Origin of the sequence: Citrobacter sp. R56 (assembly GCF_016811995.1) — a bacterium.
Lineage (GTDB): Bacteria > Pseudomonadota > Gammaproteobacteria > Enterobacterales > Enterobacteriaceae > Citrobacter_D > Citrobacter_D enshiensis.
Map to the genome: position 1 here is coordinate 288,357 of NZ_CP069159.1, position 57,671 is coordinate 346,027.

The following is a 57,671-nucleotide window of genomic DNA, read 5'->3' on the forward strand; positions in this document are numbered from 1 at the left end:
CGCGTCGCCAGCCGCCAGCGCATGGTGAATGGCCTCGCTGGGGAACCCTTGCGCCATCCAGCTTTCGGCGGCGGCGCGGTGAATTTCCGGCAGTTCGGTTGCCAGTTCCCACTGGCAACGCTGACGTAAAAAGTTGCCGAACAGCGGGTGATAACTAAACCATTCGCCGGTGTCATCCATCCGTTGCAGGAACAGACCCTGGCGCTCAATCTCTTCCAGGCGCATTTGACCGTTTTCTTCGCCGGTAACACGGGCGATGAGAGCGTCGTTCATGGAGCGTAATACGGCGCTTTTTAACAGGAAGTGACGGGTGGCGACATCGACACTGTCCAGCACTTCATCCACCAGATAATCCGACAAGTGGCTGGCGTTGATCCCCGCCAGACGGCGTGCCGACTGGTGAGCGGGGCTATTGTTCTGGCGAGCGGAGAGGGCAATAAGCTGTAGCGCCGTTGCCCAGCCTGCGACGTCGTCACACATCCGACTGCTTTCAGCGGCTTCAATCGGGGAAGATAAACGACGGTCAAAAAACTGTTTGGCCTCCTGGTGGTTGAAGGCTAATTGCTGACTGCCTATTTCCAGGAGCTGATCGCGTACGCGCAGATTAGCGATGCCCAACTGCGGTAAGTTGCGCGACAGAACCACCAGCGTGAGGTTTTCTGGCTGATGGCGCAGGAAGAAGCGCATCGACTCATGGATAACCGGGTTGGAGATCAGGTGGTAATCGTCAATGACCAGATACAGTGGACGATGCCACTCTGCCAGTTCAATAAACAGCTGGGCAAACAGTGACGTCAGGCTGGCGTATTGGCGCTTTTGCACCATCACTTCGCTGGTCGAGCAATGCCCGCCAGTGGCTTGCTGGATAGCGGCAATCAGATAGCTGGCAAAGCGCTCTTGCTGATTGTCACCTTCATCCAGTGAGAACCAACCTAACTCATTTTTTCCGGCTGCCCATTGTGAAATGAGCGTGGTTTTCCCGTAACCAGCAGGACTTGTGATTAGGGCTAACCTGAAATTGTTCGCGCCGGAAAGTTTAGCCAACAGGCGCTCACGAACCACTGTATGGTCGAGTCGAACCGGACGACTTAATTTAGACGGAATCAACATAGTTAATCACTTCACTGTGAGGAAATGGGGGAAAACGATTTTTTTTGCGCTTCGTAATTAATAGATATAAGGTCGGACAGAAACCGGTTTAATGCAAGTTAAGCGGACTTTTTGTGCTTCTGAATTTGCACTCTGTCACAAATATAAATATATCTGGTTGGAAACTCACTTTTATCGTCTGAATGTGCGTGGGGACTGGATTGGCACCTCATTCTGGCTGTTTCAGAGCATGTCATAAGCGCTGTATGGCGACTGCGGTTTTAATGAAAATCGTCATTTTCCCTGCATGAAAAATAAACATTTACGAAAGAGTGATAAATCAGGGGGTTATTTTAGGTTAGAAACTATTTCCGTATTTACATGTTCTTTCTAAATGATATTCCACAATTTTTCCTGGCCTCTGTTTATTCCCTTCGATAATGCGTAAAACAATATATGGCTTGCAGGGATCTGTGTGGTCATTCTGAGCATTGACGGGTCATCGCACTATCGTTAAGTGGTGGCGATCACACTTTTATGCTCATCCCCACTACTCCTCCCCGCCTAATCCCCGGTGGGAGGAGGAAGGTCAACAACGAGCCAGGCAAACTAGCAATAACGTTGTTTTATTACCTGAGGACCCGGAATTCCTATGTCACAGCCTACCTTTAATAAAGAGCAATTTCAGGCTGCCCTGACGCGTCAGTGGCAGCGTTTCGGTTTACTGTCGGCTGCCGAGATGACCTCTCGTCAATGGTGGCAGGCTGTTAGCGGCGCACTGGCTGAGTTACTCAGCGCGCAACCCGCGGCAAAACCGGCGAAAAATCAGCGCCACGTTAACTACATCTCGATGGAGTTTCTGATTGGTCGTCTGACAGGTAACAACCTGCTTAACCTGGGCTGGTATCAGGAGGTGGGCGACGCGTTGAAAGCACACGACATCAACCTGAGCGACCTGCTGGAAGAAGAGGTCGACCCGGCGCTGGGTAACGGCGGTCTGGGGCGTCTGGCTGCGTGCTTCCTTGACTCTATGGCCACCGTGGGCCAGTCCGCGACAGGCTATGGCCTGAATTACCAGTACGGCCTGTTCCGTCAGTCTTTTGCCGATGGGCAGCAAATGGAAGCGCCCGATGACTGGCATCGCGGCAGCTACCCCTGGTTTCGCCATAACGAAGCACTGGATGTCCAGGTCGGCATTGGCGGCAAGGTGAGTAAAGATGGCCACTGGGAGCCGGGTTTTGTGATAACCGGTCAGGCGTGGGATCTGCCGGTGCTTGGCTATCGCAATGGGATGGCGCAACCGCTACGTCTGTGGCAGGCGACCCATGCACATCCGTTCAATCTGACCAAATTTAACGATGGCGATTTCTTGCGGGCGGAACAGCAGGGCATCGACGCGGAAAAACTGACGAAAGTGCTGTATCCGAATGACAACCACACCGCAGGCAAAAAGCTGCGCCTGATGCAGCAGTACTTCCAGTGCGCGTGCTCGGTGGCTGACATTCTGCGTCGCCATCACCTGGCGGGTCGCAAGCTGCATGAGCTGGCCGATTTCGAAGTGATTCAACTGAACGACACCCACCCGACTATCGCCATTCCTGAACTGCTGCGCGTGCTGCTCGACGAGCACCAGATGAGCTGGGACGAGGCGTGGGCGATCACCAGCAAAACCTTCGCTTACACCAACCACACGCTGATGCCGGAAGCGCTCGAGTGCTGGGATGAAAAACTGGTGAAAGCGCTGCTGCCGCGCCATATGCAGATCATCAAAGAGATTAACGACCGCTTTAAGACGCTGGTGGATAAGACCTGGCCGGGCGACAAAGCGGTGTGGGCGAAGCTGGCGGTGGTCCACGACAAACAGGTGCGCATGGCAAACATGTGTGTGGTGAGTGGCTTTGCGGTCAACGGCGTGGCCGCGCTGCACTCGGATCTGGTAGTGAAAGATCTCTTCCCGGAATATCACCAGCTGTGGCCGAATAAATTCCATAACGTGACCAACGGTATTACGCCGCGTCGCTGGATCAAACAGTGCAACCCTCAACTTGCCGCGCTGCTCGACAAGTCGCTGAAGAAAGAGTGGGCCAACGATCTCGATCAGCTGATCAATCTGGAGAAATTTGCCGACGACGCAAAATTCCGTCAGACGTATCGCGAGATTAAACAGGCGAACAAAGACCGTCTGGCCGAGTTTGTGAAGGCGCGTACCGGGATTGAAATTAACCCGCAGGCGATTTTTGATATCCAGATTAAGCGTCTGCACGAATACAAACGCCAGCATCTGAACCTGCTACATATTCTGGCTCTCTACAAAGAGATCCGCGAGAACCCGAAAGCAGACCGTGTACCGCGCGTGTTCCTGTTTGGCGCGAAAGCGGCGCCGGGTTATTACCTGGCGAAGAACATTATCTTTGCGATCAACAAGGTGGCGGAAGCTGTCAATAACGATCCAAAAGTGGGTGACAAACTGAAAGTGGTCTTCCTGCCGGATTACTGTGTCTCGGCGGCGGAAATGCTGATCCCGGCGGCGGATATCTCCGAGCAGATCTCGACGGCCGGTAAGGAAGCGTCCGGTACCGGTAATATGAAGCTGGCGCTGAACGGTGCGCTGACCGTCGGTACGCTGGACGGGGCGAACGTCGAAATCGCCGAGAAGGTGGGCGATGAGAACATCTTTATTTTTGGTCATACCGTGGAAGAGGTGAAAGCGCTGAAAGCCAAAGGCTACGACCCGGTGAAATGGCGTAAAAAAGACAAAGTGCTGGATGCGGTACTTAAAGAGCTGGAAAGCGGGAAGTACAGCGGCGGCGATAAGCACGCGTTTGACCAGATGCTGCACAGCATGGGCAAGCAGGGTGGTGACCCGTATCTGGTAATGGCGGATTTTGCTGCCTACGTTGAGGCGCAAAAGCAGGTCGATGTGCTGTATCGCGACCAGGAAGCCTGGACCCGTGCGGCGATTCTGAATACGGCGCGTTGCGGCATGTTCAGCTCGGATCGTTCCATCCGTGATTATCAGACCCGTATCTGGCAGGCAAAGCGCTAAGGAAACGCGATGGAAAGCAAACGTCTGGATAATGCCGCGTTAGCGGCGGGGATCAGCCCCAATTATATCAATGCCCACGGTAAACCGCAGTCGATTGGCGCCGAAACCAAACGGCGTTTGCTTGACGCCATGCATCGCACCACCGCCGCCACGAAGGTGGCGGTGACACCCGTGCCAAATGTGATGGTGTATACCGCAGGCAAAAAGATGCCGCTGGCGGTCGAAGGGAGTGGGGAGTTTACCTGGATACTGACCACCGAAGAGGGGGCGCAGCACAAAGGGCACGCCACGGGTGGCAAAGCATTTCATCTTCCGGCAAAGCTGCCGGAGGGGTATCACTCGCTGACATTAACCCAGGGCGAACAGCGTTCGCACTGCCGGATCATTGTGGCGCCAAAGCGCTGCTACGAACCGCAGGCGCTGCTGACGGGCCAAAAGCTGTGGGGTGCATGTGTACAGCTCTACACCCTGCGTTCAGAGCTTAACTGGGGGATTGGCGATTTTGGCGATCTCAAGGCCATGTTGGTAGACGTGGCGAAACGCGGTGGTTCCTTCATTGGATTGAATCCCATCCATGCGCTCTATCCGGCGAACCCCGAGAGCGCCAGTCCGTACAGCCCCTCTTCACGCCGCTGGCTGAACGTCATTTACATTGATGTGAATGCCGTAGAAGACTTCCGTCAGAGCGAAGAGGCGCAGGCGTGGTGGCAGAAACCTGCTACGCAGAAAGCACTGAAACAGGCGCGGGATGCCGAATGGGTGGATTACACCGCCGTGACGGCGCTGAAAATGACGGCGCTGCGTATGGCATGGCGTGGTTTCACCGTTCGTGATGACGAGCAGATGGCTGAGTTTCGTCACTTTGTCGAACAGGAAGGCGAAAGCCTGTACTGGCAGGCAGCGTTCGACGCGCTGCATGCTTATCAGGTGAAAGAGGACGCATTGCGCTGGGGCTGGCCGGTGTGGCCGAAGGCATATCAGTCGGTGGATTCTCCACAGGTCAAACAGTTCTGCGAACAGCATCAGGATGAGGTGGATTTCTATCTCTGGCTACAGTGGCTGGCGTATACCCAATTCGCCGCCTGTTGGCATACCAGCCAGGGATTCGACATGCCGATTGGCCTGTATCGTGATCTGGCCGTGGGCGTCGCACAAGGCGGTGCGGAAACCTGGTGTGACCGGGAGCTGTATTGCCTGAAAGCCTCTGTCGGCGCGCCGCCGGATATCCTCGGCCCGCTCGGTCAGAACTGGGGATTGCCGCCAATGGATCCCCACATTATCACCGCGCGTGCCTATGAGCCGTTTATCGAGCTACTGCGCGCCAATATGCAAAACTGCGGCGCGCTGCGTATCGACCATGTGATGTCGATGCTGCGTTTGTGGTGGATCCCCTACGGTGAAACGGCGGATCATGGCGCTTATGTCCATTATCCGGTGGACGATCTGCTCTCCATTCTGGCGCTGGAAAGTCAACGTAATCACTGTATGGTGATTGGCGAAGATTTGGGTACCGTGCCGGTGGAGATCGTCAGCAAACTGCGTAATAGCGGCGTCTATTCTTACAAAGTCCTCTATTTTGAAAATGACCATGAGAAGACCTTTCGTGCGCCGAAAGCGTACCCGGAACAATCAATGGCTGTCGCGACGACGCATGACCTTCCTACGCTGCGTGGCTATTGGGACAGCGGCGATCTGACGCTCGGTAAAACGCTGGGACTTTACCCGGATGAGGCGGTCCTGCGTGAGTTGTATCAGGATCGCGAGCAGGCGAAACAAGGTCTGCTGGATGCGTTGCACAAGTATGGCTGCTTGCCAAAACGCGCAGGGCATAAGGCATCGCTGATGTCGATGACGTCGACGCTTAATCGCGGCCTTCAGCGTTATATTGCAGACAGTAATAGCGCTTTACTGGGGTTACAGCCGGAAGACTGGCTGGACATGGCGGAGCCGGTCAATATTCCGGGCACCAGCGAACAGTACAAGAACTGGCGGCGTAAACTGGCTATCCCTCTTGAACAGATGTTTGCTGATGATGAGGTGAACAAGCTGATTAAGGATCTGGATAAGCGGCGAAAAGCGGCAACGAAGAAGAAGTAACAACCAAAACGCCGGGGCTTACCCCGGCGTTTTCTTATCTGTAGCGCGGGCCGATCGACATCGTTGTAGGCCGGATAAGGCAAAGCCGCCATCCGGCAATGTTCCGTATCACGTCTGATGGTGCTTCGTTTATCAGGCCTATACGGTGAACGCTAAGCATAAAAAAAGCCGGGGATTTCCCCGGCTTTTTAGTCTGGAATGTGCGGTGTTAAACCACCATACCCAGCAGCAGACACCCTACCAGGCCGCAGACAGAGATAATGGTTTCCAGCATTGACCATGATTTGATGGTCTCACCGATGGTCAGGTTGAAATACTCTTTGAACAGCCAGAAGCCTGGATCGTTCACGTGGGAGAAAATCACGCTACCAGAACCTACGGCAATAACCATCAGCTCAGGGCTTACGCCAGTGGTGGCAATCAGCGGTGCCACGATACCACCCGCAGTAATGGCGGCAACTGTCGCTGAACCCAGCGCGATACGCAGGACGGCAGCGATAGACCATGCCATCAGAATCGGGGAAATGTTGGTTTCGTGCATCATAGAGGCGATGTACTTATCAACGCCGCTATCAACCAGAACCTGTTTGAACGCACCGCCACCGCCGATGATCAACAGCATCATGGCAATGATTTTGATGGAAGAGGACAGGGTCTCGTTAATCTGATCCATTGAACGACCACGGTTCAGACCGAAGGTGAACATCGCAATCAGGACCGCAATCAGCGTCGCCATTACCGGGTCGCCGAGGAATTCTGCGACAGCCAGGAAAGGGTGACCTTTCGGCAGGCTCATCTCTGCAACGGCGCGGAACGCCATCAGGATCACCGGTACCAGGGAAGTCCAGACGCTGACGCCGAAGCCAGGCATCTCTTCTTCAGTAAAGGTTTTGGCGCTGTACAGACCTTCCGGAATTGGTTTGTCGATACCTTTCAGGCAGCGAGCAAAAACAGGACCGGCCAGAATAACGGTTGGGATTGCCAGAATGGTACCGAACAGCAGGGTTTTACCCATATCTGCATGGAAAATGGTCGCAATGGCCGTTGGGCCCGGGTGCGGCGGCAGGAAGCCGTGGGTCACGGAAAGCGCGGCCGCCATCGGTACGCCGACAAACAGCAGCGGGATATTGGCAGCAGCAGCGATGGTGAACACCAGCGGCAGCATCAGCACGAAGCCCACTTCGTAGAACAGGGCAAAACCCACGGTGAAGCCGGTTAACACGACAGCCCACTGGATGTGTTTTTTACCAAATTTGGCAATCAACGTGGTGGCGATACGCTGCGCGCCGCCACAATCTGCCAGCATTTTGCCCAACATGGCGCCGAAACCCATAATCAGGGCGAGGCTGCCCAGGGTTCCACCAACACCAGCCTTGATGGAGCTAATCACTTTAACCAACGGCATGCCTTGCATCAGACCGACTGCAAGCGCTACCAGGACGAGAGCGATAAATCCGTTCATTTTGAAGCGGATCATCAGAAGAAGTAACAAGATGACACCGATAGCAACGATGACTAATGGCATGATTTACCTGGCCTTTGCTTTGTTATGGGTAACGTCAGTGTTTAGATGACAAAATCCGGTTTTCCCAACGGGGAACAGAACCGTAGCGGCACCAGTACTGAGTGCCTTCGAAACTCTTTAGTTTAGTCGGCTGTTATGGGGTGGTTAGGTGCCCATACGAATGATACGGGTAACATGTATGAGTTGAGAATCACCCAGGCAGGCAAAATTTGAATTATGAGACGCAGGTCATGTTATGAGGTCGGATCTTTCAGGAAGGAGAAGGCAAATACAGGCCCGGTGAGCATGGCGTCACCGGGCAAAGGCAGGCTCTTAGTAGTAAGAGTGCTCACCGCGCTGGTGTTCGGTCAGGTCGCGAACGCCTTTCAGTTCAGGGAACTCGTTCAGCAGCTGTTTTTCGATGCCTTCTTTCAGGGTGACATCGACCATAGAACAGCCGTTACAGCCGCCGCCAAACTGCAGAATGGCGTAGCCTTCGTCAGTGATTTCCATCAGCGTCACGCGGCCGCCGTGGCCCGCCAGCTGTGGGTTGATCTGCGACTGGATTGCGTATTCCACGCGCTCCATCAGCGGCGCATCATCAGCAACTTTACGCATTTTCGCGTTTGGCGCTTTCAGCGTCAGTTGAGAACCTAACTGGTCGGTCACAAAATCAATTTCGGCATCTTCCAGATACGGTGCGCTCAGCTCATCGACATAAGCCGTGAGCAGGTCAAATTTGATGGGCGTGTCGGTTGCTTCCACGGCGTCCGGCGGACAATAAGAAACGCCACACTCAGCGTTAGGCGTACCGGGATTGATCACAAATACGCGGATTTGTGTCCCTTCTTCCTGATTTGCCAGCAGTTTGGCAAAGTGCGCTTGTGCAGCCTCGGAAATATGGATCATAGTAATGGCCTAATAGTTGACTATTTTAGTTGGTTATAATACGCCCATCATCGAGGCTCTACAAGGTTCGACACAGGCACCATACCTGGACAGTCGCTGCGCCGTTGCGTAAAAGCAGTTGCGCGATCTCCGCGACGGTACTTCCGGTAGTGACGACATCATCCACAATAACCATATGGAGTCCCCGCACCGGCAATTCAAGGCGAAATGCGTTTTTCAGGTTACGTTTGCGTAATCTGGCGCTGAGATGGTGCTGGGTGGCCGTCGCCCGGACCCTCGTCACGGACTGACTATCCCAGGCGCATCCTAGCCAGCGCGCCAGCGGGCGGCATAAGAGATCGCTTTGGTTAAATCCCCTGCGCCAGTGGCGGCGCTGCCAAAGCGGTACGCTGACTATCCGGTCAGGTAACCGGAGACCAGTGGCGCGGCGAGCCAGTAATACCTCTTGCAATAGCAGTCGCGAAAGGGCTACGGCAATCTCACAGCGGCGGGAAAATTTAAGCTGGTGGATGAGCGAACTCAGCGGCGGGGTATAGTCGCTAACGGTGACCAGTCGTTGCCAGGGGGGCGATTTTTGCAGACAACGTCCGCAGGGGAGAGTGGCATGTGTGGCCAGTAAACCGCACTGCGGACACAGGCAAACGCGGCAGCGTACTGACTGCGCACATACCGAACAAATTCCCCAATGACCGAGCGCCAGCGGCATTCGGCATAGCCAGCATAAACCCGGTACTGTTAGCATATACGCATCCTTGTTAGCTAAAAGAGAACAGTAACTGATGAATGACATCTGGTGGCAGACCGAAGGTCAGGGAAATTGTCATCTTGTGCTGCTGCACGGATGGGGATTGAATGCAGAAGTCTGGCATTGCATAAGCGCGGAACTGGCTTCGCATTTCACCCTGCATCTCGTTGACTTACCGGGTTTTGGCCGGAGTCAGGGATTTGGCGCAATGACGCTCGAGGCGATGGCGGAATGCGTACTGAAACAGGCGCCGGATAAAGCCGTTTGGCTCGGCTGGAGTCTGGGCGGGCTGGTCGCCAGTCAGGTGGCGCTAACGCATCCTGAACGCGTTCAGGCGTTGGTCACCGTGGCCTCATCACCACGTTTTAGCGCTCATGAAGATTGGCCTGGCATCAAACCGGAGATTTTAGCCGGTTTTCAACAGCAACTGAGTGAAGACTTCCAGCGTACGGTGGAACGTTTTCTGGCGCTGCAAACGCTGGGAACGGAGACGGCGCGTCAGGATGCGCGGGCATTGAAAAAAGCCGTACTGGCGCTGCCCATGCCGGAGGTCGAAGTGCTGAACGGCGGTCTGGAAATCCTCAAAACTGCCGATCTCCGTGAGCCACTAAAAGCACTGACCATGCCGTTTTTACGTCTGTACGGTTATCTGGATGGTCTGGTGCCGCGTAAAGTGGTTCCGATGCTGGACGCGTTATGGCCGGAAAGTGAGTCTGAGGTCTTTGCGAAAGCGGCGCATGCGCCGTTTATCTCGCATCCTGATGCGTTTTGTCAGGCGCTAATCGCCGTGAAGGATAAGCTGTAACAGCGGCGTGCTGCCCGGCGATGTGATTTTCGCCGGGACGTGTGCGGTGAACTACCGTAACGTCCACCACTCGCGCAGACACGCTTTCCCCTCCGGGCAGCTCTTACAACTTCCGGAGAGGCACCCGTCGGCATCCTCCTGAATACGCACGGCTTTACCCATGTTCTCCAGTTGACTCAGCATCGCATCAATCATGGGTTGCGGGGTATGCAGGGTATGGCTAATTTGCTTAGCCTCCATCCGTCCCCGCAGTGCCAGTAAATCACGAACCTGAATAAGTGAAGCCATTATTCGCCGCCTTAGTGGCAGTCGCCCGTTGAGCTGGCGCAGCAGGAACTTGCCGTTTTACGCGTAGCCAGCAATTCGATATCCACACGGCTACGGGCGCGACGCAACAGACCCAGCACCACAATGTTGAACAGGATGACGGCCAGAATGCAGACCAGACTGTAGGTCGGGTGCTCGCTGTAGCTGGCCACCTGATAAAACAACGTCGACAGTGAGTAGGCGATGTTCAGACCCCACAGAATGGAGAAGCCCATCCAGCCGCGACTGGATTCACGAGAGATAGCACCCATCACCGAGATGCACGGTACATACAGCAGGACGAAAATCAGATAGCTGTAAGCTGCCGCTGCGCTACCGAATTTGGCACCCATCACGCCCATTGCGCCTGTCGCCATTTCGCCGTCGCCTTTGCTGGCTTCAATCGGGTTCGCCAGTACGCTGAGGCTGAAGGTATCTTTCAGGCTCTGCCAGGTTTCGTCTACCGCGCCCATCAACTCGTCACCGAGGTTGAACTCTGCGGGGTTGAACTCCTCTTCCTGGATGTTTTCTGCGGTATAGAGCGTGTTGAGCGTACCGACCACGACCTCTTTCGCCATTGCACCGGTAAACAGCCCTACCGTTGCCTGCCAGTTATCTTCATGAACGCCAATCGGTTTAAAGATGGGGGTGATCACGCGGCTCACGGAGGCGAGGGCAGAGTCGTTGATGTTGTCGACGATTTTCCCGCTCAGGGAGAAGCTGTTAAAGGCACTGAGGAAAATACTGACGATGATGATCACTTTACCGGCGCGCAGGACGAAGCCTTTCAGGCGCTGCCAGGTTTGAATGACCAGACTCTTAATGTGCGGAACATGATAGACCGGCAGTTCCATAACAAACGGAGAGGCTTCGCCACGCATGATGGTGTGTTTGAGCATCAGACCGGTCAATACCGCCATCACAATACCGAGCACGTAAAGTGAGAAGACCGCCAGCGCGCCATTCTGCCCAAAGAACGCAGCGGCAAATACTGCAAAAATCGCCAGGCGTGCGCCACAGGACATAAACGGAGCCATCATGATGGTCATCAGACGTTCACGCGGCGCATCCAGGGTACGCGCGCCCATCACCGAGGGGACGTTGCAACCAAAGCCCACAATCAGCGGTACGAAGGACTTGCCCGGTAGCCCCAGCGCTTGCATCAATCGGTCCATCACAAATGCTGCGCGCGCCATGTAACCGGAGTCTTCAAGGAAGGAGAGGAATAAGTACATCATCCCGATCTGCGGCACCAACGGCAGAACGGTGTTGATCCCACCGCCAAGGCCCTGGGCCAGGAAAATAGTTAACCACTCCGGGAAGTGAAGGGTGTAGCCAATCCACTGGATACCATGCACAAACAGTGCGACCGAGCCGACGTCAAACAGCGGCTGTAAAGCACCACCGATGTTAATGGCAAGCAGGAACATCAGGTACATGACGAACAGAAAAATCGGCAAGCCGAGGAAGCGGTTAAGGATGATTTTATCCACCGCCGTGGTGAAACGGCTGGGTTCGGCCGTCAGCGTATTGCTCACCACGTCGCAGATGGCGGCGATACACTGGTAACGCGCGTCGGCGATGTGCAGCGCCGGATCTTCCATCGTTTCGCTTAAGCGCGTTATTGAGGCGTCCAGACTTTGGGCTGCGTCACCGGCATAGGCGCGGCTATAGATATCGCCTTCCAGCATTTGCAGACCGAGCCAGCGACGCTGTTGCAACGGCATATTCGGGGACATCGCATCAGCCAGCGAATGGGCTTCACGTAACAGCGGTTGGGCATAATGCACCAGCTCAACGCTGTCATTTGCCTGATGGCGGTCGATGGCTAATTTCAGCGCTTCAATCCCGCGACCCCGCGTGGAAACCAGCGGGACCACAGGACAGCCAAGGCGTGCGGAAAGGGCATCAATATCAATACGGATCTGCTGTTTTTCAGCAATATCCAGCATGTTGAGTGCGACAATGCAGGGAATGCCTAATTCAAGTAGTTGTAACGTCAGGTAGAGGTTGCGCTCAAGGTTAGAGGCATCGACCACGTTGATCAGCAGGTCTGCGTCGCCGCTCAGAATGTAATGGCAGGCAATTTGCTCATCAAGCGAGGTTTGCGACGAAATGGTGGTCAGCGAATAGGTGCCGGGTAAATCGACCAGCGTGACCTGGTTATCGGTTGTGGCGAACTGACCCTCTTTACGTTCGACGGTAACGCCAGCCCAGTTACCCACACGCTGACGCGCGCCGGTGAGCTGGTTAAATAAGGTTGTCTTGCCGGAATTTGGATTGCCAATTAAACCAATGGTTAATTTTTTCATTTTTATAGACTCACTGTATTAACAGGAAACCGCTTCCACTTCTAATAAGGCCAGATCTTTTTTACGCAATACCAGGCTAACACGACGCGTTTCGATATGAATGGGGTCGCCTAAGGGCGCAACGCGCACCACATTAAAAGAAGAGCCGGGCAGCATGCCGAGGGAAAGCAGTTTCTGACGGTACGCCGGACTGATTTCACGGGCAAAACCGGTAATTTTCCACGCAGTGTCTGGAGTGAATTGCATAGGGACCTACTTTGTTTCTCGCTAACTGGATGTTTACCTCATGCGGTGCGCCAGAGCGGAGGGCATGAGACCAGATGATTAGCCAACGAAGGAAAGATTAAATAATCAACAGTACAATGATAATGAGAATAGTTTCTATCATCAATACTTAAAATGTGACCGAATGTGGTTTTGTATAATAAATTGAACCAATCTTGATATGGCTCAACATTTATTCCCCTTACGGACAGGTAATACTCTTCGGCAATAATTACCCATTCTTAATGTTTAATTAACGTTTTATATGTTAACGGTGTGATAATTAATAGTGTCATCCTCACCTTATGAAATTAATTAACAGATTCATTCTGCAAACATTAATTGTTAATCCGTAAATGGATGTGCTTGTCGGGAAGAAAGGGGCGAAACGTTGAGAATCAGAGAAAAATGGAATGCTGCTTCTGGCACGAGAGTCGTGCCAGAAGCAGGAAGACGCAAACAAAACCGGCGTTAGCGTTTTTTACCCATCGCTGCGGCCAGTGCGTCCATCATAGCGCTGTTACCGGCAGGTTGAGCGTCGCGACCACGTGGTTTTGCCGCTTTTGCCGCCGGGCGATTGCCCTGGGCACGTTCGTTACTGCCGCTACTGCGACGGGCATTAGTTTCACCTGGCTGTTCGTCCAGACGCATGGTCAGGGCTATACGTTTACGTTGCAGATCCACTTCCAGCACTTTTACTTTAACGATGTCGCCCGCTTTCACCACGGTATGGGGATCTTCGACGAACTTGTTCGACAGGGAAGAGATATGCACCAGTCCGTCCTGATGGACACCGATATCCACAAAAGCGCCAAAGTTGGTCACGTTGGTGACTGCGCCTTCCAGGATCATGCCAGGCAGCAGATCGTTCATGGTCTCCACACCATCGGCAAACTGAGCGGTTTTAAACTCCGGACGCGGGTCGCGACCCGGTTTTTCCAGCTCTTTGATGATATCGGTGACGGTCGGCACCCCGAAGCGTTCGTCAGTAAAGTCAGACGCTTTCAGGTTACGCAACTCGCTGCTGTTGCCCATCAGGTCGCGCAAGGACTGTTCGGTGGCCGCCAGAATGCGTTCAACGATAGGGTACGCTTCCGGGTGAACCGTGGACGCATCCAGCGGGTTGTCACCATGGTTGATACGCAGGAAGCCCGCGCACTGTTCAAAGGCTTTTGGCCCCAGACGGCTTACCTTCAGCAACTGCTGGCGGTTCTGGAACTGGCCGTTCTCATCACGCCAGCTCACGATATTCTGCGCCATCATCCGGGTCAGACCTGCCACGCGGGTTAACAGCGGCACGGAAGCCGTGTTCAGATCGACGCCGACGGCGTTTACGCAGTCTTCGACCACGGCGTCCAGTTTACGGGCGAGCTGAGTCTGGCTAACGTCATGCTGGTACTGACCCACACCGATGGATTTCGGATCGATTTTTACCAGCTCGGCCAGCGGATCTTGCAGGCGTCGGGCGATAGAAACCGCGCCGCGCAGCGAAACGTCGAGATCCGGGAATTCCAGAGCAGCCAGTTCGGAAGCCGAGTAAACGGATGCGCCAGCTTCGCTGACGATCACCTTCTGTGCGGTCACTTTCGGGAACTGTTTCTGTACGTCGAGGAAGAAACGCTCCGTTTCACGTGATGCGGTGCCGTTGCCGATGGCGACCAGTTCGACGTTGTATTTTTCGCACAGCGCGGCAACCGCGACGGCGGCTTTCGCTGCCTGACCGGTATGCGGGTAAATGGTGTCGGTGGCGACCAGTTTACCGGTACCGTCGACAACAGCGACCTTCACGCCGGTACGCAGACCCGGATCGAGACCCATAGTGGCGCGCAGACCGGCAGGCGCTGCCATCAGCAGATCGTGCAGGTTACGGGCGAAGACGTTAATCGCTTCATCCTCTGCACGCTCGCGCACGGTTCCCATCAGCTCGGTTTCGAGGTGCATCAGCACTTTAATACGCCATGTCCAGCTCACTACGCCTTTACGCCAGCTGTCCGCCGGGGCGTTGTTCATGCGCAGGCCGAGGTGGTCCTGAATAATCTGTTCGCCGTGGCTCTCTTTCGGCGGCTCATCGAACTGCGGATCGGCATTCAGCGAGAGCTGTAATACGCCTTCGTTACGGCCGCGGAACATTGCCAGCGCGCGGTGAGACGGAACGGAGGAGATTGGTTCGTGATGGTCGAAGTAGTCGCGGAATTTCGCGCCTTCTTCCTCTTTGCCTGCCACCACGGTCGCCACGATGTGGGCGTTTTTCCACAGATAATCACGTACTTTCGCCAGCAGAGCAGCGTCTTCGGCAAAACGCTCCATCAGGATATAGCGCGCTCCGTCGAGTGCCGCTTTGGTGTCAGCCACGCCTTTTTCGGCGTCGATGTATTTGGCGGCTTCTGCTTCCGGGTCGTTGGACGGGTCGGTCCACAGCAGATCGGCCAGCGGCTCAAGGCCTGCTTCGATGGCTATTTGTCCACGGGTACGGCGCTTCGGTTTATAAGGCAGGTAGAGGTCTTCGAGTTCGGTCTTACTTAACGTACCGTTGATGGCATTTGCCAGCTCATCGGTCAGTTTGCCTTGCTCGGAAATAGATTTGAGGATCGACTGACGTCTGTCTTCCAGTTCGCGTAAATACCCCAGACGCGTTTCCAGGTTACGCAGCTGCGTATCATCCAGACCGCCGGTGATTTCCTTACGATAACGTGCGATAAACGGCACGGTGTTCCCTTCGTCAAGCAGGCGAACGGCAGCTTCTACCTGTTCGGCGCGTGCCTGAATTTCGCCCGCAATAATGCGGCAGAAAGAATCATTCATCATGGATTGGCTTCATCTACTGAGTAAAAATCAGGGAATAGTTATACGGACTGACTGGCAAAAATGCCAGTCATCCACAGGGGCTTCGGATTGTTCCTGCTCATTTTACGTATTCGATCGTATTAACGTACCAGCTCGCTTCTCCCGCAGGCGTGTTCACCACGGCGAGATCGCCCACCTCTTTTTTCAACAACGCGCGCGCCATCGGCGAGTCGATAGAGATGTAATCCTTACGGCCGAAAATTTCATCATAACCGACGATACGAAAGCGACGGGTATCACCGTCGTCGTTTTCGATTTCCACCCACGCACCGAAGAACACTTTGCCTTCCTGCTGCGGGGAGTAGTCGACAATTTTGAGATTTTCCATGCATTTGGTGAGATAACGGACGCGGCGGTCGATCTCACGCAGTCGCTTTTTATTATACTGGTAGTCAGCATTCTCGCTGCGGTCGCCAAGACTTGCGGCCCAGGTCACTTTTTTGGTGACTTCAGGGCGCTCTTCACGCCAGAGATAATTTAGCTCTTGTTTGAGTTTTTCGTACCCTTCCCGGGTAATCAGGGGCGTTTTCATCTTATTGATTTACCTTCGACGCTGTGATTATGCGCACAATTAGTATTACGCGACGTAATCAACAGAATAAATAATGTGCCGCAAGTTTCATTGTATACTTAAGCTGCTGTTAAATATGCTTTGTAACAATTTAGCCTGGAATTCATACCAGAATTCACTGGTGACGAACGTGAGCTTTCTTAAGAATACACACTTACAATTGTTGCGAACCTTTGGGAGTACAAACAATGCAAGAGAATTATAAGATTCTGGTGGTAGATGACGACATGCGTTTGCGCGCGCTTCTGGAGCGTTATCTGACCGAGCAGGGCTTCCAGGTTCGAAGCGTCGCCAACGCTGAGCAGATGGATCGTCTGCTAACCCGCGAATCCTTCCATCTCATGGTACTGGATTTAATGTTGCCAGGTGAAGATGGCCTGTCAATTTGCCGTCGTCTGCGTAGCCAGAGCAACCCGATGCCGATCATCATGGTGACAGCCAAAGGTGAGGAAGTTGACCGCATTGTGGGGCTGGAAATCGGTGCTGACGACTATATTCCTAAACCGTTTAACCCGCGTGAACTGCTGGCGCGTATTCGCGCAGTGCTGCGTCGTCAAGCGAACGAGTTGCCTGGCGCCCCTTCTCAGGAAGAAGCGGTCATTGCTTTCGGTAAGTTCAAACTGAATCTGGGCACCCGCGAAATGTTCCGCGAAGACGAGCCGATGCCGCTGACCAGCGGTGAGTTTGCGGTTCTGAAGGCGCTGGTGAGCCACCCGCGTGAGCCGCTGTCGCGCGACAAACTGATGAACCTGGCGCGTGGTCGTGAATACTCCGCAATGGAACGTTCCATCGATGTGCAAATTTCGCGTTTGCGTCGCATGGTGGAAGAAGATCCGGCGCACCCACGTTATATTCAGACCGTTTGGGGTCTGGGCTATGTATTTGTGCCGGACGGTTCTAAAGCATGAGGCGAATGCGCTTCTCGCCACGAAGTTCATTTGCCCGCACGTTGCTACTCATCGTCACTTTGCTGTTTGTCAGCCTGGTGACGACCTATCTGGTGGTGCTGAACTTTGCGATTCTGCCGAGCCTCCAGCAGTTTAATAAGGTCCTGGCCTACGAAGTTCGTATGCTGATGACGGATAAACTGCAACTGGAGGACGGCACGCAGCTCGTTGTGCCTCCCGCGTTCCGCCGGGAAATTTACCGTGAGCTGGGCATTTCTCTCTACTCTAACGAAGCCGCCGAAGAGGCCGGCCTTCGTTGGGCGCAACACTATGAATTCTTAAGCCATCAGATGGCGCAGCAGTTGGGTGGCCCCACGGAAGTTCGCGTCGAGGTCAACAAAAGCTCGCCCGTCGTTTGGCTAAAAACCTGGCTATCGCCCAACATTTGGGTGCGTGTGCCGCTGACTGAAATCCATCAGGGCGATTTCTCCCCACTGTTTCGCTATACGCTGGCGATAATGCTGATGGCGATAGGCGGCGCATGGCTGTTTATTCGTATCCAGAACCGACCGCTGGTGGATCTCGAGCATGCGGCGCTGCAGGTCGGGAAGGGAATTATTCCGCCGCCGCTGCGCGAGTATGGCGCGTCGGAGGTGCGCTCCGTGACCCGTGCCTTCAACCACATGGCCGCGGGCGTGAAGCAACTGGCTGATGACCGCACGTTGCTGATGGCGGGGGTGAGCCACGATCTGCGCACACCGCTGACGCGCATTCGTCTGGCCACTGAGATGATGGGCGAAGAGGACGGTTACCTCGCGGAGTCCATCAACAAAGATATCGAAGAGTGTAACGCCATTATCGAGCAGTTTATCGATTACCTGCGTACCGGGCAGGAAATGCCGATGGAGATGGCCGATCTTAATGCCGTGCTGGGCGAAGTCATTGCCGCGGAAAGTGGCTACGAGCGCGAAATCGATACCGGGCTACAGCCGGGCACGATTCAGGTGAAGATGCATCCGTTATCGATTAAACGTGCGGTCGCCAATATGGTAGTCAACGCGGCACGCTATGGTAATGGCTGGATTAAAGTCAGTAGCGGGACGGAACCTCATCGCGCCTGGTTCCAGGTTGAGGATGACGGTCCGGGGATTAAGCCGGAGCAACGCAAACACCTGTTCCAGCCGTTTGTACGCGGCGATAGCGCCCGCAGTACCAGCGGTACCGGGTTGGGTCTGGCGATTGTGCAGCGTATCGTTGATAACCATAACGGCATGCTGGAGATTGGCACCAGTGAGCGGGGCGGACTCTCTATTCGTGCCTGGCTGCCGGTTCCGATGGCTCGCATTCCGGCGTCAATCAAGGACGTGTAGAACAAACGTGTAAAAAAGGGAGGCTAAATGCCTCCCTTTGTTTTTCTGAATAGCCTGCTGGCGCTGTGCTTATCAGGTCTACGTTCGTGTTGTGGTAAGCCGGATAAGGTATTTATGCCGCCATCCGGCACATTCGACTTACAGCTTCGGACCGGCGCTCACCAGCGCTGCACCTGCTGGGGTATCGGTGTATTTCTCGAAGTTTTCAATGAACAGTTTTGCCAGCGCGGATGCTTTTTCCTGCCACTGTTCTGGTGACGCGTAGGTATTACGTGGATCAAGAATGCGAGTGTCCACGCCCGGCAGTTCGGTAGGGATTGCCAGGTCAAACATCGGCAGACTGAAGGTTTCCGCGTCGTCCAGGGAACCGTTCAGGATAGCATCGATGATGGCGCGAGTATCTTTGATGGAGATACGTTTGCCAGTACCGTTCCAGCCGGTGTTTACCAGGTATGCCTGCGCGCCTGAGGCTTGCATACGTTTTACCAGCACTTCTGCGTACTGTGTCGGGTGCAGCGACAAGAATGCAGCGCCGAAGCAGGCGGAGAAGGTCGGCGTAGGCTCAGTGACGCCGCGCTCAGTCCCTGCCAGCTTAGCGGTAAAGCCAGACAGGAAGTGGTACTGGGTCTGGTTTGCCGTCAGACGGGAAACCGGCGGCAGCACGCCGAACGCATCAGCGGTCAGGAAGATAACTTTAGTGGCATGACCCGCTTTGGAGATCGGCTTGACGATATTATCGATGTGATAGATCGGGTAAGAAACGCGGGTGTTCTCGGTTTTGGAACCATCATCAAAATCAATGGTGCCATCGTCGCGAACCGTCACGTTTTCCAGCAGCGCATCACGGCGGATTGCGTTATAGATTTCCGGTTCAGCGTCTTTAGACAGCTTGATGGTCTTCGCGTAGCAACCGCCTTCAAAGTTAAACACGCCGTCGTCATCCCAGCCGTGTTCGTCATCGCCAATCAGACGACGTTTCGGGTCGGTAGAGAGGGTGGTTTTGCCGGTGCCGGAAAGACCAAAGAAGACCGCGACATCGCCTTTCTCGCCCACGTTGGCGGAGCAGTGCATGGACGCAATGCCTTTCAGCGGCAGCAGGTAGTTCATCACTGAGAACATCCCTTTCTTCATTTCACCGCCGTACCAGGTACCGCCAATCAACTGAATGCGTTCGGTCAGGTTGAATGCCACGAAGTTCTCGGAGTTTAATCCCTGTTCTTTCCACTGCGGGTTGGTGCATTTCGCGCCGTTCATTACGATAAAGTCAGGTTTGAAGCTGACCAGTTCTTCATCGCTCGGGCGGATGAACATGTTTTTGACGAAGTGAGCCTGCCAGGCAACTTCCGTAATAAAGCGTACAGACAGACGGGTATCGGCGTTGGCGCCACAGAAGGCATCAACGATGAACAGACGCTTGCCAGAGAGTTGTTGGGTCACCAGACCTTTCAGATGCTGCCAGGTTTCCTGAGCGAGCGGTTTGTTGTCGTTCTTCCCTTTGCCTTTGTCGGACCACCAGAGCGTATCACGCGTGGTGTCATCACGAACAATGTACTTATCCTTTGGCGAACGTCCGGTAAAGATACCGGTATCAACAGCAACGGCGCCGAGGTTCGTTAGCACACCACGCTCATAGCCTTCCAGGGAAGGGTCGAGCTCTTCCTGGTAAAGCGTTTCGTAGCTTGGGTTGTAAACGATATCCTGAACGTCATTGATACCATAAGCCTTGAGATCTTGCGGGGTTAAACTGTTCACACGCATTTCACTGCTCCTTAGCCAAGATGTATTACCTGAAATATTAAGGTTTTTTAGGGTTTGTTTAACGCGACAAGGCTCATAGATTTACGCATCTGGAAAAAATCACGAGTGACTGAAAACGCTGCAACTCCTGTCACGAAGCGGCGATTATTATGGCAGGAAACACTTTTTTGTTGTGGAAAATGTTCTTAAAACGTTAAACAGAAGTGTATTTGGCGGGAATATTGTGACTGTAATCGCATTCATAGAAGAAAATTACGTAACAACAAAATTTAAATTATCGATTCACGTCGAAATAATAGGTGAGAGGCAGCGAGAAAAATGTGAGGAATGCCGGGCGGTGTTACCGCACACCCGGCCTTTAAGAGACTCTGTCGCGTCGCCAACCGGCGTTTTATACGCGATTAATGGACTTGCGGATCGGCAGGAGAGGCGTTGTTGCGGATCTCAGTAATGTCCATCGCGTTGAACAGATAGTGACTGCCGCAATAATCGCAGTGCATATCGATCTCGCCTTCTTCAGAAATGATGCTGTCGACCTCTTCATCCGGCAGTGTTCTCAGCGCGCCCGCACAACGTTCACGTGAACAGGTGCATTTGAACTCAACGTCCTGCGGATCGTAGAGCGTGACCTCTTCTTCGTGATACAGACGCCACAGTATTTCGGTTGCAGGCAGCGTCAATAACTCTTCAGTTTTGATGGTTTCCGTCAGCGTCGCCAGATGATCAAAATCAGTCGTTTGGGCATTCTGTGCTGGCATCACCTGCAACAGCATACCGCCCGCCGCCGGTTTACCTTCGATGTCGCCCGTGCGAATAAACAGGCGTGTGGGTAACTGCTCCGAGCGCTGGAAATAGTCTTCCAGGCATGCCGCCAGCGTGTCGCCTTCCAGACCAACCACGCCCTGGTAGCGTTCGCCTTCTTCTGGCGTGATGGTGATGACCAGATAACCGTTGCCGATCAACGTTTTCAGATCGGCATTTTCAGGAATGTCGCCCTGAATGCGGGCGACGCCACGCATCTGTTGGTTATTGTTTCCATTGATCACCGCCAGGCTCATCGGGCCGTCACCCTGCAGTTGCACGGTGATATCACCCGCAAATTTCAGCGTTGCGGTGAGCAGGCTGGTCGCAACCAGCAGTTCGGCCAGCACGGTTTTCACCGGCTGCGGATAACTATGATTCTCGAGGATCTGTTGCAGGGTTTCCGATACGGTCACCAGCTCGCCGCGTACGGCAAAGTTTTCAAACAGATAACGGTGTAATTGGTCATGTTGCGGCATAATCATCTCTCTTGCAGGTGACAGTCACTCACTGTCGCCGTGTTTAAATCGTAACAGGTCGCGGCGTTCTTTTTTATCCGGGCGCCTGTCCGGGTGCGGCATGGTCAACGCATTAAGCTTACGCGCCAGCGCGACTTTTTCGCGTTTTTCTACGCTTTCTGCCGTCTCTTCGTACAGCGCGACGGCTTCGCTTGCCGGGCGGCGTTGCTCGGTAATCGCTTTGATGATGACCGTGCGCGCGTCATTACCCTGGCGCAGCATCAGGGTGGCATTCAGCTCGACAATTTTACTCGGCTTACTGCGCTGTCCGTTGTAGTGCACCTTACCGCCTTCCACCATTTCACGAGCGATGGCGCGGGTTTTATAAAAACGGGCAGCCCACAGCCATTTATCCAGCCTGACCTCAACAGAGGGCTTCTCTTTCATGGCGACTCCTTCACATCAGCGAGGGGATCAATCGGCGGTAGTCATTTAGTGACGGATGGCGAGTATACTGCTTTTCCGCGATGCCGGAGTCAGGATTGGTCACGCCGAGGCAGTAACGAATGCCAAATTGGGCGGCGGCATCGAGAATCGGCTCGCTGTCATCGATAAACACCGTTTTCTCCGCGCTTATTCCCGTCTCTTTAGCCACAGCGTGCCATAACCGCTGATCCTCTTTGGGATAACCAAATGTGTGGGTGGAAAGTAATAAATCAAGGTGTGAGGCCAGACCGGTATGCTCCAGCTTCACCGCCAGGTTGTGTGGATGCGCATTGGTGAGCAAAATACGGCGTTTACCGCTTGCTTTTAACGCATCTAAAAACGGAACGGTATCATCGCGCAGCACGGCGCGCGGCCCCTGTTCCGTCGTCATGGCGCAGATATCCAACCCCAGCCGTTTGCTCCAGTAATCCAGGCAGTACCAGTTTAACGTATGCTGTACGTCTTGATACTGCTGGCGAATAAATTGCTGGGCTTCTTGTGGAGAGATTCCGTGCTGTGCGCCGTAGGTTTCCGGCACCAGTTTTTGCCAGAAATAGTTATCGAACGCGAGATCAAGCAGCGTGCCGTCCATATCCAACAAAACGGTGTCCACGTCCTGCCAGGCGATATCAATGTGCATGGGTTCTCTCCTGAGTGAAGCAATTTGCGCGACAGGGTAGCATACCCTGCCGCACGGGCGTGTTATCAGATGAGGCTTTCAGGGGAAGCGATCAGTTTCGGGTTCAGGCAGCTTTCGTAGTATTGCTGAATTTCGGTCATGCGGGTGCGATTACGCTGATAGCGTCTGAACGCCTGTATGCCGTTGTATATCGCGCTGCCCAGCATACCCAGCATCAGCAGCGTCGTACCGAGGTAGCGCCACAGGCCTGAACGGTCTGGAATACGGTGCAGGCTGATGTGCTGCGTTCCGTTGGCGTCGGTATAAATACTGGTGACAATCCCTTCAGCGCTAAACGGCGTTTGCATGAGCGTTTGGGCCAACCGCTGGAAGGCACCCCATTGCTCCTGAGCCGGGTGGTCATACAGTGAAACGGCGGGGTAAGTCTGGTCGACCAGATCGCTGCCTTCGTCACTGATAATCAGGAATCCTCCCGGCGCGGGGCTGTTTAGCGACTGGGCAGCACGCGCTGTTTCACGCGAAATAAACGGCGCTGTCGAGGTGGTCACCAGATTATCCAGCGACTCTGCGCTGACAGGGCGCAGCAGGACATTGACGCCATTGAGCTTACCGGCGTTGGCGCGTTTAACCAGCGCATTCCAGTCTTTGCTATTGCCGAGGTTCACCAGCGCATTTTTAAGGCGTATGCACTCATCATCAGCAGAGCACAGGTCAGCCGTTTTCAGCACGATGTCACCGAAATCATCCAATAATACCATCCCTGATTTTTGAATCGCCGAGCGTAACGAGGCGCTGACACGCGAATCATCTTCGGGTTTGGGGTGCAATTGTCGGCTGATGGCTTGATTTAGCGCTGTCGCTTTATTGACAAGTTCGGACTCTGGCAGCGGCAGAGCCTTGGCGTCATTCCAGATAATTTGCGAGCAATCAAAAGGCATGAACGGGGAACCCGGCTGCGCGGTCCAGCTTCCCGGCGTATGAATATTGCACATGCCTTTACCGCTCAAATGCAGGGTATCACCAACGCGAACCCCGGCCTCTTCGAGTTTTTTCACACTGGTGGCTTCAATGGTTTGGGCACCTTTCATCCATGACAGCGTGAATTTGATGGGCATATCCAGCGGGATCCAAAACAGCAGCATCAGCAGCACCAGCAGGGAACCTCCGGAGATGATCATACTGCGCAACCAGTGCTGTAGCGGGAAGTTTTTGACTTCGTCATGCAGGGATAAAAAGCGGCCCTGGCGTACCACGTGGCGATCCAGATAGATATCAATATCGGTTTGCTGACCGAGATCCTGCGCGATGTAAGGCTGCCAGTGAGCCGGGTAAATCAGGTCAATGATCCCCAGTGAGATATTGTTGATTTGCTCCTGGTTGTTTTCACCGAACAGCCCCCAGCGACGCGGGGTGCCTCGCAGGCAGTGGATTTCCCGTAACGCGGTTTTAGAAGGTGGTGCAAGCAATCCCCAGAGTCCCGCGGCCGACAACAAAATCGCGCCGCCGGCCATCCAGGGAACAAAGACATCTGGCGTTATCAGGCAGAAGAAAAACAACAGGAAAGAGGCGACAATCAGCAACGCCTCACGAAGACCCGCAGGACGGCTCAACGCATATTCTTCATGCGTTTCCTGGCGAATGTTGAGCAATTCAATTTGTTCACTCTCTTCACCGCGGATCGATGCCTGAGTGGAGGCGGTGTGCTGCAATGCATAGCCACGCGTCTCTTGCATATACTCCTGCAGCGTGTGACCGTTCAGTGAGATAACCAAAGGCAGCTTGTCGGTATGGATCAGTTCAACGTTATTTTCGTCATTGATGTACTGTTCCCAGAAAGGCGGCAGATGAACCTCAACCGAGTCGAGATAGTATCGCCATTTGTTGGGATCGTCGGTGGTAATGCCGTAACGCGTAATAGAATGCGTCAAAACGATAACGTTGTTGCTCTCAGCATTGAGTGTGAGTGACACAGGCGCGGCACTGGCGCCAGTGGGGCCTGGCACTTGTTGGATTTGGCTGAGATTGTCGAGATAGTTCTCAACGGCGCTGCGCTCTTCGGGCGTCAGCTTACGCGTGGCTGCCTCCGGGAAGGCATTGATCCAGGGCAGGCTTCGCCGCCTGGCGCGTGTCCTGAGTAGCCATCCTGCCAGTAGACAGCAGGCCAGCAAAGCAGCTAAAAAAATCAAAATGGTGCTCATGCTTTCCCCATCTTACTAAGTCTGTCAGGCGTGGTCAGTCGCACCCTGTCCAATAAACGTGATTTTGTGGTTGGCTATCGGCAAGTGTGGAGTTGAACTTGAGCATTTTTAAGCGCATCCCATTGAATGCAAATCATAGCAAAACCACCAAATGCGGAATATCAGCAAATTCCTGGAGTTATTTCAACCTATTGACTTTTAATTTGAAATAAGAATTAATTTTAAGTGCGTTGCATAAATGTAAATAAATGGCAATTCACATTGCCGAAACCGTGCTGCATATCGCACAATGGCGTCAGATTTCACTGCAAAGACTCTCACGATGAGCAAATCATTACAAAAACCCACCATTTTGAAAGTAGAAACTGTCGCACAATCGCGCCTGTTCAACGTTGAAAGCGTGGACCTTGAGTTCAGCAATGGTGTGCGACGTGTCTATGAGCGTATGCGTCCGTCCACCCGCGAAGCGGTAATGATTGTACCTATCGTTGACGATCACCTGATTCTGATCCGTGAATATGCGGTGGGAACGGAGTCCTACGAACTGGGGTTTTCCAAAGGGCTTATCGATCCCGGAGAGAGTGTGTTTGAGGCCGCGAACCGCGAATTAAAAGAAGAGGTTGGCTTTGGTGCGCAGGATCTGACGTTTTTAAAGAAACTGAGTATGGCGCCTTCCTATTTTTCAAGCAAAATGAACATCGTGGTGGCTGAAGGCCTCTATCCGGAATCGCTGGAAGGCGACGAGCCCGAACCCCTGCCGCAGGTACGCTGGCCGCTGGTGCATTTGATGGACCTGCTGGAAGAGCCAGACTTTAATGAGGCGCGTAACGTGAGCGCTCTGTTTCTGGTACGCGAGTGGCTGAAAGGGCAGGGACGACTGTAGGTCATAACCCGGCAGAACAACGCAGTAAAAACAAAAAAGGCGCCGAAGCGCCTTTTTTTGATCAGAACAGTTCCTGCGACTCACCATTATCGATAATGGTTGTTCCCACCTCATGCACCGCGTGCTGTGTTGGCTGGGTGCCTTCGATGAAATACTCTTCGCGACTGTTACCGCCACTGGCCAGTTGACCGGTACTGCGATCGATATTGACCGTCACAATCCCTGGCGGCGGCGTCAGCGGTTGCTCAGGTACGCCTTCCAGAACGGACTTCATATACGCGTCCCATGCCGGTTGCGCACTCTTCGCTCCGCCTTCATAGCCGGAGACCTGATCTTTGATCGCCCCGGATGCCGTCGTGCGTCCCAGATCGCGGCGGTGATCGTCAAAACCAATCCACACCGACGTTACCACGCCTGGACCGTATCCGGAGAACCAGGCATCTTTCGAGCTGTTGGTGGTACCGGTTTTACCGCCGATGTCCCGACGCTGCAGGTCGCGGCCCGCTCGCCAACCAGTACCCATCCAGCCGGGTTCGCCGAAGATATTGGTGTTCAGCGCGCTTTTCATCAGGAACGCCAGCGGCGTGTTAATCACGTGCGGGGCATACTCCTGTGTACCGCTTTGGGCAACCAGCGCCTGGTTTGCCTGTTCAAGCTGTGGCATCGGCACAGTGGCGTTTTGCTGCTCCTGAGAAATGGCGACATCTTCGACGTTGCTGTTCTCCAGGACGTTCGATTTTTGCGTATCGCCATAAATGACCGGAATATCACACTCCGGGCAGGCAATTTTCGGCTTCGCTTCAAATATGACGCCGCCCTGGTCGGTTTCAATCTTACTGATGAACCAGGGATCGACCAGGAAGCCGCCGTTTGCCATAACGGCATAGCCCCGCGCTACCTGCATCGGCGTGAAGGATGCGGAACCCAGCGCCAGCGATTCGGTATGCACGATGTTTTGCGCCGGGAAGCCAAAGCGCTGCAGATATTCTGCTGCGTAATCGACGCCCATTGCGCGCATGGCACGCACCATAACCACGTTCTTCGACTGACCGAGACCCTGACGTAAACGGATCGGACCGGCGTACTGCGGCGGTGAGTTTTTGGGGCGCCAGTCAGAACCGGCACCGGCATCCCAGCGTGAAATGGGCACGTCGTTCAACATGCTCGCCAGGGTTAAACCTTTATCCATCGCGGCGGTATAGAGGAACGGCTTGATATTCGATCCCACCTGACGCAGCGCCTGGGTGGCACGGTTAAATTTGCTCTGATTGAAGTCAAAACCACCGACCAGCGCCATTACCGCACCATTTTGCGGATTAATGGAAACCAGCGCGGAGTTAACGTCCGGCACCTGCGCCAGCCACCAGGCATCGCCCACCTGACGAACCCAGACTTGCTGACCGGCTTGTACGGCATCAGTCACTTTACGCGGCGTGGGGCCCTGTTGTGTATCTGAGCGGTACGGACGCGCCCAGCGAATCCCGTCCATACGCAGTGATACCGACGTTCCATCCGCCAGTGTTGCCGTGGCTTCTTGCGGTGTGGCGCTGGTGATCGCGGCCGGGAGCAATGGCCCGTAGGTAGGCAGCGCTTTCAGCGTGTCGGTAATTTTTTTGCTGTCCCAGGCGGTTTCACCCACTTTCCATAAAACATTCGACGGGCCGCGATAGCCGTGGCGCATGTCGTAGTCCAGAACGTTGTTGCGGACAGCTTGTTGAGCCGCCTGTTGGACTTTGCGGGTGATGGTGGTGTAAATGCGATAGCCATCTTCATAAGCATTTTCACCGTACCGGCTGTACATTTCCTGGCGCACCATTTCTGACAAATAGGGGGCAGAAAACGCGATTTCCGGCGCATGGTAATTTGCATCAATCGCTTCGTTACGCGCCTGATCGTACTGATTCTGGGTGATATACCCTTCGCTCAACATACGCGACAGAACCACGTTACGTCGCGCTGTGGCGCGATCCATGGAATAAAGCGGGTTAAACGTAGAAGGGGCTTTTGGCAGGCCGGCAATGACCGCCATTTCACTCAGGCTAAGCTGGTCAACGGTTTTACCAAAATAGACCTGTGCTGCGGCACCTACGCCGTAGGCACGGTAACCGAGGTAGATTTTGTTCAGATAGAGTTCGAGGATCTCATCCTTACTCAGGAGTTGCTCAATGCGTATGGCAAGGAACACTTCCTTAATTTTACGCATTAGCGTCCGTTCCGGACTGAGGAAGAAGTTTCTCGCCAACTGCTGAGTAATGGTGCTCGCCCCCTGCGACGCATGGCCAGAGAACAGCGCGACGCTTGCCGCACGGAAGATCCCGACAGGGTCAACACCGTGGTGCTCGTAAAAGCGACTGTCTTCCGTGGCGATGAAGGCTTTCACCATGACGGGCGGCATTTGGTTGAGCGTGACCGGGATTCGGCGTTTCTCGCCATACTGCGCGATCAGTTCACCCTCCGCGCTATAAACCTGCATCGGAATCTGCAAACGCACGTCTTTTAACGTCGCGACGTCAGGTAGTTGCGGCTCGATATAGCGATAGAGACCATAAATCGAGCCTGCTCCCAGCAGGATGCAACATACTGCAAGGATCAATAAATACTTTACGAACTTCACTGGAGATTTCCCATTTAGTGTCATTTGGGCAGTTTATAAACAAACGCGCGGTAGTATAAAGGCAAGCCAGACGCATTGATATACCCGTTAGAGTGACGGGTGATAAGGAGATCATCAGCTATGGCTTTCCGGTTCTGGCAAATAGGCCTTCATATTCAACCGCATGAGGTACTGGCGGTTGCCGTTGTTCGCGGTGCATCGGGCTGGCTTTTACAGCGCTGGTGGCGTATGCCGCTCGACCATGTCGTCCTCAAAGAGGGGTACATTTGCAATCCTGAACAGCTTGCCGCGGTACTTCAACCGTGGAGCCGGGAGCTTCCTCATCAGCACGCCATCCACCTTTCATTTCCCTCCAGCAGAACACTGCAAAGACGCTTTCCGCGCCCTGCGATGGCGCTGCGGGAACGCGAACAGACAGCATGGTTAACCGGTTCGATGGCGCGTGATCTGGACATGGATCCCGACTCCCTACGTTTTGACTATAGCGAGGATACGTTAAGTTCGTCGTTCAATGTGACTGCCGCGCAAAGCAAGGAGGTCTCGACGTTACTGACACTCATGCAAACGCTAAAGGTGCGGGTGACGGCTGTCACGCCGGATGCCTGCGCATTACAACGATTTATTCCGTATTTAGCCTCGGGGCAGCAGTGTCTGGTGTGGCGCGATGACGTGCAGTGGTTGTGGGCGACACGTTATGCCTGGGGGCGTAAAACCGCCGAAGAAATTAGCCGTCTTGATGATCTCGCCGCGTCCTTGTCCATGCCTCCCGACACGCTGGTGATGTGCGGCGAAGATGGCTTTGATCCCTGGGAAGCCGTGTCCGTACGCCAGCCCCCCATTCCGCCGCAAGGGCATGCTTTTGCGATCGCCCTCGGCCTTGCGATGGGGGAGATACGTTGATGAGCCCACTGATCAATTTTATGCCCTGGCGTCGTTCACGACGGATGGCGTGCCTGCGATGTTGGGCTGTTATGTTTGGCGGTTCACTGTTCTTATTCATCGTTATTGCGCTGAGTGTTTGCAGTGTTACGGGGCAGGAAGCCCGAACCAACACGGTTCTGCTGGAGGCTGAACAAACAAGGGCCGCCGCGCTGATGGCGAGAAAACGGGGGCTGGAACAACAGCACCAGCAGCGCCAGCAAGCGTTGCAGAGACAAATGCTGCGTGCCCAGATGCGTCGCTGGCAGTCGGTGCTGGACGTGATTTCGCACCAGATGCCTGATCAGGCGTGGTTCACCAGGATGGCCTACCAACAGGAGACGCTTGAACTGGAAGGCAATGCGCTGAGCTTTACCGCGTTACGTTCGCTGGAAGCGATGTTGCGTCATTTGCCGATGTTTGAGTTAAGCAATACCGGCGCAACCCGGCAGGACGCAAAGGGGCGCTGGCAGTTTCACTATCAGTTAAAAAAGAGCGTGATGCATGAACGCCCTCTTTGATATCTGGTGCGCGTTAACGCCCCGAACCCGAATTCTCTGCTGGAGTGCCGGAAACATCTGTCTGGGGATCCTGCTCCTTATTTGTCTGTTTTATCTGGGCGGGCCAGCGCTTCGCGTACAGCGAGACGCGCTGGTTGTGCGGCGGGCAACCGTGCAGCAGCAGTGGAGAGAGCAGTACCGGCTGATGGCATCGGTCGGTGAAGCCCGCATTGCTCCAGATGAAAAGCGCCTTCCCTTTTCTCCGCTGGAATTTCAGACGTCACATCGACGTCTTGTTCACTGGTTGCCTTCTGCCGAAGGCGGTGAGATGGCGTTGACCTCGGTCTGGGAGGCAGTTCCTGACTTCTTTGTTCGACTGGCGGCATGTGGGATGAACGTACGTCAGTTTTCACTGAGCGTGGAAATGTCGGAGTTACTCCTGACGCTGGAACTGGAGCGTCTGAATGAGGGGTAAACGCTGGCTGTTGGTTTGCCTTTCTCTTTTGACGCTGACCGGTATGCGCGATCCTTTCAAACCACCAGAAGACCGCTGCAAGACAGGCGAGCTCTTGCAATGGCGCTTTCAGGGGGTGGTAAGTCGGGGCGAAAAGCTGATCGGCATCGTCAAAGACAGTCAGCAGAAATGGCGTCGAGTGGAACCTCTCGAGCCACTGGATAACGGGTGGAGAGTCGCCCAATTGACCACGCAAACTTTAACGCTCGAGCTTGGTGAAAACTGTGAGCCATCACAGTGGCAGTGGCAACGACAAGGAGAAAAGGATGAAGCTATGGATAGCCGCGACGCTGATGATCATCATGCAGACAGCGCAGGCGGGAAAAACGCAAAACGTCACGCTAATGGTGGATGACGTTCCGGTGGCTCAGGTATTGCAGGCGCTTGCTGAACAAGAGCGGAAAAATATGGTGATCTCGCCGGATGTAAGTGGCTCGGTGTCACTCCATCTGACGGATGTACCGTGGACGCTGGCGCTGCAAACCGTTGCGAAAAGCGCCGGACTGGTATTACGCCAGGAAGGGGCGATTTTGCATGTTCAGACGGCGGCCTGGCAGCAAGAAATGATGGCGCGTCAGGAGGATGAACGGGCGCAGCAGCAGGCAACACTGCCACTGGAAAACCGCAATATTTCTTTGCAATATGCCGATGCGGCAGAGTTGGCGAAAGTCGGCGAAAAACTGCTGAGTGCAAAAGGCAGCATCACGGTGGATAAGCGTACCAACAGGCTATTGCTTCGCGATAACACTGTTGCGTTGGCCACGTTAGAGAAATGGGTGGAACAGATGGACTTGCCCGTCGCGCAGGTTGAACTGGCTGCGCATATTGTCACCATTAACGAAAAAAGTTTACGTGAGCTGGGCGTTAAATGGACGCTTGCGGATGCCCAGCAGGCAGGAGGCGTGGGAGATGTGACCACGATGACCACCGATCTCTCCGTTGCCACGGCGACGACGCGCGTGGGATTTAACATCGGACGCATTAACGGGCGACTGTTGGATCTTGAGCTTTCGGCGCTGGAGCAAAAACAGCAACTCGATATTATCGCCAGCCCACGTCTGCTCGCTTCGCATTTACAACCGGCCAGTATCAAGCAGGGGAGTGAGATCCCCTATCAGGTTTCCAGCGGTGAAAGCGGCGCGACCTCTGTGGAATTTAAAGAAGCGGTGTTGGGGATGGAGGTGACGCCTACGGTGTTACAGAAAGGGCGCATTCGTTTGAAGTTACGGATTAGTCAGAATATGCCCGGCCAGGTGTTGCAACAGGCGGATGGCGAAGTGCTGGCCATCGATAAGCAGGAGATCGAAACCCAGGTCGAGGTGAAAAACGGTGAAACGTTGGCGCTGGGCGGTATTTTTTCTCAAAAGAAAAAATCAGGCAAGGATAGTGTCCCGCTGCTAGGGGATATTCCCTGGCTCGGCCATTTTTTTAGCCACGATGGTAAAGAAGATGAACGACGTGAACTGGTGGTGTTCATCACGCCCAGGCTGGTATCGACAGAGTGATTTATGCATAAAATACCGTTGTTTTTACGCTGAACACGTTTCAGGGATTTGACGTGGGGGTGTATTTAGCATACAAGGAGTACCGATTTGAGAGTCAGTACTTTTCGTTGCTTACGCACCCGTGATTACTCTTCGCCTTTCAAGCGGCAAAATAGTTGGCTGGTTTCGTGTTATCTGACTTCGCGATACGTCGCTGGGTCTGGTGTTTATGAGACTGCTGGTTTGTCGCGACCGGAAATGCACGGGGTTTGGTAATTTATTCAGTTGCCAAACCTGCTTGAGTATTGAGATAATTTTCAACCTGACTCTCGCAATATCTTATGAGGTTTCAGTTCATGTCCTGCTGCGCTGGGTATCTGCGAAGCGGGTTTATCATTAACGAATAGTCTTAGTAGTACCGAAAAAATGGCAGAGAAACGCAATATCTTTCTGGTTGGGCCTATGGGTGCCGGAAAAAGCACTATTGGGCGCCAGTTAGCTCAACAACTCAATATGGAATTTTACGATTCTGATCAAGAGATTGAGAAACGAACCGGAGCTGATGTGGGCTGGGTCTTCGATGTAGAAGGTGAAGACGGCTTCCGCGATCGTGAAGAGAAAGTCATCAACGAGTTGACGGAAAAGCAGGGTATTGTGCTGGCAACCGGCGGTGGCTCTGTAAAATCACGTGAAACCCGTAATCGTCTCTCCGCGCGTGGCGTCGTGGTCTATCTTGAAACGACGATCGAAAAACAACTTGCGCGTACGCAGCGCGATAAAAAACGTCCGCTGTTGCAGGTCGAAGCTCCGCCTCGTGAAGTTCTGGAAGCGTTGGCCGACGAACGCAATCCTCTGTATGAAGAGATTGCAGACGTGACCATTCGTACCGACGATCAGAGCGCCAAAGTCGTAGCAAACCAGATTATTCACATGCTGGAAAGCAACTGATTCTGGCTTAATACACACTTGCCTGCGGGTACAAGCCATTAAGGTGGATATCGCGTCATGGAGAGGATTACAGTCACTCTCGGGGAACGTAGTTACCCTATCACCATCGCGGCTGGTTTGTTTAACGAACCAGCTTCATTCTTACCGCTGAAATCGGGCGAGCAGGTTATGTTGGTGACCAACGAAACCCTGGCTCCTCTTTATCTTGATAAGATTCGCGACGTACTTGAACAGGCGGGTGTTAACGTTGATAGCGTTATTCTTCCCGATGGCGAGCAGTATAAAAGCCTGACGGTGCTTGATACGGTCTTTACGGCCCTGCTGCAAAAACCGCACGGTCGCGATACCACGCTTGTAGCCCTCGGTGGCGGCGTGATTGGCGATCTGACCGGTTTTGCGGCGGCGAGCTATCAGCGCGGCGTTCGTTTTATCCAGGTTCCAACAACCCTGTTGTCTCAGGTTGACTCCTCCGTTGGCGGGAAAACCGCTGTAAACCATCCCCTCGGTAAAAACATGATTGGCGCGTTCTACCAGCCTGCTTCCGTGGTGGTGGATCTCGACTGTCTGAAAACGCTTCCTGCGCGTGAACTGGCTTCGGGTCTGGCGGAAGTGATCAAATACGGCATCATTCTGGATGGGGCGTTCTTTACCTGGCTGGAGGATAATCTGGATGCGCTGTTGCGTCTGGATGGCGCAGCGATGGCGTACTGTATTCGCCGTTGTTGTGAGCTGAAAGCAGAAGTTGTTGCCGCAGACGAGCGAGAAATGGGCTTACGTGCTTTACTGAATCTGGGGCACACGTTTGGCCATGCTATCGAAGCCGAAATGGGTTATGGCAATTGGTTACATGGTGAAGCGGTCGCTGCAGGTATGGTGATGGCTGCTCGCACGTCAGAACGTCTGGGTCAGTTTAATGCAACTGACACACAGCGTATTATTACGCTGCTTGCGCGTGCTGGCTTACCTGTTAACGGACCCCGCGAGATGTCCGCGCAGGCTTATTTGCCGCACATGCTGCGTGATAAAAAAGTGTTGGCGGGTGAAATGCGTTTAATTCTCCCGTTGGCAATAGGGAAGAGTGAAGTTCGCGGCGGAGTGTCGCACGAGGTGGTTCTTAGCGCGATTGCTGATTGTCAGCAGGCGTAACAACAAGAAAGGTCAGACCGCAATTATTGGGTCTTTTAGCTTCAGGTTAACTGCAACGTTGTAAGCATTAACCTTTGAGTGGGGTGTTAAATGGATGAATTCAAACCAGAAGACGAGCTGAAACCCGATCCCAGCGATCGTCGTACTGGTCGTTCTCGTCAATCTTCTGAACGTGGTGAGCCGCAGATCAACTTTGATGATGTTGATCTGGATGCGGACGATCATCGCCCGACACGTGCGCGTAAAGACCGCAATGAGGAGCAAGATGTCGAGCCTGAAGAAGATTACGAATCCGATGATGATGCGGTGGATGATGACGAAGAACGTGTAGAGCGTCGTCCGCGCAAGCGCAAAAAAGCGGTCAGTAAACCGGCTTCCCGTCAGTACATGATGATGGGTGTTGGTGTTCTTGTCCTGCTACTGCTGATTATCGGAATCGGCTCCGCGCTGAAGGCACCTTCAACCTCCTCTTCAAGCGAGCAAACTGCTTCTGGCGAGAAGAGTATCGATCTTTCTGGCAATACCGCCGATCAAGCGAATGCAACCCAGCCTGCGCCGGGTGCAACATCTGCTGAGCAAACCGCCGGTACTGCACCGCAGCAAGAAGTTTCCTTGCCGCCAATTTCGTCCACGCCGACCGAAGGGCAAGCGCCTGCAGCGACCGAAGGTCAGCAACGTGTTGAAGTTCAGGGCGACCTGAACAATGCGCTCTCGCAGCCACAAAATCAGAGCCAGGTTAACAATGTGGTGGTTAACTCCACACTGCCGACTGAACCGGCCACGGTTGCGCCAATCCGCAACGGTAATGCGTCGCGTCAGGAGACAAAGGAACCTGCGGCTCCTGCCACAACCACTCGTCCGGAACGCAAACAGGCCGTGATTGAGCCGAAGAAACCGCAGACGACAGCGAAAGCGACGGTAACTGAACCGAAACCTGTCGCTCAGGCAAAACGTACGGAACCAACGGCTCCGGCGACAACCGCGAAAGCCCCTGCAGCAACATCTGCACCGACAACAACGGTAGCCCCGAAAGCAACCGCCAGCACGACGTCTGCGCCTGCTCAAACGACACAGCCTGCGCAAACTGCGCCGACGGCTGCAGCGACACCAAGCGCGGCCGGTGGGAAAAGTGCAGGCAACGTTGGGTCGTTAAAATCTGCACCGGGCAGCCATTACACCCTGCAGCTCAGCAGTTCTTCTAACTACGACAACCTGAACAGTTGGGCGAAGAAAGAGAACCTGAAAAACTTTGTTGTGTATCAGACGACGCGTAACGGCCAACCGTGGTATGTTCTGGTCACGGGCGTGTATGCCTCGAAAGACGATGCGAAACGTGCGGTGTCTACGTTGCCAGCCGATGTGCAGGCGAAAAACCCGTGGGCAAAACCGTTGCATCAGGTTCAGGCCGATCTGAAGTAATGTTATTAAAGCGCAGGATGCTGTCGGAGCTTTCTCCACAGCCGGAGAAGGTGTAATTAGTTAGTCAGCATGAAAAAAAATCGCGCTTTTTTGAAGTGGGCAGGGGGAAAATACCCCCTGCTTGAAGATATAAAACGGCATTTACCACCGGGTGAGTGTCTGGTTGAACCCTTCGTGGGTGCCGGGTCGGTGTTTCTCAACACCGACTTTTCTCGTTATATCCTCGCCGATATCAACAGCGACCTCATCAGTCTCTATAACATCGTGAAGTCACGTACCGATGCGTATGTGCAGGCTTCCCGTGAGCTGTTTACCCCTGAGACAAATCAGGCTGAGGTTTACTATCAGTTCCGCGAGGAATTCAACGCGTGCCAGGATCCGTTCCGCCGCGCGGTACTGTTTTTGTATCTGAACCGTTTTGGCTACAACGGACTGTGCCGCTATAACCTGCGCGGGGAATTTAACGTGCCGTTTGGCCGTTACAAAAAGCCCTACTTCCCGGAAGCGGAGTTGTATCACTTTGCCGAAAAAGCGCAGAATGCAGAGTTCCATTGCCTCTCCTATGAAGAGTGTATGGATCGTGCGGATGCAGACTCTGTGGTCTATTGTGACCCGCCTTATGCGCCGCTTTCTGCGACGGCGAATTTTACCGCTTATCATACCAACAGCTTCAGCCCCAGAGAGCAGGCGCATCTGGCAGAGATGGCAGAAAAGCTGGTCAGTAAGCGGATCCCAGTGTTAATTTCGAACCATGACACGCCCGATACCCGTGAGTGGTACAAAGCGGCGAAACATTTTCAGGTTAAAGTGCGGCGCAGTATAAGCAGCAACGGCGGCACACGAAAAAAGGTGGACGAACTGCTGGCTCTGTACCAACCACAACCAGGAGTCGTTTCGCCCGCGAAAAAATAATTCTCAAGGAGAAGCGGATGAAACAGTATTTGATTGCCCCCTCAATTCTGTCGGCTGATTTTGCTCGCCTGGGTGAGGACACCGCGAAAGCACTGACTGCCGGTGCTGATGTTGTGCATTTTGACGTCATGGACAACCACTATGTGCCGAACCTGACGATCGGACCCATGGTGCTGAAATCTCTGCGGAAATACGGTATTACCGCACCTATCGACGTGCATCTGATGGTGAAGCCGGTTGACCGTATTGTGCCTGATTTCGCCGCCGCAGGCGCCAACATCATTACTTTTCATCCGGAAGCCTCCGAACACGTCGACCGCACCTTGCAACTGATTAAAGAGCACGGCTGCAAAGCCGGCCTGGTATTCAATCCGGCCACGCCGCTTAGCTATCTGGACTATGTAATGGACAAGCTGGATGTGATCCTGTTGATGTCCGTTAACCCGGGCTTCGGCGGTCAGTCCTTCATTCCACAGACGCTTGAGAAACTGCGCGAAGTGCGTCGTCGTATCGATGAATCCGGCTACGACATCCGTCTGGAAGTGGATGGCGGCGTTAAGGTGGACAACATCGGTGAAATCGCGTCGGCTGGCGCGGATATGTTTGTGGCAGGCTCCGCCATCTTCGATCAGCCAGACTACAAAAAAGTGATAGATGAAATGCGCCGTGAACTGGCGAAGGTAAGTCATGGATAAATTGCAGAATATTCGGGGTGTTGCATTTGACCTCGACGGGACGCTGGTCGACAGCGCACCGGGATTAACCGCTGCGGTGGATATGGCGTTGTATGCGCTGGAACTGCCGACGGCAGGCGAAGAGCGCGTGATTACCTGGATTGGTAACGGCGCAGATGTGCTGATGGAACGCGCACTGACCTGGTCTCGCCAGGAACGTGCTATGCAGCGTAAAACAATGGGCAAACCGCCTGTTGATGACGACATCCCTGCTGAAGAACAGGTGCGTATTTTGCGTAAGCTGTTCGACCGTTATTATGCGGATGTGGCGCAAGAGGGGACGTTCCTGTTCCCCAACGTAGTGGATACGCTGGGTGCGCTGCACGCTAACGGGTTGCCGTTAGGTCTGGTCACCAACAAGCCGACGCCGTTTGTTGCGCCTCTGCTGGAAGCGCTGGATATCGCCAAATATTTTAGCGTGGTCATCGGTGGTGACGACGTGCAGAACAAAAAACCGCATCCGGACCCGCTACTGCTCGTGGCGAGCCGCATGGGTATTGCGCCTGAGCAGATGCTTTTCGTGGGTGATTCACGAAATGACATTCAGGCCGCGGTTGCCGCAGGCTGTCCGTCTGTGGGACTTACCTATGGCTATAACTACGGTGAAGCGATTGACCTTAGCCAGCCAGACGTTGTTTATGACAGTATTAATGACCTTCTGCCCGCTCTCGGGCTTTTGCAAAGCGAAAATCAGGAATTGAAAAATGACTAAGCCCATCGTTTTTAGTGGCGCACAGCCCTCAGGTGAATTGACCATTGGCAACTACATGGGTGCGTTGCGTCAGTGGGTGAACATGCAAGATGATTTCCACTGCATCTACTGCATCGTTGACCAGCATGCCATCACCGTGCGTCAGGATGCGCAGCAGTTGCGTAAAGCGACGCTGGATACGCTGGCGCTCTACCTTGCGTGCGGTATCGATCCTGAGAAAAGCACCATCTTCGTTCAGTCCCACGTGCCGGAACATGCACAACTGGGTTGGGCATTGAACTGCTACACCTATTTCGGCGAACTGAGCCGTATGACGCAGTTCAAAGATAAATCCGCGCGTTACGCAGAAAACATTAACGCCGGTCTTTTTGATTATCCGGTTCTGATGGCGGCGGACATTCTGCTGTACCAAACCAATCAGGTTCCGGTCGGTGAAGATCAGAAACAGCATCTGGAACTGAGCCGCGATATCGCCCAGCGTTTTAACGCCATCTACGGCGATATCTTCAAAGTGCCAGAGCCGTTCATTCCGAAATCCGGCGCGCGCGTGATGTCGCTGCTGGAGCCAACCAAAAAGATGTCTAAGTCGGACGACAACCGCAACAACGTGATCGGCCTGCTGGAAGACCCGAAATCCGTCGTGAAGAAAATCAAACGTGCGATGACCGACTCCGAAGAGCCGCCGGTTGTGCGTTACGATGTGAAAGAAAAAGCGGGCGTGTCCAACCTGCTGGATATCCTCTCTGCAGTGACCGGCGAGAGCATTCCTGAACTGGAACAACGCTTTGAAGGCAAAATGTACGGTCATCTGAAAGGTGAAGTGGCGGATGCAGTTTCCGGCATGCTGACCGAACTGCAGGAGCGTTATCACCGCTACCGCAATGATGAAGCTTTCCTGCAGAAAGTGATGAAAGAGGGTGCCGAAAAAGCCAGCGCCCGTGCTTCTGTCACCCTGAAAGCGGTGTACGAAGCGATCGGCTTTGTCGCGAAACCGTAATTCAATGATGTCGCTAAAAACCGGGTAAATCCCGGTTTTTTTTCGCCTGTCGTTTATGTGACCAATAAAAACTGTGAAGCGCCTCGCCGTTTGCACATCTCATCATTGCGCTATATATTCAATTTAATGAAGATATAAATATTCAATTTACTGAAAATATATGATGCGTCGGACATTTATCAAGAAAGAAGGGGTTGTCTTAACAACTCTGGCCCGTTACCTGTTGGGTGAAAAGTGTGGTAACCGTTTGAAAACCATAGATGAACTGGCAAATGAATGCCACTCATCTGTCGGATTAACGCAGGCTGCGCTGAAAACGCTTGAATCCTCAGGGGCAATCCGCATTGAGCGTCGCGGGCGTAATGGTAGTTTCCTGGTAGAAATGGATAACAAAACGCTGTTGACGCATGTGGATATCAACAACGTGGTATGTGCCATGCCGTTGCCTTATACCCGTCTGTACGAAGGGTTGGCGAGCGGTCTGAAAGCGCAATTTGAGGGGATCCCCTTTTATTACGCGCACATGCGTGGGGCAGATATTCGTGTGGAATGTTTACTGAACGGCGTCTATGACATGGCGGTGGTCTCCCGTCTGGCGGCAGACAGTTATCTGGCGCAGAACGGGTTACGCATTGCGCTGGAACTGGGGCCACATACTTATGTGGGCGAGCATCAGCTCATTTGTCGCAAAGGTGAGGCTGAACATGTGAAACGCGTGGGTCTGGATAACCGCTCGGCGGACCAGAAAATCATGACGGAAGCGTGTTTTGGCGACAGTGACGTGGAGTTGATCGACCTTTCCTACCACGAAAGCCTTCAGCGTATTGTGAAAGGAGACGTGGATGCGGTGATCTGGAACGTCGTGGCGGATGCTGAACTGGCGATGCTGGGATTAGAAGCGACCCCGCTCACCCGCGATCCCCGATTCTTACAGGCAACGGAAGCCGTCGTACTGACGCGCGCGGATGATTATCCGATGCAGCAATTACTGCGTGCGGTGGTGGACAAACAGGCGCTGCTCGCCCACCAGCAACGGGTGGTTAAAGGTGAGCAGGAACCCAGCTATTAAGTTAAGGGCGTTTTGATGGAATACCGACTGAACCTGCTATGCGAAGCGGGTGTGATTGATAAGGATATCTGCAGCGGCATGCTGCAGGTTGTTGAACGGTTGAGCAATGAGTGGCATCTGCCGGTTCACTCCGAGCAAGGGACGATGGCGATGACGCACATGGCGAGCGCGTTAATGCGCAGCCGCCGTGGGGAAGTGATTGGGCCGCTGGATGACGAATTACTGGCTGAAATGGCGCAATCAAACCTCTGGCCAACCATTTTGCTGGTACACCAGGCATTGCTGAAAGAGTTTGCGGTGACGCTTCATGAAAATGAAGAGGGGTATCTGCTGGCGAACCTGTACGGATTGTGGATGGCGGCAGAAGAAGGCGTTTGAAAGAGATGGAATAGCAATGTCCTTCACCTTAAATATTCAAAAAAATGAATATTTAAGGTGAAGGATTGGAAACGAGGCTAAAAGATGTTTATACACGCACTGAAACGGCAGAACCCTGCGCTTATTACCGCCGCGATCCGGCTATGGCAACAGGGGAAGATTGTCCCCGATAGCTGGGTTATTGATGTTGACCAGGTTCTGGAAAATGGTAAGCGGCTGATTGAGGTCGCGCAGCAACACGGCATCACGTTGTATCTGATGACCAAGCAGGTTGGGCGAAATCCCTGGCTGGCGGAAAAGCTGTTGGCGCTGGGTTATGCCGGGATTGTCGTGGTGGACTATAAAGAGGGCCGAACCCTGCGCCGCGCCGGATTACCGATTGCGCATCAGGGTCATTTGGTGCAGATCCCGTCTCGACTCGTTGATGCAGCAGTAGAACAAAATACGGATGTCATCACGCTGTTTTCGTTAGAGAAAGCGCGGGAAGTTTCTGCGGCCGCAGTGAAAGCCGGGCAGACGCAGGCGGTGATGCTCAAGGTGTATGGCGAAAACGATTTTCTTTATCCCGGGCAGGAAAGCGGCTTCCCACTGGCCGATCTGGATGAGGTTGTCGCACAGGTTCAACGGTTACCGGGTCTGCATCTGGGCGGATTAACGCATTTTCCTTGTCTGCTCTGGGATGAGGCGGCAGGTGAAACCGTTCCGACGCCCAATCTGCACACGCTGGTCGATGCGCGACGCCAGGTGGAAGCGTCGGGCGTCGCTATCGAACAGTTGAATGCCCCATCTGCGACCAGCTGCGCCTCTTTGCCGCTGCTGGCAAAGTACGGCGTTACTCACGCAGAGCCTGGTCATGCGTTGACCGGCACGATTCCGTCTAATCAACAGGGCGACCAACCTGAGCGCATTGCGATGCTTTGGCTGAGCGAGATCTCCCACCATTTTCACGGCGACAGCTATTGCTATGGCGGCGGTTATTACCGTCGCGGGCATGCGCGTAATGCGCTGGTGTTTACCCATGAAAATGACGCGCCGGTTGAGACGCAACTGAAACCTGTCGATGACAGCAGTATTGATTATTACCTGCCGCTTGCCGGGGAATTCCCGATAAGCAGTGCCGTAGTGCTCTGTTTTCGCACGCAAATCTTTGTGACGCGCAGTGACGTTGTGCTGGTGTCCGGTATTCAGCGCGGCGCGCCTGAGATTGTCGCCCGTTATGACAGCCTCGGAAACCTTCTGGAGGACTAATGGCTCGTTTCGTGGTGGTAGTGATTGATAGCTTCGGCGTCGGGGCAATGAAGGATGTCGCGCAGATCCGACCGCAGGATGCTGGCGCGAATACTTGCGGGCATATCCTGAGTCAGCAGCCGCAGCTGCGTTTGCCAACGCTGGAAAAGCTGGGGTTGATGAATGCGCTGGGGTACACGCCAGGCGTGATGAAACCGTCCGTATCTGCGGTATGGGGCGTTGCGGAATTGCAACATGAAGGGGGCGATACCTTCATGGGACATCAGGAAATTTTAGGCTCGCGACCCCAGGCGCCGCTACGCATGCCGTTTAGCGAGGTCATTGGGCCCGTTGAACAGGCGCTGAAAGCCGCAGGTTGGCAGGTGGAGCGGCGTGGCGATGGGCTGGCGTTTCTGTGGGTAAATCAGGCGGTCGCCATTGGCGATAACCTCGAAGCGGATTTAGGGCAGGTCTACAACATTACTGCCAACCTTTCCGTCATTGACTTCGACGAGGTGGTGAAAATTGGCCGCATCGTGCGTGAGCAAGTCCAGGTTGGGCGGGTCATTGCTTTTGGCGGCATGCTGAAAGACAGCCAACAGATCCTGGATGCCGTTGAGACAAAAGCGGAACGCTTCATCGGTATCAATGCGCCGCGCTCAGGGGCGTATGAAAACGGTTTTCAGGTGGTTCATATGGGCTATGGCGTTGATGCGCAGGTCCAGGTTCCGCAGAAACTGCATGAGGTCGGCGTGCCAACCGTGCTGGTCGGCAAAGTGGCCGATATTGTCAGCAATCCACACGGCCGCAGCTGGCAAAACCTGGTCGATAGCCAGCGCATTATGGATATCACACGAGATGAATTTAACGCGGAACAGACCGTGTTCATTTGCACCAACATCCAGGAAACCGATCTCGCTGGTCATGCCGAGGATGTCGCACGTTATGCGGAACGCCTGCAGGTCGTCGACAGTAATCTAACGCGCCTTCTGTCGGATATGGGACCGGATGATTACCTGGTCGTCATGGCCGATCACGGCAACGACCCCACGATTGGGCACAGTCACCACACCCGAGAAGTGGTGCCGGTGCTGGTGTATCGCCAGGGGCTGGAACCCGCTCAGTTAGGCGTTCGCGCCACGCTGTCAGACGTGGGCGCCACAGTATGCGAATTCTTTGGCGCCGCAGCCCCGCAAAACGGCACCTCTTTTCTTTCGGCATTACGGCTCACAGGAGACGGGTTATGAGCATAGATACTTCAGGCTACACCTACGCCCACGAGCATCTGCATATCGATCTCTCCGGGTTCAAAAACAATCTCGACTGCCGGTTCGATCAGTACGATCTCATCTGCCAGGAGATGAACGATCTGATGGCGTTGGGCGTGCGTAACATCATTGAGATGACCAACCGTTACATGGGGCGTAACCCACAATTTATGCTCGATCTGATGCGTGATACGGGAATGAATGTGGTGGCCTGTACAGGGTATTACCAGAATCAGTTTTTCCCGGAACATGTCGCGACCCGCGGCGTGGAGCAACTGGCCCAGGAGATGGTCGATGAAATTGTTGGCGGAATCGATGGCACTGAACTGAAAGCCGGGATCATCGCTGAAATCGGCTCCAGCGAAGGCGTTATCACGGAGCTTGAAGAAAAGGTCTTTATTGCTGCCGCGCGTGCCCACAATGAAACCGGGCGCCCGATCTCGACGCACACCTCGTTCGGCACCATGGGCCTGGAACAGTTGGCCTTACTGAAAACGCAGGGCGTCTCCCTCTCGCGAGTGGTGATTGGTCACTGCGATCTCAAAGATAACCTCGACAATATCTTGCGCATGATCGATCTCGGCGCGTATGTGCAGTTCGACACTATCGGTAAAAACAGCTACTACCCGGACGAGAAACGTATTGGGATGCTGCATGTGCTTCGCGATCGCGGTTTGCTCAACCGCGTGATGCTCTCAATGGATATTACCCGCCGGTCACATTTGAAAGCGAACGGCGGTAATGGCTACGACTACCTGTTAACCACCTTTGTCCCACAACTGCGCCAGTCAGGGTTCAGTCAGGTCGATGTGGACATGATGCTGCGTGATAACCCTGCTCGTTTCTTCCAGTAGGTCGGTTTGATTGAGACAGCGCGCGTTGAGGGTAGGCGTTTTTAATAACGTATTAGCGATAGAAATAAATCAATAAGGAAACAGACAATGAAAATCGTGATTGGTGGTCAGATTGAGAAAGACAAAATAGCTGAAACAGTCCGCCGTGAAGCGGGAGATCGTGCAACCTCAGTCACTGTCATGGGGGACATTGAAGCGGCCATGGCATTAAAAAGTGGAGCGGCAGACTACTATTTCGGCGCGTGTAATACCGGTGGCGGCGGGGCGCTGGCAATGGCGATTGCGATTGCGGGGGCCAGCCAATGTATTACCGTCGGCATGCCGGGAAAAATTCTGTCAAATGAAGAGATTATTGCAGGTGTAAAGGCAGGGAAAAAAGCCTTTGGTTTCACGGGGCAGGACACTGAAATCGTTGTCCCGGTAATTATCAAGGCAATCCTGGGCGCATAGGAGGAAAAATGGAACATGAGTTTCTGATGCGCCTGTTAACCATCGATCCCATGAAGGCTGGATTAATCGCGCTCATTGGCGGGCTGTCTGCCATGATGGCCAACCGGGGGATTGCTGTTTTTCATGATGGCCTGCGCCCATTAATGCCCGAATATCTCGAAGGGAGAATGGATCACAAAACGCTGGCGGCGACCAGCTTTGCACTGAGTTTCGGGTTGGTCATTGGATTTGGGCTGCCATTTTCACTGACCGCGCCGATTATTCTGGTGCATAGCCTGTTGTTGGGAACCGATGTGGTGGGCACATGGTGTAACAATAGTCGCCGTGGCTTCCTGCTCTCCGGCGTCATTGGTGCCCTTTATGGCGTGGCGCTGATGGTTGGGCTGCGTTCTGTTGTTGATCTGTTCAACATGATGCCCGTGAATTTTATGAATAACCTCAGCCAGGTGGGAGACCCGATTATTGTCTGTTTCGCCCTCTTTCCTGCATTGGTTGTCGGTTATCAGTACGGATACAAAAAAGGCATGTGGGTGCTGGTCGCGACACTGGTGGGGTATCTGGTCGCGCACTCTTTTGGCAGCATCAGTTTTGGTGGGCGTATTGAAAAACCCGTCAAGCTTGACCCGAACGGAATTGCGCTATTGCTCGCGATGATCGCGATGTTCTATTTCACCATGCAAGAGCGTCCTGCGACGTCAGAAAATGCGGATGGGGTAAAGACGAAAGGCGCGAATGAGATGCTGGTGGGTCTCTTTTCGGCACGTATAGAACGCATTCAGAAAAACAAATGGCTGTTGGTGTTCAGCGGCGGCTTATGCGCGATGGCCGGTTCGATGTCATTCAGTTTACTGGCAGAAGGCCCCGTTTCGCTACAACTGATGGCGCAGGGAGAGCAAACCAGCGCTATGCTGGTTGCACTGGCGCGAGCGATCAGCTTTATCCCTCTGGTCGGTATGACGGCAATTGCAACAGGTGTCTACAGCCCGGAAGGCATGAAGTTTGTTTTTGTTGCAGGCCTGGCGACGAACAACCCTTTGATCGCGTTCATTGCGGGCGGCGTCATTATGTTCCTGGAGATTAGATTGCTCGCCAGAACGGCGATCTGGCTGGACAAATATCCTGGCGTCAAAGCGTGTGGCGATCATATCCGTACCGCGATTACACGAATGCTGGAAGTGTCGCTGCTGGTAGGCGGGATGATTGCCTCTAACGCCATTTTACCGGGCATGGGATTTATGATCGTTGCAGGTATTTATCTGCTTAACCGAACCTCCCGTAGACCGCTGGTGGAGATGTCTATTGGCCCGGTTGCCACGATTGCCGTCGGGATACTGGCTAACCTCTTCTACTTTATCGGGATTGTGTAACCCTAAGGTCATCGCCATGGAAACCTATCCATTACAAAGCCTGACGCTGATGGAGGCTCAGGAGAAGCAATTTGCGCTGGTGGACACACTGTGCCGCCATTTTCCCGGAGCTGATTTTTTGGCGGGCGGCGATTTAGGGCTTGTGCCGGGGCTAAACCAGCCCCGGGTAACGCAGCGTGTCGAGCAGGTCCTGGCCGATGCGTTTCACGCCGAGGCGGCCGTGTTGGTGCAGGGCGCAGGTACCGGGGCTATTCGCGCAGGGTTGTGCGCGTTGCTCAAACCCGGTCAGCGGCTACTGGTACATGATGCACCAGTGTATCCAACCACTGCGTGCATCATTGAACAGATGGGCGTTGAACTTATCCGCGCCGATTTCAATACTCCCGGCGCGATAACGCAGGCTATTGCACAGCACCGCCCTCAGGCGGCACTGGTTCAGCACACACGACAGCAACCTAAGGATAGCTACTCGCTGACGGTGGTGCTGGAGGAGATCGCGCACAGCGGGGTTCCTACGCTGACTGATGACAACTATGCGGTCATGAAAGTGGGCAGCATCGGGTGTGAATGCGGGGCCACGCTCTCTACGTTCTCCTGCTTTAAACTCTTCGGGCCTGAAGGTGTGGGGGCGGTTGTTGGGGAGGCCGACGCTATCGCTAAAATCCGCTCTACCCTGTATTCCGGCGGTAGCCAGATCCAGGGCGCACAAGCGCTGGAGGTGTTACGTGGACTGGTTTTTGCACCCGTGATGCATGCCGTGCAGGCCGGGGTATCCGAGCGTTTACTCGCGCGGCTCAATGGCGGGAGTCTGCCGGAGGTGAAGCAGGCGGTGATTGCCAATGCGCAGTCGAAAGTGTTGATCGTGGAGTTCAATCACCCGATTGCCGGGAGAGTGCTGGAAGAAGCGCATAAACGCGGGGCATTGCCTTACCCGGTGGGGGCGGAATCAAAATATGAGATCCCGCCGCTGTTTTATCGTCTCTCCGGGACGTTTCGCGAAGCCGCGCCGGGTCTGGAACAGTACGCGATCCGTATTAATCCAAACCGTAGCGGCGAGGAGACGGTGCTGCGCATATTGCAGGAAAGCATTGGGCAGGTCATGGCTGGCTAGCACCGGTGACGACAGGCATAAAAAAACCGGGAAATTCCCGGTTTTTTTACATTAATGGTTCGAGAACCAGTTCAGCTTATCGCGCAGTGCGACCACTCTGCCGACAATAATTAGCGCAGGGCTTTCAACACGTTGCGCCAGGTCGCCTAACTGCGACAGCTCCCCGTTAACCACACGTTGCTTCACGGCGGTTCCGTTCTCAACCAACGCAACCGGCATATCAGCCTGCATGCCGAACTCAATCAGTTTTTCCTGGATGGTCGCCGCCTGATTCAGCCCCATGTAGAACACCAGCGTCTGCTTCTCAGCCGCCAGGTTCTCCCAGTCAAGCTCGCCACCGGTTTTCAAATGCCCGGTGACCAGACGGACACTTTGCGCGTAGTCGCGGTGGGTCAGTGGGATCCCGGAGTACGCTGAACAGCCTGAAGCCGCCGTAATCCCCGGCACCACAGAGAATGGGATCCCTGCGTGGCATAAGGTTTCCAGCTCCTCGCCGCCGCGACCAAAAATAAACGGATCGCCGCCTTTCAGACGCACGACGCGTTTACCCTGTTGGGCTTCACGCAGCAGGATCTGGTTAATCTCTTCCTGCGGTACGCAGTGATATCCCGCCCGTTTGCCCACGAAGACGCGGTCAGCATCGCGGCGGACGAGGTTCATAATGTCGTCGGAGACTAAGCGGTCATACACCACTACATCGGCCTGCTGAATTTGCTGCAACCCTTTCAGGGTGAGCAGACCGGCGTCGCCAGGTCCGGCACCAACCAGCACCACTTCACCACGGTGATCCAGCGGCTCGCTGAGCATCTGCTCCGTGGTTTGTTCAATGGCCTGGCGATCGTCGTTGGCGAGCGACTGCGCCAGACGGTCGTTGACAAAGAGTTTCTCCCAGAAACGGCGGCGTTCGCCCATCGTGGCGAATTGTTGTTTCACCCGGGAGCGTAGCTGCCCGGCATACTGCGCAACCTGGCCTAAATGCTGGGGCAACATCGCTTCAAGCTTCTCACGCAGCAAGCGTGCGAGAACCGGCGATGTGCCGCCCGAGGAGACGGCTACCATCAGCGGTGAACGGTCAATAATCGAGGGCATAATGAAGCTGGCGGCTTTCGGCGCATCGACCACATTGCAGAAAATGCGGCGAGTTTCGGCAGCGCGGCTAACGCGTTGATTAACTTCATCATCATCAGTCGCCGCGATGGCCAGCCAGCAAGGGTCGAGGAGCGCTTCGTCGAAGGGCCCTTCCACCAGCGTTAACATGTTTTCATTTGCCCAAACGGTAAACTGCGGAATAAACGCCAGCGCGTTGACCGTTAAACGAGCACCGGCTTCCAGCAGTAACCGCGCTTTGCGTTCTGCGACATCACCCCCGCCGACGATCAGGCAGTCGCGGTCACGTAGTTGACAAAATATAGGCAAATGATCCACGACATTACCCCTTAATTATTGGCAGCAGCCTCAGTTTGGTTGATTTTTGCCGGAGCAGGACGCTCCGATTTCGGCGTAGCATACCAATAACCCCATCCCATGAACACGACACCGGACAAAGTATTACCTAGTGTTACCCACAACAAATTGTGACCGATCCCGGACAGGGTATAGGCGTCGCTGTGATGACCAAACCAGGAGAGGGCGAACAGGGTCATGTTGGCAACGGAGTGCTCATAGCCAGAGGCGATAAACGCCAGCAGACACCACCAGATGGCGATGAATTTCGCGGCGCCTTCGGTACGGATTGCCATCCAGATTGCCAGACAAACCAGCCAGTTACACAGCGCGCCTTTGAAAAATAACACGGTGGCCGGGGCGGTGGTTTTGGCGAGGGCAACCGAGTGCACAATGCTGGTATCGACCGGCAGCAGGCTACCACCGCCCCAGCTATACAGCAGCGCGACGAACACCGACCCCACCAGGTTGCCCAGCCAGGTTTGCGGCAGAATAGCCCACATTTGCCCGTGGCTGATGGTACCTGCTTTGACGCCGAGCGTCAGGAACATGGTGTGGCCCGTGAAGAGTTCAGAACCGGCAATAATCACCAGCGTCAACGCAATACCAAAGGTTGAACCCATTACCAGCGGGCGGATAGAAGGATCGAGCAGATTCCCGAGGGTGAAAATAAGGATAATACCGAGACCGACATAGGCCCCCGCCATTGCAGAACTAACCCAGAAGCCGAGCGGGTTATTCGCCGACAGGCGTGCGATGCGTGCAGCGTTAGCCGCACACTTGTTGATAGTGTCTGTGAACATGTGTTTGATTACCCTTGAAATATAAATAATAAAAAACAATTGTACGTAGGCCGGATAAGGCATTTATGCCGCCATCCGGCAATGTGCTTATGCCTTTTGCCTGATGGCGCTACGCTTATCAGGCCTACCAAATACGTCAAATAAGGGAGGCGTTGCACCTCCCGTTAATGCATTAACCGCGCAGTTGTACGATGCCGTCTTTGACACGGGCTTCGTAGTGCGCCACGGAATGACTTTCGTCCTCCATGCACAGGCCATCGCTCAGGCGGAAGCGCTGTTTTTTCAGCGGGCTGGCGACCCACAACTCCCCCTGGTGCTCTGCAATCAACCCGCGAGACAACACGCTGGATTCGAAAAAGGGATCGATATTGCTGATCGCAAAGACCTGGTCGCTATGGTAAGGACGGAAAATAGCGACTTGCTCTTCGCCTAACAGCGCACAGACGCCGGTTGCAGGCAGAATGTCATCGATTTTGCAGATGTTTTTCCACTGGCTCATGCGTTCTCCTCCACCAGAGTTACCGGAATGCGTTCGTACGGTGTTGCCGGACGATGCTGCTCACGTTCGGGAACGACCTGCACGTTCGGGTCGCGTTTATCGCTGTTGATAAAGTGTTTGAAGCGGACCTGCGCAGACGGCGTGTTGACGGTTTCTGTCCACTCGCAGATGACGGCTTCGCGCAGACGCGCCATCTCTTCTTCCAGGTGTTCGTTCAGACCCAGTTTGTCATCGATGATGACGGACTTCAGGTATTCAATACCGCCTTCCAGGCTATCTAACCACGGCGCGGTACGCGTCAGTTTGTCTGCCGTGCGGATGTAGAACATCATGAAACGATCGAGATATTTGAGCAGCGTTTCGCGGTCGATATCCGCCGCCAGCAGATCGGCGTGGCGCGGTTTCATCCCACCGTTGCCGCAGACGTACAGGTTCCAGCCTTTTTCCGTCGCAATAATACCGACATCTTTACCCTGGGCTTCCGCGCACTCACGGGTACAGCCGGAAACGCCGAATTTCATTTTGTGCGGGGTGCGGATGCCTTTGTAGCGGTTTTCCAGCTCAACGCCGAAGCCGACGCTGTCGCCCACGCCGTAACGGCACCAGGTGCTGCCGACGCAGGTTTTCGCCATACGTAGCGCTTTCGCGTACGCATGACCGGTTTCGAAGCCCGCGTCAATCAGCTGACGCCAGATTTCCGGCAGGTCGTCTTTCTGTGCGCCAAACAGGCCAATACGCTGAGACCCGGTGATCTTGGTATACAGATTGAATTCACGGGCGATACGGCCAACCGCCACCAGACCTTCCGGGGTAATTTCACCGCCCGCGGAACGTGGGATCACGGAGTAGGTGCCGTCTTTCTGAATGTTGGCCAGGAAGTTGTCGTTGGTATCCTGTAGCGGTGTGTGTTGCGGCTTCAGAATGTATTCATTCCAGCAGGAGGCCAGCAGGGAGCCAACGGTGGGTTTACACACTTCGCAACCGTAGCCTTTACCGTGTTTCGCCAGCAGTTCTTCAAAGGTTTTGATGCCTTCCACCCGGATGAGATGGAACAGCTCCTGGCGAGAGTACGGGAAGTGCTCGCACAGGTTGTTGTTCACTTCAATGCCCTGTTTCGCCAGTTCGGCATTCAACACCTGAGTGACCAGCGGGATACAACCCCCGCAGCCGGTACCCGCTTTGGTTTCTGCCTTCAGGGCGGCAACGGTGTGGCAACCTTTGTTGATGGCGGCTACCAGCATACCTTTCGTGACGTCGAAGCAGGAGCAGATCTGCGCGCTGTCCGGCAGTTTATCCACGCCGATGGACGGCTTACCGCTGCCTGCGTGAGCTGGCAGGATCAGTGAATCCGGGTTCTCCGGCAGTTCGATGGCGTTCAGCACCAGTTGCAGCAGGTTGCCGTAATCGCTGGTGTCACCGACCAGAACCGCGCCGAGCAGCGTTTTGTTGTCTTTACTGACGATCAGGCGTTTGTAGACTTCTTTGCTTTCATCAAGATAGACATAGCTACGTGCGCCAGGCGTGCGGCCATGCGCATCGCCGATACCGCCTACGTCGACGCCCAGCAGTTTCAGCTTGGCGCTCAGATCCGCGCCTTCAAAGGCGTTTTCATTTTTGAGAATATGGTCAACGGCGACCTGCGCCATTTTGTAGCCCGGTGCGACCAGACCGTATACGCGGTCGTTCCAGCTGGCGCATTCGCCAATCGCGTAGATATCCGGGTCAGAGGTCTGGCAGGCGTCGTTAATCACGATGCCGCCGCGCTGAGCGACGTCCAGACCACACTGGGTAGCCAGCTTGTCACGGGGGCGAATACCGGTGGAGAAGACGATAAAATCCACTTCCAGTTCGCTACCGTCGGCAAAACGCATGGTTTTGCGTGCTTCAGTCCCTTCCTGAACGATCTCTTTGGTGTTTTTGCTGGTGTGCACGCGCACGCCCATGCTTTCAATTTTGCGGCGTAACTGCTCGCCACCCATGTGATCCAGCTGTTCAGCCATCAACATCGGTGCAAATTCGATCACATGCGTTTCGACGCCGAGGTTTTTCAGGGCGCCAGCGGCTTCCAGACCCAGCAGACCACCGCCAACAACGGCCCCACGTTTGCTGCGACGGGCGCAGGACTCAATGGCGTTGAGATCTTCAATGGTGCGGTAAACAAAGCAATCCTGAGTTTCGGAACCTTTAATCGGCGGGATCCACGGATAGGAACCGGTCGCCATGACGAGCTTATCGTAATAGACCGTACGCCCGGCGCTGGAGTGGATGACCTTCTCCTGGCGGTTAATGGTGATGGCGCGCTCGCCCACCAGAACTTTCACACCGTGCTTTTCATAAAACCCTTCACGCACCAACGACAGCTCTTCAGCCGTGTGGTGGGAGAAGTAAGAAGACAGGTGGACACGGTCGTATGCTTTGCGGGGTTCTTCACAGAAGACGGTAATATCAAACTGGGTCGCGTCAGCTTTATCAAGAAGATCCTCAATAAAGCGGTGGCCGACCATACCATTACCGATAATAGCGAGTCTGACTTTGCTCATTTTTGCCTCGATTTCTTTTCTATTACTGCCTACCTTAACGATTCAGCAACCCCGCTTATTGATGTAAATCAAATTCACCTTTATATACTCCTTTAGAGGTATATTGCTGATTTGTCAGCATTTTTATAAGTCACGGAATTGTCTGGCTTTTCGTGTTTGTACAAATAACATACAAATTGAAGGGTTTTAGGGAGTTAGCAGCTACCACAGGCGATTTTGAGATTTACGCCTTCAGGAGGAGGGGAGAAGAAGCCCCTTTTCAGGACGAAAAGGGGCAGGAGAACTTAGTGGGCTGCCGGGACGTTATGTTGACGATGACGGGTGACGAATCCGAGGATAAAACACATCGCAAAGACGACCGCATACAGACCATTCGCAGTGATCAACGCCGCCTGCGGGCCGCTGTGCGCCACAATTGGCCCCGTAACCACAAAGGTCAACATCGTGCCTATGGTGCCGCAGGTCAGAATAAAGTTAACCAGTTTTGGCGAGGCGACTTTGGTCTGCTGTGAACCGAGAGTGATGATGGTGGTATAAATGGCGCTGGAGAAGAAGCCCAGCGTCAATATAAACCACGGCATATGTTCTGGTGTGCCGGTAATAAACAGGTACATCAGCACGGTTGCCAGACCTGCCAGCACCGTCAGAATGCGCTGCAGGTCAAAGAAACGCAGAATGAAGCTGAATCCCCACATCCCGAACATGTACGACATCCAGAAATCGCTGACCAGCGTACCGGCATCATTCAGGCTCATGCCCAGGCTTTTGGCGTATTCCGGCACCCAGGAGATAAAACACAACTGACCGAGGATGTAGCACAGGGCTGCAATGGCCAGGAACAGCACGCCGATGCCCCATTTTTCTTTCGCCACAGGGGTTTCGGTTTGCTGTGCATGTTTACCCAGCGCCGGGAATTCACACCCGAAGGTCAGAATGAAAATGGCCGCATAGACCAGACCGATGCAGGCATAAACCCAGTACCACTCAATGCTGCGTGCCAGCAGGTAGGCGGCGACCATCGGGAAAATCATCCCAGCCATGCTAAAGAAAGAGTCGGTAAACAACAGTCGTGAACCACGCTGACGACCTTCGTACATCTGCGTGATCAGGAACGTACCGATCGACATGGTGATGCCGCTGACCAGCCCCAGAACAAACATGGCGGCAGAAAACAGCGCCAGACTATGGCCGAACATCAGTCCGGCAACCGCCAGTAGCATCAGGATAAATCCAAAACGCAGCTGTGTTTTCAGCGGGACAATTTCCATCAGCCAGGCATTGAGGAAGATAGAGATCAAAATACCGGCATTGAGGAAGGTGAAAGTGTTGCTCATACTGGAAACAGGCAGATGGAAGTAATCTGCAATGTTTCCCATCACCATACCGGTGACAATTACCAACGCCCCTGTCAGGGCGTAGGAGAGAAAGCTAATCCATGTGAGCTTGATACGATTGCTGTTAGTCATGACTGGCCTGTGTATAGAGGTGTAAAGCGCGTTGACAGCGCAATGGGCGGGCAGATTTTAGGCGTTTTAGTGACGCATTTAAATATTTATTAGTAATTGATTCAGCTGTTGCATTTTTTAAAGTGACATTTGTCACAAAAAATTAGACGACCTGAAATGACAGGAGGATTCGATACGTAAAATTAAGTAAAGGGATGGCCTTGTCATGGAAGGCTCTTTAGAATCAATCCACTTGCTTTTGTTTCTGCTCCCGTTAAGGAAATCTCATGCTCAAATCGACTCTGGCGGCTGTTGCAGCTGTTCTCGCTCTTTCCGCTCTCTCTCCTGCAGCGCTGGCAGCGAAAGGTGATCCACACGTTCTGCTGACAACCTCTGCCGGTAATATTGAGCTGGAGCTGAATAGCCAGAAAGCGCCTGTTTCAGTACAAAATTTTGTCGATTATGTAAACAGTGGTTTCTACAATAACACCACGTTTCACCGTGTGATCCCCGGCTTTATGGTCCAGGGCGGCGGTTTTAACGAACAAATGCAGCAGAAGAAACCTAACCCGCCAATCAAAAATGAAGCGGATAACGGTTTACGTAACACCCGTGGCACCATTGCGATGGCGCGTACGGCCGACAAAGACAGCGCCACCAGCCAGTTCTTTATCAACATCGCGGACAATGCTTTCCTCGATCACGGCCAGCGTGACTTCGGCTATGCCGTTTTCGGTAAAGTCGTGAAAGGCATGGATGTGGCGGACAAAATCTCTCAGGTCCAGACCCACGACGTGGGCCCTTATCAAAATGTTCCGTCAAAACCGGTTGTTATCCTTTCCGCGAAAGTTCTGCCGTAATCGCATTTTGCGCGGGTTGTTGATACCCGCGCTATTCCCGACCTCTGCGTAACCCGAAATTGCTGCTTATACTTGTGGCAAGTGAAGGCGCATTCAGGGAGGTCACGTGAAAAAGCTCACCGATAAACAAAAATCTCGTCTCTGGAAACATCTGCGAAACGCCAATTTCCAGGCCAGTCGCCGTCTTGAAGGTGTTGAAACCCCACTGGTTACTCTGACCGCTGAGGAAGCCCTTGTACGTCTTGAGGCGTTGAGGAGGCACTATGAGCGATAAATTCGGTGAAGGACGCGACCCCTATCTTTACGATGGTCTCGATGTCATGCGTAACCGTTTAGGCATCCACCAGGTTCAGCGTCTGGAGCTGGCGGCATATGAACTGACGGCGTTACGCGCCGCGACCATCGAACTGGGGCCGCGGGTCCGTGGTTTACCCTACCTGTGCGCTATTCATCGCCAACTCTATCAGGACATTTTCGACTGGGCGGGAAAGTTACGTGAAGTGGATATCTATCAGGGGGACACGCCTTTCTGCCATTTTGCCTGGATCGAAAAAGAGGGCAATGCCCTGATGCAGGATCTGGAAGAAGAAGGGTATCTGCTCGGATTGCCGAAAGAGAAATTCGTCGTCAGGCTCGCGCATTACTATTGCGAGATCAATATGCTGCATCCGTTTCGTATTGGCAGTGGTCTGGCTCAGCGCATCTTCTTTGAACAACTGGCGATTCATGCTGGTTACACGCTGACCTGGGACGGTATTCAGGTGGATGAATGGAATCAGGCCAACCAGAGTGGCGCCATGGGCGACCTTTCGGCATTGCAGGCAATATTTCGTAAAGTGGTGAGCGAAGCTGAGGAAACTGAGTAGAATAGCGCGGTTCTAACGTACCGGAGCCGCCATGATCCTGCTAATCGACAACTACGATTCTTTCACCTGGAACCTCTACCAGTATTTTTGCGAGCTTGGCGCTTACGTGCTGGTCAAACGGAATGACGAGTTGACGCTGGCACAAATCGACGCACTCAATCCGCAAAAGATCGTGATTTCTCCTGGCCCCTGCACGCCCAACGAGGCCGGAATTTCGCTGGATGTGATTCGCCATTATGCCGGACGGCTGCCCATCCTGGGCGTGTGTCTGGGCCACCAGGCCATGGCGCAGGCGTTTGGCGCGACCATCGTTCGGGCAGCTAAAGTCATGCATGGTAAAACCTCACCGATAACCCATACCGGTCAGGGGGTTTTCCTGGGGTTGCCGACGCCATTGTGTGTGACGCGTTACCATTCTCTGGTGATTGACCCGGCCACGCTACCCGCCTGTTTTGACGTCACCGCCTGGAGTGAAACCCGGGAAATTATGGGCATTCGCCATCGGGAATGGGATCTGGAAGGTGTCCAGTTTCATCCAGAAAGCATTCTCAGCGAGCAGGGGCATCAGCTACTGGCAAATTTCCTCCAGCGCTGATTTGTGGTTGCTATCTAATGATTTTTTATGCATATTTTGTGATTATAATTTCACGTTAATTTCTGCATAACTGGGTGGTCATAAGATGGCAACTGAACAAACTGCAATTACACGCGCGACTTTTGATGAGGTTATTCTGCCGATTTATGCACCGGCGGAGTTTATTCCGGTAAAAGGCAAAGGCAGCCGCGTTTGGGATCAACAAGGAAAGGAATACGTTGATTTTGCTGGCGGGATTGCAGTAACAGCGTTGGGGCATTGTCACCCGGCGCTGGTTGAGGCGCTGAAAACCCAGGGCGAAACGTTGTGGCACACCAGTAACGTCTTCACGAATGAACCGGCGCTACGACTGGGGCGTAAGCTTATCGACGCGACGTTTGCAGAACGCGTGCTGTTCATGAACTCGGGTACAGAAGCGAATGAGACGGCCTTCAAACTGGCGCGTCACTACGCCTGCGTGCGTCACAGTCCGTTCAAAACCAAAATCATCGCCTTCCATAACGCGTTTCACGGTCGCTCACTGTTCACCGTAACGGTTGGCGGCCAGCCGAAGTATTCCGATGGTTTTGGACCGAAACCGGCTGACATCGTCCATGTTCCCTTTAACGATCTCCATGCGGTGAAAGCCGTGATGGATGACCATACCTGCGCGGTGGTGGTGGAGCCCATCCAGGGGGAAGGGGGATTAACGGCGGCAACCCCCGAGTTCCTGAAAGGACTGCGCGAGTTGTGTGACCAGCATCAGGCATTGCTGGTCTTTGATGAAGTGCAGTGCGGTATGGGGCGTACAGGCTCCCTGTTTGCGTATATGCACTATGGCGTGACGCCGGATATTCTGACCAGCGCCAAGGCGCTTGGCGGCGGGTTCCCGGTGAGCGCTATGCTGACCACGCAGGAGATTGCCTCTGCGTTTCACGTTGGTTCTCACGGTTCCACCTACGGTGGTAACCCGCTGGCCTGCGCGGTTGCTGGCGCAGCGTTCGATATTATTAATACGCCAGATGTGCTGGACGGTATTCAGACGAAACGGCAGAAATTTGTTCAGCATTTGCAGAAAATTGACGAGCAATACGACGTCTTCAGCGACATTCGCGGGATGGGACTGCTGATTGGGGCAGAGTTGAAGCCGCAATATCAGGGACGAGCGCGTGAGTTTCTTTATGCGGGCGCGAATGAAGGCGTGATGGTGCTGAATGCCGGTCCGGATGTGATGCGCTTCGCCCCTTCGCTGGTGGTGGAAGAGGCGGATATCGACGAGGGAATGCAGCGTTTCGCGCAGGCCGTCGCGAAAGTCGTTAGCTCTTAATATCCCGTAACCGACGGCTGAGCCAGATCCCGTGGTGAGGCCGTTGGCGCCAGGCGACCGACGAAATGGTGTGCATGGTGTTCAGGTGGCCCAGTATGCGCTGCAGGTGTTGTTCCAGGGTACTTAATGGCCCATGGGAGAGCATCTCTGGCGCTTCCAGAATATTCACATCGCCAGAGCCGCCCGGTCCGTCATACTCCAGACGCTGCTGGCAGCGCTGGAGCGCAATTTCACACGATTCCAGATAGCGTTGCGCAAGGTCTGGCGTCAGCATCGTATGTTCCCGCGCCAGCGTTGTCATCGCATTGATGTGCTCGACAATAAACTGGCTGTGCGTTACCCACAGTTTCATATCTGCCAGATAGTGCGCGTTAAATCCGGGTTCCTGCATGGCCTGATTCAGCGAGTTGTACAGCGTGTTGTGCGCCTGATTGACACGCATACGCTGATACGCGAGCGGTGTTGCCTGTGGATTGCTGCTGAGGATCAGGCGTATAGCTTCCTGGTCGGCTTCCAGCGCATCGTGGGCGTTTTTGCGCAACAGACCGCTCTGCCACTGCGGCCACAGCCAGACCGTTCCGCCAAACGCGATCAGGCAGCCAATCACCGTATCAATAAACCGCGGCACAATGTACTGCTCGCCATTTAACGTCAACAATTGCAGGGTATACACCGCAGTGACCGTAAACCCGACCGTTGCCCAGCCGTAGTTTTTACGA

General features: G+C 54.0%; 52 protein-coding genes (2 of these 52 cut by a window edge). 31 read left to right on the forward strand and 21 right to left on the reverse strand.

The window, feature by feature from the left end:
* Positions 1–1,110, reverse strand: the 5' portion of a protein-coding gene (gene malT / locus JM656_RS01300; RefSeq protein WP_203359716.1) for an HTH-type transcriptional regulator MalT. 1,596 nt of this gene lie to the left of the window's left edge; only the first 1,110 of its 2,706 coding nucleotides appear in the window; the start codon lies at positions 1,108–1,110; its stop codon lies off the left edge, out of view.
* A gap of 631 nt (positions 1,111–1,741) precedes the next feature.
* Between malT and malP the strand changes: the two genes are divergently transcribed.
* Together malP and malQ are read left to right on the forward strand one after the other, a co-directional pair.
* The gene (gene malP / locus JM656_RS01305; RefSeq protein ID WP_203359717.1) at positions 1,742–4,135 is read left to right on the forward strand and encodes a maltodextrin phosphorylase; all 2,394 of its coding nucleotides are present in this window, start codon (positions 1,742–1,744) and stop codon (positions 4,133–4,135) included.
* A 9-nt stretch (positions 4,136–4,144) separates the two neighbouring features.
* Positions 4,145–6,232, forward strand: a complete 2,088-nt coding sequence (malQ, locus tag JM656_RS01310) for a 4-alpha-glucanotransferase (RefSeq protein ID WP_203359718.1) — start codon at positions 4,145–4,147, stop codon at positions 6,230–6,232.
* Positions 6,233–6,440: 208 nt separating this feature from the next.
* Here the strand turns inward: malQ and gntT are convergent, their stop codons facing one another.
* From gntT to gntX, 3 genes are all read right to left on the reverse strand, one after another.
* The gene (gene gntT / locus JM656_RS01315) at positions 6,441–7,757 is read right to left on the reverse strand and encodes a gluconate transporter (RefSeq protein ID WP_203359719.1); all 1,317 of its coding nucleotides are present in this window, start codon (positions 7,755–7,757) and stop codon (positions 6,441–6,443) included.
* A 312-nt stretch (positions 7,758–8,069) separates the two neighbouring features.
* Entirely contained in the window at positions 8,070–8,645 is a 576-nt protein-coding gene (gene nfuA / locus JM656_RS01320; RefSeq protein ID WP_192614270.1) for a Fe-S biogenesis protein NfuA, read from the reverse strand.
* Positions 8,646–8,703: 58 nt separating this feature from the next.
* Positions 8,704–9,387, reverse strand: coding sequence for a DNA utilization protein GntX (gene gntX, locus JM656_RS01325; RefSeq protein ID WP_203359720.1), 684 nt, complete (start codon positions 9,385–9,387; stop codon positions 8,704–8,706).
* Between the two features lie 37 nt (positions 9,388–9,424).
* On the opposite strand from gntX, the gene bioH reads away from it, so the two are divergent.
* The gene (gene bioH / locus JM656_RS01330) at positions 9,425–10,195 is read left to right on the forward strand and encodes a pimeloyl-ACP methyl ester esterase BioH (protein WP_203359721.1); all 771 of its coding nucleotides are present in this window, start codon (positions 9,425–9,427) and stop codon (positions 10,193–10,195) included.
* A 51-nt stretch (positions 10,196–10,246) separates the two neighbouring features.
* Here bioH and feoC read toward each other — a convergent pair whose 3' ends face one another.
* From feoC to greB, 5 genes are all read right to left on the reverse strand, one after another.
* Entirely contained in the window at positions 10,247–10,483 is a 237-nt protein-coding gene (feoC, locus tag JM656_RS01335; protein ID WP_203359722.1) for a [Fe-S]-dependent transcriptional repressor FeoC, read from the reverse strand.
* Between the two features lie 11 nt (positions 10,484–10,494).
* A complete protein-coding gene (gene feoB / locus JM656_RS01340; protein WP_203359723.1) occupies positions 10,495–12,813 on the reverse strand; it encodes a Fe(2+) transporter permease subunit FeoB in 2,319 nt (772 codons plus the stop codon).
* 18 nt (positions 12,814–12,831) lie between these two features.
* A complete protein-coding gene (gene feoA, locus JM656_RS01345) occupies positions 12,832–13,059 on the reverse strand; it encodes a ferrous iron transporter A (protein WP_162380549.1) in 228 nt (75 codons plus the stop codon).
* A gap of 489 nt (positions 13,060–13,548) precedes the next feature.
* Positions 13,549–15,882, reverse strand: a complete 2,334-nt coding sequence (locus tag JM656_RS01350) for a Tex family protein (protein ID WP_203359724.1) — start codon at positions 15,880–15,882, stop codon at positions 13,549–13,551.
* A gap of 97 nt (positions 15,883–15,979) precedes the next feature.
* Positions 15,980–16,453, reverse strand: coding sequence for a transcription elongation factor GreB (greB, locus tag JM656_RS01355; RefSeq protein WP_192610720.1), 474 nt, complete (start codon positions 16,451–16,453; stop codon positions 15,980–15,982).
* 227 nt (positions 16,454–16,680) lie between these two features.
* On the opposite strand from greB, the gene ompR reads away from it, so the two are divergent.
* Together ompR and envZ are read left to right on the forward strand one after the other, a co-directional pair.
* Positions 16,681–17,400 carry a two-component system response regulator OmpR gene (gene ompR, locus JM656_RS01360; protein ID WP_001157751.1) on the forward strand — a complete coding sequence of 240 codons (720 nt, stop codon included), beginning with the start codon at positions 16,681–16,683 and terminating at the stop codon, positions 17,398–17,400.
* Positions 17,397–18,749, forward strand: coding sequence for a two-component system sensor histidine kinase EnvZ (gene envZ / locus JM656_RS01365; RefSeq protein ID WP_192610721.1), 1,353 nt, complete (start codon positions 17,397–17,399; stop codon positions 18,747–18,749). Before ompR ends, envZ begins: the two co-directional genes overlap by 4 nt.
* Positions 18,750–18,887: 138 nt before the next feature.
* Here the strand turns inward: envZ and pckA are convergent, their stop codons facing one another.
* The 5 genes from pckA to igaA all read right to left on the reverse strand — a co-directional run bounded on the left by pckA (position 18,888) and on the right by igaA (position 25,090).
* Positions 18,888–20,507, reverse strand: a complete 1,620-nt coding sequence (gene pckA, locus JM656_RS01370) for a phosphoenolpyruvate carboxykinase (ATP) (protein WP_203359725.1) — start codon at positions 20,505–20,507, stop codon at positions 18,888–18,890.
* Between the two features lie 401 nt (positions 20,508–20,908).
* On the reverse strand, positions 20,909–21,787 hold the full coding sequence (gene hslO / locus JM656_RS01375; protein ID WP_203359726.1) for an Hsp33 family molecular chaperone HslO: 879 nt from the start codon (positions 21,785–21,787) through the stop codon (positions 20,909–20,911).
* A gap of 24 nt (positions 21,788–21,811) precedes the next feature.
* Positions 21,812–22,213, reverse strand: a complete 402-nt coding sequence (gene hslR / locus JM656_RS01380) for a ribosome-associated heat shock protein Hsp15 (RefSeq protein WP_203359727.1) — start codon at positions 22,211–22,213, stop codon at positions 21,812–21,814.
* 10 nt (positions 22,214–22,223) lie between these two features.
* Positions 22,224–22,892, reverse strand: coding sequence for a GMP/IMP nucleotidase (gene yrfG, locus JM656_RS01385; protein ID WP_203359728.1), 669 nt, complete (start codon positions 22,890–22,892; stop codon positions 22,224–22,226).
* A gap of 65 nt (positions 22,893–22,957) precedes the next feature.
* A complete protein-coding gene (igaA, locus tag JM656_RS01390; RefSeq protein ID WP_203359729.1) occupies positions 22,958–25,090 on the reverse strand; it encodes an intracellular growth attenuator protein IgaA in 2,133 nt (710 codons plus the stop codon).
* Positions 25,091–25,412: 322 nt separating this feature from the next.
* On the opposite strand from igaA, the gene nudE reads away from it, so the two are divergent.
* Positions 25,413–25,973 (forward strand): ADP compounds hydrolase NudE, encoded by a 561-nt coding sequence (nudE, locus tag JM656_RS01395; protein WP_203359730.1) that lies wholly within the window; start codon positions 25,413–25,415, stop codon positions 25,971–25,973.
* A gap of 61 nt (positions 25,974–26,034) precedes the next feature.
* On the opposite strand, the gene mrcA is transcribed toward nudE, so the two are convergent.
* Positions 26,035–28,587, reverse strand: a complete 2,553-nt coding sequence (mrcA, locus tag JM656_RS01400; RefSeq protein ID WP_203359731.1) for a peptidoglycan glycosyltransferase/peptidoglycan DD-transpeptidase MrcA — start codon at positions 28,585–28,587, stop codon at positions 26,035–26,037.
* Between the two features lie 120 nt (positions 28,588–28,707).
* Here mrcA and JM656_RS01405 point away from each other — a divergent pair, with 120 nt between their 5' ends.
* The 20 genes from JM656_RS01405 (at position 28,708) to JM656_RS01500 (ending at position 46,595) form a co-directional block, all read left to right on the forward strand.
* Entirely contained in the window at positions 28,708–29,487 is a 780-nt protein-coding gene (locus tag JM656_RS01405) for a DNA utilization protein HofM (protein ID WP_203359732.1), read from the forward strand.
* Positions 29,487–30,026, forward strand: a complete 540-nt coding sequence (locus JM656_RS01410) for a PilN domain-containing protein (protein WP_203359733.1) — start codon at positions 29,487–29,489, stop codon at positions 30,024–30,026. The genes JM656_RS01405 and JM656_RS01410 overlap by 1 nt, the downstream gene beginning before the upstream one ends.
* Positions 30,010–30,480 (forward strand): hypothetical protein, encoded by a 471-nt coding sequence (locus JM656_RS01415; RefSeq protein WP_203359734.1) that lies wholly within the window; start codon positions 30,010–30,012, stop codon positions 30,478–30,480. Before JM656_RS01410 ends, JM656_RS01415 begins: the two co-directional genes overlap by 17 nt.
* Positions 30,470–30,874: a HofP DNA utilization family protein gene (locus tag JM656_RS01420; protein WP_203359735.1), complete on the forward strand. Its 405-nt coding sequence runs from the start codon at positions 30,470–30,472 to the stop codon at positions 30,872–30,874. Before JM656_RS01415 ends, JM656_RS01420 begins: the two co-directional genes overlap by 11 nt.
* Positions 30,786–32,024: a DNA uptake porin HofQ gene (gene hofQ, locus JM656_RS01425; RefSeq protein WP_203359736.1), complete on the forward strand. Its 1,239-nt coding sequence runs from the start codon at positions 30,786–30,788 to the stop codon at positions 32,022–32,024. The genes JM656_RS01420 and hofQ overlap by 89 nt, the downstream gene beginning before the upstream one ends.
* A gap of 405 nt (positions 32,025–32,429) precedes the next feature.
* Positions 32,430–32,951: a shikimate kinase AroK gene (gene aroK / locus JM656_RS01430; RefSeq protein WP_042322869.1), complete on the forward strand. Its 522-nt coding sequence runs from the start codon at positions 32,430–32,432 to the stop codon at positions 32,949–32,951.
* Between the two features lie 57 nt (positions 32,952–33,008).
* Positions 33,009–34,097: a 3-dehydroquinate synthase gene (gene aroB / locus JM656_RS01435; RefSeq protein ID WP_203359737.1), complete on the forward strand. Its 1,089-nt coding sequence runs from the start codon at positions 33,009–33,011 to the stop codon at positions 34,095–34,097.
* Between the two features lie 90 nt (positions 34,098–34,187).
* Positions 34,188–35,516: a cell division protein DamX gene (gene damX, locus JM656_RS01440; RefSeq protein ID WP_203359738.1), complete on the forward strand. Its 1,329-nt coding sequence runs from the start codon at positions 34,188–34,190 to the stop codon at positions 35,514–35,516.
* Positions 35,517–35,585: 69 nt separating this feature from the next.
* Positions 35,586–36,428 carry an adenine-specific DNA-methyltransferase gene (gene dam, locus JM656_RS01445; RefSeq protein WP_203359739.1) on the forward strand — a complete coding sequence of 281 codons (843 nt, stop codon included), beginning with the start codon at positions 35,586–35,588 and terminating at the stop codon, positions 36,426–36,428.
* Positions 36,429–36,445: 17 nt separating this feature from the next.
* Positions 36,446–37,123, forward strand: a complete 678-nt coding sequence (rpe, locus tag JM656_RS01450) for a ribulose-phosphate 3-epimerase (protein WP_162380530.1) — start codon at positions 36,446–36,448, stop codon at positions 37,121–37,123.
* A complete protein-coding gene (gph, locus tag JM656_RS01455) occupies positions 37,116–37,874 on the forward strand; it encodes a phosphoglycolate phosphatase (RefSeq protein WP_203359740.1) in 759 nt (252 codons plus the stop codon). Before rpe ends, gph begins: the two co-directional genes overlap by 8 nt.
* Positions 37,867–38,871, forward strand: coding sequence for a tryptophan--tRNA ligase (gene trpS, locus JM656_RS01460; protein WP_203359741.1), 1,005 nt, complete (start codon positions 37,867–37,869; stop codon positions 38,869–38,871). Before gph ends, trpS begins: the two co-directional genes overlap by 8 nt.
* Positions 38,872–39,034: 163 nt before the next feature.
* The gene (gene yhfZ, locus JM656_RS01465) at positions 39,035–39,940 is read left to right on the forward strand and encodes a GntR family transcriptional regulator YhfZ (RefSeq protein ID WP_203361192.1); all 906 of its coding nucleotides are present in this window, start codon (positions 39,035–39,037) and stop codon (positions 39,938–39,940) included.
* 15 nt (positions 39,941–39,955) lie between these two features.
* Entirely contained in the window at positions 39,956–40,318 is a 363-nt protein-coding gene (locus tag JM656_RS01470; protein ID WP_203359742.1) for a PRD domain-containing protein, read from the forward strand.
* An 84-nt stretch (positions 40,319–40,402) separates the two neighbouring features.
* A complete protein-coding gene (locus tag JM656_RS01475) occupies positions 40,403–41,566 on the forward strand; it encodes a YhfX family PLP-dependent enzyme (RefSeq protein WP_203359743.1) in 1,164 nt (387 codons plus the stop codon).
* Entirely contained in the window at positions 41,566–42,792 is a 1,227-nt protein-coding gene (locus JM656_RS01480) for a phosphopentomutase (RefSeq protein ID WP_203359744.1), read from the forward strand. The genes JM656_RS01475 and JM656_RS01480 overlap by 1 nt, the downstream gene beginning before the upstream one ends.
* The gene (locus JM656_RS01485) at positions 42,789–43,667 is read left to right on the forward strand and encodes a phosphotriesterase-related protein (RefSeq protein ID WP_203359745.1); all 879 of its coding nucleotides are present in this window, start codon (positions 42,789–42,791) and stop codon (positions 43,665–43,667) included. The genes JM656_RS01480 and JM656_RS01485 overlap by 4 nt, the downstream gene beginning before the upstream one ends.
* 87 nt (positions 43,668–43,754) lie before the next feature.
* Positions 43,755–44,117: a DUF2620 domain-containing protein gene (locus JM656_RS01490; protein ID WP_203359746.1), complete on the forward strand. Its 363-nt coding sequence runs from the start codon at positions 43,755–43,757 to the stop codon at positions 44,115–44,117.
* Between the two features lie 8 nt (positions 44,118–44,125).
* Positions 44,126–45,484: a YhfT family protein gene (locus JM656_RS01495; RefSeq protein ID WP_203359747.1), complete on the forward strand. Its 1,359-nt coding sequence runs from the start codon at positions 44,126–44,128 to the stop codon at positions 45,482–45,484.
* 16 nt (positions 45,485–45,500) lie between these two features.
* Positions 45,501–46,595, forward strand: a complete 1,095-nt coding sequence (locus tag JM656_RS01500; RefSeq protein ID WP_203359748.1) for an aminotransferase class I/II-fold pyridoxal phosphate-dependent enzyme — start codon at positions 45,501–45,503, stop codon at positions 46,593–46,595.
* Positions 46,596–46,646: 51 nt separating this feature from the next.
* On the opposite strand, the gene cysG is transcribed toward JM656_RS01500, so the two are convergent.
* The 5 genes from cysG to tsgA form a co-directional block, all read right to left on the reverse strand.
* Entirely contained in the window at positions 46,647–48,020 is a 1,374-nt protein-coding gene (gene cysG / locus JM656_RS01505; RefSeq protein ID WP_203359749.1) for a siroheme synthase CysG, read from the reverse strand.
* An 11-nt stretch (positions 48,021–48,031) separates the two neighbouring features.
* Entirely contained in the window at positions 48,032–48,841 is an 810-nt protein-coding gene (gene nirC, locus JM656_RS01510) for a nitrite transporter NirC (RefSeq protein WP_203359750.1), read from the reverse strand.
* Between the two features lie 172 nt (positions 48,842–49,013).
* Positions 49,014–49,340 carry a nitrite reductase small subunit NirD gene (nirD, locus tag JM656_RS01515; RefSeq protein WP_192610748.1) on the reverse strand — a complete coding sequence of 109 codons (327 nt, stop codon included), beginning with the start codon at positions 49,338–49,340 and terminating at the stop codon, positions 49,014–49,016.
* Positions 49,337–51,880 carry an NADPH-nitrite reductase large subunit gene (gene nirB, locus JM656_RS01520; protein ID WP_203359751.1) on the reverse strand — a complete coding sequence of 848 codons (2,544 nt, stop codon included), beginning with the start codon at positions 51,878–51,880 and terminating at the stop codon, positions 49,337–49,339. Before nirB ends, nirD begins: the two co-directional genes overlap by 4 nt.
* 284 nt (positions 51,881–52,164) lie before the next feature.
* Positions 52,165–53,346 carry an MFS transporter TsgA gene (gene tsgA / locus JM656_RS01525; protein ID WP_203359752.1) on the reverse strand — a complete coding sequence of 394 codons (1,182 nt, stop codon included), beginning with the start codon at positions 53,344–53,346 and terminating at the stop codon, positions 52,165–52,167.
* Positions 53,347–53,612: 266 nt separating this feature from the next.
* On the opposite strand from tsgA, the gene ppiA reads away from it, so the two are divergent.
* The 5 genes from ppiA (at position 53,613) to JM656_RS01550 (ending at position 56,952) form a co-directional block, all read left to right on the forward strand.
* Complete coding sequence (ppiA, locus tag JM656_RS01530) at positions 53,613–54,185, forward strand: peptidylprolyl isomerase A (protein WP_162383502.1); 573 nt, start codon at positions 53,613–53,615, stop codon at positions 54,183–54,185.
* 106 nt (positions 54,186–54,291) lie between these two features.
* Entirely contained in the window at positions 54,292–54,459 is a 168-nt protein-coding gene (locus tag JM656_RS01535) for a YhfG family protein (protein ID WP_203359753.1), read from the forward strand.
* Positions 54,449–55,051: a putative adenosine monophosphate-protein transferase Fic gene (locus JM656_RS01540; protein ID WP_203359754.1), complete on the forward strand. Its 603-nt coding sequence runs from the start codon at positions 54,449–54,451 to the stop codon at positions 55,049–55,051. The genes JM656_RS01535 and JM656_RS01540 overlap by 11 nt, the downstream gene beginning before the upstream one ends.
* Positions 55,052–55,082: 31 nt before the next feature.
* The gene (gene pabA, locus JM656_RS01545; protein WP_203359755.1) at positions 55,083–55,646 is read left to right on the forward strand and encodes an aminodeoxychorismate synthase component 2; all 564 of its coding nucleotides are present in this window, start codon (positions 55,083–55,085) and stop codon (positions 55,644–55,646) included.
* Positions 55,647–55,731: 85 nt separating this feature from the next.
* Positions 55,732–56,952, forward strand: coding sequence for an aspartate aminotransferase family protein (locus JM656_RS01550; RefSeq protein WP_203359756.1), 1,221 nt, complete (start codon positions 55,732–55,734; stop codon positions 56,950–56,952).
* On the opposite strand, the gene JM656_RS01555 is transcribed toward JM656_RS01550, so the two are convergent.
* Positions 56,942–57,671, reverse strand: the 3' portion of a protein-coding gene (locus JM656_RS01555) for a YccS/YhfK family putative transporter (RefSeq protein ID WP_203361193.1). It continues 1,358 nt past the right edge of the window; 730 of the gene's 2,088 nt are visible here — the last part of the coding sequence; the start codon falls outside the window, past its right edge; it ends in the stop codon at positions 56,942–56,944. The genes JM656_RS01550 and JM656_RS01555 overlap by 11 nt on opposite strands.

Coding starts and splice junctions, on each gene's coding strand:
- malP (WP_203359717.1), top strand. CDS start 1,742: ATGTCACAGCCTACCTTTAATAAAGAGCAATTTCAGGCTGCCCTGACG.
- malQ (WP_203359718.1), top strand. CDS start 4,145: ATGGAAAGCAAACGTCTGGATAATGCCGCGTTAGCGGCGGGGATCAGC.
- gntT (WP_203359719.1), bottom strand. CDS start 7,757: ATGCCATTAGTCATCGTTGCTATCGGTGTCATCTTGTTACTTCTTCTG.
- nfuA (WP_192614270.1), bottom strand. CDS start 8,645: ATGATCCATATTTCCGAGGCTGCACAAGCGCACTTTGCCAAACTGCTG.
- gntX (WP_203359720.1), bottom strand. CDS start 9,387: ATGCTAACAGTACCGGGTTTATGCTGGCTATGCCGAATGCCGCTGGCG.
- bioH (WP_203359721.1), top strand. CDS start 9,425: ATGAATGACATCTGGTGGCAGACCGAAGGTCAGGGAAATTGTCATCTT.
- feoC (WP_203359722.1), bottom strand. CDS start 10,483: ATGGCTTCACTTATTCAGGTTCGTGATTTACTGGCACTGCGGGGACGG.
- feoB (WP_203359723.1), bottom strand. CDS start 12,813: ATGAAAAAATTAACCATTGGTTTAATTGGCAATCCAAATTCCGGCAAG.
- feoA (WP_162380549.1), bottom strand. CDS start 13,059: ATGCAATTCACTCCAGACACTGCGTGGAAAATTACCGGTTTTGCCCGT.
- JM656_RS01350 (WP_203359724.1), bottom strand. CDS start 15,882: ATGATGAATGATTCTTTCTGCCGCATTATTGCGGGCGAAATTCAGGCA.
- greB (WP_192610720.1), bottom strand. CDS start 16,453: ATGAAAACGCCCCTGATTACCCGGGAAGGGTACGAAAAACTCAAACAA.
- ompR (WP_001157751.1), top strand. CDS start 16,681: ATGCAAGAGAATTATAAGATTCTGGTGGTAGATGACGACATGCGTTTG.
- envZ (WP_192610721.1), top strand. CDS start 17,397: ATGAGGCGAATGCGCTTCTCGCCACGAAGTTCATTTGCCCGCACGTTG.
- pckA (WP_203359725.1), bottom strand. CDS start 20,507: ATGCGTGTGAACAGTTTAACCCCGCAAGATCTCAAGGCTTATGGTATC.
- hslO (WP_203359726.1), bottom strand. CDS start 21,787: ATGCCGCAACATGACCAATTACACCGTTATCTGTTTGAAAACTTTGCC.
- hslR (WP_203359727.1), bottom strand. CDS start 22,213: ATGAAAGAGAAGCCCTCTGTTGAGGTCAGGCTGGATAAATGGCTGTGG.
- yrfG (WP_203359728.1), bottom strand. CDS start 22,892: ATGCACATTGATATCGCCTGGCAGGACGTGGACACCGTTTTGTTGGAT.
- igaA (WP_203359729.1), bottom strand. CDS start 25,090: ATGAGCACCATTTTGATTTTTTTAGCTGCTTTGCTGGCCTGCTGTCTA.
- nudE (WP_203359730.1), top strand. CDS start 25,413: ATGAGCAAATCATTACAAAAACCCACCATTTTGAAAGTAGAAACTGTC.
- JM656_RS01405 (WP_203359732.1), top strand. CDS start 28,708: ATGGCTTTCCGGTTCTGGCAAATAGGCCTTCATATTCAACCGCATGAG.
- JM656_RS01410 (WP_203359733.1), top strand. CDS start 29,487: ATGAGCCCACTGATCAATTTTATGCCCTGGCGTCGTTCACGACGGATG.
- JM656_RS01415 (WP_203359734.1), top strand. CDS start 30,010: ATGAACGCCCTCTTTGATATCTGGTGCGCGTTAACGCCCCGAACCCGA.
- JM656_RS01420 (WP_203359735.1), top strand. CDS start 30,470: ATGAGGGGTAAACGCTGGCTGTTGGTTTGCCTTTCTCTTTTGACGCTG.
- hofQ (WP_203359736.1), top strand. CDS start 30,786: ATGAAGCTATGGATAGCCGCGACGCTGATGATCATCATGCAGACAGCG.
- aroK (WP_042322869.1), top strand. CDS start 32,430: ATGGCAGAGAAACGCAATATCTTTCTGGTTGGGCCTATGGGTGCCGGA.
- aroB (WP_203359737.1), top strand. CDS start 33,009: ATGGAGAGGATTACAGTCACTCTCGGGGAACGTAGTTACCCTATCACC.
- damX (WP_203359738.1), top strand. CDS start 34,188: ATGGATGAATTCAAACCAGAAGACGAGCTGAAACCCGATCCCAGCGAT.
- dam (WP_203359739.1), top strand. CDS start 35,586: ATGAAAAAAAATCGCGCTTTTTTGAAGTGGGCAGGGGGAAAATACCCC.
- rpe (WP_162380530.1), top strand. CDS start 36,446: ATGAAACAGTATTTGATTGCCCCCTCAATTCTGTCGGCTGATTTTGCT.
- gph (WP_203359740.1), top strand. CDS start 37,116: ATGGATAAATTGCAGAATATTCGGGGTGTTGCATTTGACCTCGACGGG.
- trpS (WP_203359741.1), top strand. CDS start 37,867: ATGACTAAGCCCATCGTTTTTAGTGGCGCACAGCCCTCAGGTGAATTG.
- yhfZ (WP_203361192.1), top strand. CDS start 39,035: ATGCGTCGGACATTTATCAAGAAAGAAGGGGTTGTCTTAACAACTCTG.
- JM656_RS01470 (WP_203359742.1), top strand. CDS start 39,956: ATGGAATACCGACTGAACCTGCTATGCGAAGCGGGTGTGATTGATAAG.
- JM656_RS01475 (WP_203359743.1), top strand. CDS start 40,403: ATGTTTATACACGCACTGAAACGGCAGAACCCTGCGCTTATTACCGCC.
- JM656_RS01480 (WP_203359744.1), top strand. CDS start 41,566: ATGGCTCGTTTCGTGGTGGTAGTGATTGATAGCTTCGGCGTCGGGGCA.
- JM656_RS01485 (WP_203359745.1), top strand. CDS start 42,789: ATGAGCATAGATACTTCAGGCTACACCTACGCCCACGAGCATCTGCAT.
- JM656_RS01490 (WP_203359746.1), top strand. CDS start 43,755: ATGAAAATCGTGATTGGTGGTCAGATTGAGAAAGACAAAATAGCTGAA.
- JM656_RS01495 (WP_203359747.1), top strand. CDS start 44,126: ATGGAACATGAGTTTCTGATGCGCCTGTTAACCATCGATCCCATGAAG.
- JM656_RS01500 (WP_203359748.1), top strand. CDS start 45,501: ATGGAAACCTATCCATTACAAAGCCTGACGCTGATGGAGGCTCAGGAG.
- nirC (WP_203359750.1), bottom strand. CDS start 48,841: ATGTTCACAGACACTATCAACAAGTGTGCGGCTAACGCTGCACGCATC.
- nirD (WP_192610748.1), bottom strand. CDS start 49,340: ATGAGCCAGTGGAAAAACATCTGCAAAATCGATGACATTCTGCCTGCA.
- nirB (WP_203359751.1), bottom strand. CDS start 51,880: ATGAGCAAAGTCAGACTCGCTATTATCGGTAATGGTATGGTCGGCCAC.
- tsgA (WP_203359752.1), bottom strand. CDS start 53,346: ATGACTAACAGCAATCGTATCAAGCTCACATGGATTAGCTTTCTCTCC.
- ppiA (WP_162383502.1), top strand. CDS start 53,613: ATGCTCAAATCGACTCTGGCGGCTGTTGCAGCTGTTCTCGCTCTTTCC.
- JM656_RS01540 (WP_203359754.1), top strand. CDS start 54,449: ATGAGCGATAAATTCGGTGAAGGACGCGACCCCTATCTTTACGATGGT.
- pabA (WP_203359755.1), top strand. CDS start 55,083: ATGATCCTGCTAATCGACAACTACGATTCTTTCACCTGGAACCTCTAC.
- JM656_RS01550 (WP_203359756.1), top strand. CDS start 55,732: ATGGCAACTGAACAAACTGCAATTACACGCGCGACTTTTGATGAGGTT.